We start from the raw sequence: 56,781 nt of genomic DNA, 5'->3' as shown, positions 1-56,781 counted from the left end.
CCGCATTTCGGGCAGGTGAAGCCTTTGCTGGTGCACTCGAACTCGCCGGTAAAGCCGCACTCGTAACACTCATCGATTGGCGTATTGGTTCCGTAATACGGCACATGCTGATAGCTGTAATCCCAGACGTCTTCCAGGGCTCTCAGGTTGTGCTGAATATTCGGGTACTCGCCGTAGCAAATAAAGCCCCCATTGGCCAGCGGCGGGTAAGGCGCTTCAAAATCGATTTTGTCGTACGGGTTCACCTTCTTCTCCACGTCGAGGTGGAAGCTGTTGGTGTAATACCCTTTATCGGTCACGCCTTCGATCACGCCAAACTCAGCGGTATCCAGGCGACAGAAGCGGTCGCAGAGGTTTTCGCTCGGCGTGCTGTACAGGCTAAAGCCGTAGCCGGTTTCGTCTTTCCACTGATCCACCGCTTCGCGCAGGCGCTGAACGATGGCGACGCCTTTCTCACGCAGCGCTTCGCTGTCGTACATATGTTTGCTGCCGAACAGCGCGTTGATGGTTTCATGGATGCCGATATAGCCCAGAGAAATCGACGCGCGACCGTTTTTGAAAATCTCAGAGACATCGTCGTCCGCTTTCAGACGCACGCCGCAGGCCCCTTCCATGTACAGAATCGGCGCAACGCGAGCCTTAACCCCTTCCAGGCGGGCGATACGGGTCATCAGCGCTTTACGGGCCAGCTGCAGACGTTCGTCCAGCAGTTTCCAGAACGCAGTTTCGTCGCCTTTTGCTTCCAGCGCGATGCGCGGCAGGTTGAGGCTGATAACGCCGAGGTTGTTACGGCCATCGTGAACCTGCTCGCCGTCTTCGTTTTCCCACACGCCGAGGAAGCTGCGGCAGCCCATCGGGGTTTTGAACGAGCCGGTTACCTTCACGACCTGATCGTAGTTGAGGATATCCGGGTACATGCGCTTGCTCGCGCACTCCAGCGCCAGCTGTTTGATATCGTAGTTAGCGTCGCCAAACTTGTGGTTCAGGCCGTCGCGAATCGCGAATACCAGCTTCGGGAACACCGCCGTTTTGCGGTTTTTACCGAGGCCCGCGATGCGGTTACGCAGAATGGACTGCTGAATCAGGCGCGATTCCCAACTGGTGCCGAGGCCGAAACCGAAGGTCACGAACGGCGTCTGCCCGTTGGCGGTATGCAGAGTGTTGACTTCATACTCCAGCGACTGGAAGGCGTCGTAGCACTCTTTCTCGGTACGAGAACGGGCATAGCCTTCGGCATCCGGGATCTGCCACTCTTCGGCAATTTTACGATGTTTATTGAAGCTTTCGGTCACGAACGGTGCCAGCACTTCATCAATACGGTTGATGGTCGTACCGCCGTAAATATGGCTGGCGACCTGAGCGATAATCTGCGCCGTCACCGCGGTCGCGGTAGAGATAGACTTCGGCGGCTCAATCTCGGCGTTGCCCATTTTAAAGCCCTGGGTCAACATGCCTTTCAGATCGATCAGCATACAGTTGAACATCGGGAAGAACGGTGAATAGTCGAGGTCGTGATAGTGGATCACACCGCGTTCATGCGCCATCACCACGTCATGCGGCAGCAGGTGCTGACGCGCGTAGTGTTTGGCGACGATCCCCGCCAGCAGGTCACGCTGGGTCGGGATGACTTTACTGTCTTTGTTGGCGTTCTCGTTGAGTAACGCCGAGTTGGTCTGCTCAACCAGGCCGCGAATTTCCTGGTTCAGACGACCACGCTTTTCGCGTTGGCTATCGCGGTCATGGCGATATTCAATGTAGGCGCGCGCAAGCTGTTTGTACGGACCGGACATCAGCTGGTTCTCAACGGCGGTCTGGATTTCGTTGATATCAACCTGGGCGCGGCCCTGCATTTGCTGGCTAACGACTTCTGCGACGGTGGCGCAATAGTCTGCGTCATCGACTCCCGCTGCTTTAGCTGCACGTAGAATTGCTTCATTAATGCGCTCTGACTTGAACGGCACTTTACAGCCATCGCGTTTCATCACATGCGGTGTCATGATCACTCCATACTTTTATAGAACAGGTTATCCACAGAGGCGGAAGGTCAACCGAAGTCACGAGGCGCTATAGCTGCCGCCGTTTCCCTCCGATCCCGGCCCTTTTTATCCACATCCCATCACCGCCAGAGTACGATAGGTTGTGGTGACATAATAGACTATTAATACAATATGTGGGGCCGGGACGCATTTTAAGTTCTATATGTAGTGCTTTGCATCAAAGATGTTTGCAATTTTATTGATGCAGAACAAAGTAAAAAGAGGAGAGTAGCAATGATGGGCGCTAGCGCTTAATGTAAATTTATCTGCTTATTTAATAAGCAAAAATTAGGCCTGAAAAGAAGTATCAGGCCCGGAAGAAAGAATCTCAGGCTGACCGCATTCCACGCTTCTGCGGTCTTGTTTCCGCAGACGGCGCTGGACTCGTAGCCCGGGAAGCCGCAGCGCAAGCCGGGGAGGGGCTTTACTCCTGCAGCCACCATACCGCTTCAAACGGACGCAGGGTCATATCGGATGGGCGACTCGCCGCTTCCGCATAGTTGCTTATCAGCACCCGCCAGTCACCGATTATTGCTTCCGGCTGCCAGTGCTGGAATTCTCGGCTCAGGTTAGCGACGACAACCAGCGTTTGCCCCTGCCACTGACGGCGATAGCACCACAGCGATGGGTGTTCCGGCAACAGATCCTGATAGTTACCCCAGGTCAGCACGGACGTACTCTTGCGCAGTGCAATCAGCTGCTGATAGGCATAAAACACCGATTCCGGGTCCGCCAGTGCCGCTTCGGCGTTGATCTCACGATAGTTGTCGCACAGTCCAATCCATGGTTCGCCAGCGCTGAAACCACCGTTTTCACCGCTGTTCCACTGCATTGGCGTACGGCTGTTATCGCGTGATTTACTCGCCAGAATCGCCAGCAGTTCATCTGCGCCCTGGCCCTGTGCCGCGCGTTCGATAAACATGTTGTGGCTCTCCACATCACGATAATCGGTAATATTCTTGAAGTGCGGGTTGGTCATGCCTATCTCTTCACCCTGATAGATATAGGGCGTGCCCTGCATACCATGTAGCACCATTGCCAGCATTTTCGCCGCCGGGACGCGGTATTCCCCTTCGTCGCCGAAGCGGGAAACGATGCGCGGCTGATCGTGATTACACCAGAACAGCGCGTTCCACGCGCGATTGTGCATCCCCTGCTGCCAGTGGTTGAACAGCGCTTTCAGTGCTACATAATCCGGGTGCGCCAGGGTCCACTTCTCGCCGTTGGGATAGTCCACCTTCAGGTGGTGGAAGTTAAAAGTCATCGACAGTTCGCCGCCGCCGAGCGCGGCATATTGCTGGCAATGCTCAAGCGAGGTGGAGGACATCTCGCCCACCGTCATAAGGCCGCGGGGGGTGAATATATCGCGGCTCATCTCCTGCAAAAACTCGTGAGCTCGCGGGCCGTCGGTATAGAAGCGGCGACCGTCGCCATCCGTATCGGACGGAAAAGACTGGTCTTTGGAGATCAAATTGACCACGTCGAGGCGCAGGCCGTCGACGCCGCGATCGGCCCAGAACTCGCAAACTTTTTTCAGCTCCGCTCGCACCGCCGGGTTTTCCCAGTTCAGATCCGCCTGCTCAACGGCGAACAGATGCAGATAGTACTGCTCGCTTTCGGCGTGCCACTGCCAGGCGTTGCCGCCAAACTTAGAACGCCAGTTATTCGGCGGCGTGGTTGGTTCGCCGTCGCGCCAGATATAGAACTGGCGGTATGGGCTCTCTTTGTTGAGTGATTCCTGGAACCAGGCGTGCGCGGTGGAGGTGTGGTTCAGCACCATATCCAGCACGATACGCATACCTCGCGCCTTCGCCTGAGCCACCAGTTCGTCGAAATCGTCCAGCGTGCCGTAGGCGGGGTCAATAGCGGTATAGTTGGCCACGTCGTAGCCGTTATCCACCTGCGGCGAGACGTAGAACGGCGTCAGCCAGATGGCGTCAACACCAAGCTTTTGCAAGTAGTCGAGGCGTGAGGTGACGCCACGCAGATCGCCGGTACCGCTACCTGTCGTGTCCTGGAAACTCTTCGGATAGATTTGATAAATAACGCCGTTTTGCCACCAAAGCGGAAGGGTATTCATATTGCGTTCCTGCTACAAAAAGGGGGCGACAGCGCGCCCCTAAAATAAGAAATCAGACAATCTGTAAGGTGCCCTGGCGGAATTTGCGCTGGTAGACCACCGTCGTCAGGACAATCGGCACCACCACGGCGATGGCCATCGCCAGGGCGTAAACCTGCCAGTAGGTTGGCTGAATGGAGAGGATACCCGGCAGGCCGCCGACGCCAATGCCGTTGGCCATCACGCCGTTCAGCCCGCACAGCAGCCCGGCAAGGCCGGAACCGATCATTGCGCACAGCATTGGGAAGCGGTATTTCAGGTTGATACCGTACATTGCCGGTTCCGTGACGCCGAGGTAGGCGGAAATGGCTGCCGGAACGGAGATTTCGCGTTCATTCTGTTTGCGGCTGGCGATGATAATCCCCACAACCGCTGATGCCTGGGCAATATTGGACAGCGCGATGAGTGGCCATACTGGCGTGCCGCCCATGCTTTGAATCATCTGCATGTCGATGGCCAGAGTGGTCTGATGGACCCCGGTAATCACCAGCGGCGCATACAGGAAGCCGAACAGCGCGGCGCCAACCGGGGCAAAGCTACCGGTTAACAGATGACGTACCGCCCAGGCCACGCCATCGCCAATCATGCGGCCAAACGGGCCGATAAAGGCGTGGGCGAGGAATACCGCCAGGATCAGCGAACAGACCGGAACCACTACCAGGTAGAGGTAGTCAGGCACGATGCGCTTCAGGCGCGTCTCGATAAAGCCGAGCGCCAGCCCCGCCAGCAGAGCCGGGATAACCTGAGCCTGATAGCCGACTTTCTCAATAGTGAACAGCCCGAAGTTCCACACTTCAGGTACCTGTTGGCCTAGCAAATAAGCATTCATTAGCTGTGGAGAAACCAAGGTGACGCCTAGCACGATGCCGAGGATCGGCGTGCCGCCCACTTTCTTCACCGCAGACCAGCAGATCCCCACCGGCAGGTAGAAGAAGATCGCTTCGCCAATCAACCACAGGAAGTCATAAATGCTTTGCAGCGACGGGTGCATCTGCGCCAGCGTCTGGCCGTTGCTCATCGGCAGGTCGCCGATCACGTTGCGGAAGCCTAAGATCAGGCCGCCGCTGATCAGCGCAGGCAGCAGCGGGAAGAAGATCTCCGCAAAGTGTGAAATGAGTTGTTCATGCCACTTCATATTCTGCCGCGCGGCTTTTTTAGCCTGCTCTTTATCCGCACTGGCCTGTCCGGTGGTGGCCAGCAGAGCTTTGTAGTAGTCGCCGACTTCGGTGCCGATGACCACCTGGAACTGTCCGGCGTTGGTAAAGCAGCCCTTCACCATGCGTAGCTGTTCAATTTCTTTAGGTTTGGCAATGGCTGGATTATTCAGCACAAAGCGCAGACGGGTAATACAGTGGCTGACGGTAGCGATATTGTCGCGTCCGCCCACCAGTTCGATAAGTTTATCGATGTCCTGCTGATTCACTTTACTCATGATGAAGCCTCATGACCGAGGGAGAGGTTGCGTTTTAACTTGAGGCGAATCCTACTCGCTCCGTTTGAATTGCAAAATGGGAACGTTCCCGAAACGCAGCGAAGATCACATTAATCGTTAAGACAGGCTTAATTCAGTACGGAGGGGATCACGATTTGGCGGGGCTCACGGTTGCCAGCAATCTGTTCGATCAACTGTTGTGCCGCCTGGCGTCCTGATTCGGCGTAACCGGGATCGACGGTAAGGATCTCCGGATGGAGAAACTTCATCAACGGCGTGCTGCCGACGCTGGCAAGCTGGATGTTGTCGATTCCCTGCTGCTGGAGATATTTACTGGCTCCAAGGGCGAGGGTATCGGTAGCGCAGACCAGCGCGCTGGTGTCAGCCGCCAGCACGCTGGCGACGTTTTCGTAACCCTGCTTCATACCCAGCCCAGGCAGCGCTGCGAGGGGAGTGAGGCGTTTTTTCTGGCAAAAATTGAGGTAGGCCTGATGGCGTCGTTGCCCGGTCGTTACGTCGCTGTGCGGCACGCCGAGGAAGCTTATCTGACGATGACCGCGATCGTATAGACGCTGCATTAGCAAGGTGATTGCACCATCGTCGTCATAGCACACGGAGGCGATCTCCGGCGCGTCACGAGCCAGTAGCACCAGCGTCTCCCGCCACGGAGTGAGCATCTCTTCATGAATGCCGGTAAAACCAAACAGTACCACGCCGTCGATATTGCGTCGGGCGAGCATACCGAGGTGCTCTTCAACCAACGCCGTGGAAAACTGGCTCTCCATCATAATCGGATCGTAACCCTGCTCGTAAAAGACGGGGAGCATGGTTTGCACAGCGAGATTTTCCGAGAGGGAATCCAGGCGGGTGACAATGATCGCCACGACTTTATCGCTCTGCCCGCGCATTGCTCTGGCGGAGCGCGAAGGAGAAAATCCGTGCTGCTGCATTACGGCTTCCACCCGTTCGCGGGTACGCTCGCTAACGCCGCTTTCGTTATTCAGCACGCGCGATACCGTCGATTTCCCGACGCCGCTTAAGCGGGCGATATCTTTGATGGTCAGCCGGTTTTGCATGCAGGATTCTCGTTGTGGTCTGATTAAAGTGAGCCTAATGCTACGCAACGAAACCACAATGAGCAAAGTCTGGTTTATGTCTGGTTTAGTTGCCGGGGGGTATCATCGCCATAATAGTCACAAATATATTATTGATGGCGTTATAATTCGCGCCGTTTGTATTCACTTACCGGAGATTTTATGGACCCCGATCCCACTCCTCATCCTCGATGGAGCAACTTTTTTTTCCGGTAAGCCTGCTTAGCACTGCTTTACCGGAAGCGTAAAGCAGTGATGTCTTTGATGTCCCTGCCATAAAAATAACATGCCTGACAGGTAAGGTTTACTCGCGCCTGTCGGTAGTGCTGCGTTCGCTCGCGCGAGCGCGGAGGGACTGTTTATGTTGAAAAATTTTACCCGCCAGCTGTTTGCTCAGCTTGGCCGCCATTTACCGCGTCGTCTGGTACAGCGCGATCCCCTGCCCGATGCCCGCAATCTGGCGAGCGCACCGATTCCGGACTCCCTCGGCAAGCAGTGCCTGAACGTGGCGGCAATGGATGAAAATGAAATCTGGCGCGCCTTTGCCAGCCATCCTGAAGGGCTAAACGAAGGCGAAGTGACGCAGAAAATTGCGCAGTACGGCGAAAACCAAATCCCGGCGCAGAAACCGTCGCCGTGGTGGGTGCATCTGTGGAGCTGCTATCGCAACCCCTTCAACCTGCTGCTGACCGTTCTGGGGATTGTCTCCTACTCGACGGAAGATCTGTTCGCCGCTGCGGTTATCGCCCTGATGGTGGGGATCTCCACGCTGCTCAACTTTATCCAGGAAGCCCGTTCGACCAAAGCGGCGGATGCCCTGAAGGCGATGGTCAGCAACACCGCGACGGTACTGCGGGTGGTCAATGAGCAGGGCGAAAGCCGCTGGCGCAAGCTGCCCATCGACCAACTGGTGCCGGGGGATATTGTTAAGCTGTCGGCAGGCGATATGATCCCTGCTGACCTGCGTATCATCCAGGCGCGCGATCTGTTTGTCGCCCAGGCCTCACTGACCGGGGAATCGTTACCGGTCGAAAAAGTGGCCCGTACCCGTGACCCGCTACAGGCGAACCCGCTGGAGTGCGACACTCTGTGCTTTATGGGCACCAACGTAGTGAGCGGCTCGGCGCAGGCGATGGTTTTCGCCACCGGTGGCGGCACCTGGTTTGGTCAACTGGCCGGTCGTGTTAGCGAGCAGGAAAGCGAACCGAACGCCTTCCAGAAAGGCATCAGCCGGGTCAGCATGCTGCTGATTCGCTTTATGCTGGTGATGACGCCGATAGTGCTGCTGATTAACGGCTATACCAAGGGCGACTGGTGGGAAGCGGCACTGTTCGCGCTCTCTGTCGCCGTCGGCCTGACTCCGGAAATGTTGCCGATGATCGTCACTTCGACGCTGGCGCGCGGGGCGGTGAAGCTATCGAAACAGAAAGTCATCGTCAAACACCTTGACGCTATCCAGAACTTTGGCGCGATGGACATTCTGTGTACCGATAAAACCGGTACCCTGACGCAGGATAAAATCGTGCTGGAGAATCATACCGACGTCTCCGGTAAGGTGAGCGAGCGCGTGTTGCATGCGGCCTGGCTCAACAGTCACTACCAGACCGGACTGAAGAATCTGCTCGATACCGCGGTGCTGGAAGGTGTAGAGCTGGAGTCGGCGCGCGGGCTGGCGGAACGCTGGCAGAAGGTAGATGAAATCCCGTTCGATTTTGAGCGTCGCCGCATGTCGGTGGTGGTGCAGGAGCAGGACAACGTCCATCAGCTGATCTGCAAAGGCGCGCTACAGGAGATCCTCAACGTCTCGGCTCAGGTGCGCTATAACGGCGAAATTGTGCCGCTGGACGACACCATGCTGCGGCGTATTCGTCGCGTTACCGATACCCTAAACCGTCAGGGATTACGCGTGGTGGCGGTGGCGACGAAATACCTGCCCGCACGCGAAGGCGACTACCAGCGCGCAGATGAGTCAGACCTGATTCTCGAAGGTTACATTGCCTTCCTCGATCCGCCGAAAGAGACCACCGCCCCGGCGCTGAAGGCGCTGAAGGCCAGCGGCATTACGGTTAAAATCCTTACTGGCGATAGCGAGCTGGTGGCGGCAAAAGTCTGCCACGAAGTAGGGCTGGATGCGGGCGACGTGGTCATCGGCAGCCAGGTTGAAGCGCTGAACGATGATGAACTGGCTGAACTGGCAAAACGCACTACCCTGTTTGCGCGCCTGGCGCCGCTGCATAAAGAGCGCATCGTGACCGTGCTGAAACGCGAAGGGCACGTGGTGGGCTTTATGGGCGACGGTATTAACGACGCCCCGGCGCTGCGCGCGGCGGATATTGGCATTTCTGTCGATGGCGCGGTGGATATCGCCCGCGAGGCGGCGGATATCATTCTGCTGGAGAAGAGCCTGATGGTGCTGGAGGAGGGGGTTATCGAAGGCCGCCGCACCTTCGCCAACATGCTCAAATACATCAAAATGACCGCCAGCTCTAACTTCGGTAACGTCTTCAGCGTGCTGGTCGCCAGCGCCTTCCTGCCGTTCCTGCCGATGTTGCCGCTGCACTTGCTGATTCAGAACCTGCTGTACGATGTATCCCAGGTCGCGATCCCGTTTGATAATGTGGACGATGAGCAGATTCGTAAACCGCAGCGCTGGAATCCGGCGGATCTCGGGCGCTTTATGGTGTTCTTTGGGCCGATTAGCTCGATATTCGATATTCTGACCTTCTGCCTGATGTGGTGGGTTTTCCATGCCAATACGCCGGAGCATCAGACGCTGTTCCAGTCCGGCTGGTTTGTGGTAGGGCTGCTATCTCAAACGCTGATTGTGCATATGATCCGCACGCGGCGGATCCCGTTTATCCAGAGCCGCGCTGCATGGCCGCTAATTGTGATGACGCTGCTGGTGATGGTGGTGGGGATTGCGCTGCCGTTCTCGCCGTTGGCGGGCTATTTGCAGCTTCAGGCGCTGCCGCTGAGCTACTTCCCGTGGCTGATTGCCATTCTGGCGGGCTATATGACGCTGACCCAGATGGTGAAGGGCTTCTACAGCCGTCGCTACGGCTGGCAGTGAGTGGCCAGACACGGAAAAACAAAAAAGGCAGCTCTCGGCTGCCTTTCTTCATTCTGCCCCGAATTAACGACGAATAGCGATCGCTTCAATCTCAATTTTCACATCTTTCGGCAGGCGCGCAACTTCAACGCAGGAGCGCGCCGGGAAGGTGGCGTTATGCTCGGTGAAGAAGGCTTCATAAGCGGCATTAACGGTGGCAAAATCGTTGAGATCTTTCACGAAAACGGTAGTTTTAACAATATCACCCACTTTCAGGCCTGCGGCTTCAACGATAGCTTTTACGTTGTCCAGAGACTGACGCGCCTGAGCGGCAACGTCTTCCGCCACGCTGCCGGTTTTCGGGTCGACCGGGATTTGGCCGGAAGTGATGATCATGCTACCCAGATCAACACCCTGAACGTACGGGCCGATGGCTGCTGGTGCATTTTCCGTCGCGATAGTTTTAGACATGATTTCTCCTGAATAACAGCATAATGAAGTAGTTACGCCCATCTTTTACATCGCTAACTTCACGATAGCCTGAAAGATGAGGGGTAAGAGACCCGGCCATTATAGGGAGCCGGGTACACAATACCAACCTCAATTAGTTCGCCAGAACCACATTGTGCGAGAACTCTTTTTCACAATATTTGCACTTCAGCGCGATGTCATTTTCACGTTTTTTTACCGCAAAGCTGGAAGAGACCGGCTCAGCGTGGCTGATACAGTTGCTGTTCGGGCACACCAGCACGTTGTTGATGCGATCCGGCAGATTCGGGCGAGATTTACCGACGACTTCATAATCATCAATACGGTTCACCGTGGCCTGAGGTGCGTACAGGGAGAGCTGGTTAACCTGCTCGTCGGTGAGGAAGGTGTTCTCAATTTTGATTAAATCTTTACGGCCCATTTCACCTGATGGCAGGTTCAGGCCGATGGTGATGCGCTGATCCGTTTCGGTCAGTTTGAATAGCGTCAGCAGCTTAAAGCCGACCTGCGCCGGGATGTGGTCGATAACGGTGCCGCGTTTGATGGCTTCTACCTGCAATTTGTTGTCGTGTGTCATCTCTTTTTCCCCTTACAGTGCCAGATCGCTATTCAGTACCAGTGCCAGTAACGCCTGGCGGGCGAAGATGCCGTTACCGGCCTGTTGGAAGTACCAGGCGTGCGGCGTTTTATCGACATCGGTGGTGATCTCATCAATGCGCGGCAACGGGTGCAGCACTTTCATGTTTGCTCGTGCGCCTTCCAGGTCGGTAGCGCGCAGAACAAACTGTGCCTTCACGTTGGCATATTCCGATGGATCGAGGCGCTCTTTCTGCACGCGGGTCATGTACAGAATGTCCACTTCTTCCATCACCTCTTCGATAGCGCTGTGCAGGCTCCAGGCAATGCCTTTTTCGTCGAGCATATCGAGAATGTACTGCGGCATGGCCAGCGCGTCCGGCGCGATAAAGTAGAAGCGGTTACCGTTAAATTTCGCCAGCGCCTGGGTTAAAGAGTGGACGGTACGACCATATTTCAGGTCGCCGACCATGGCGATGCTCAAGTTTTCGAGGCGACCCTGGGTCTCCTGAATGGTGAACAGATCCAGCAGCGTTTGCGTCGGATGCTGGTTCGCGCCATCACCGGCGTTGAGAACCGGAATGCCACCGGAGAATTCGGTCGCCAGGCGCGCCGCCCCTTCCTGCGGATGGCGCATGACGATGGCGTCGACGTAGGTGCTAATCACTGAAATGGTGTCGGCCAGAGTTTCGCCTTTTTTGCCCAGCGAAGTGTTGCTGCTGTCTGAGAAGCCGACCACGCTGGCACCCAGGCGGTGCATGGCGGTTTCAAAAGAGAGACGGGTACGGGTGGAGGCTTCGAAGAAGCAGCTGGCAATCACTTTATGTTTGAGCAACTCCGGCTGCGGATTGGCTTTCAGTTTTGCAGCGGTCGCCAGTACCAGTTCAAGGTCTTCGCGGCTGAGATCGTTTATGGAAATGATATGTTTTTGAAATAGCGGGTTAGCCATGTTTATCTCCTGACGCCTGGGCAAAAAAAAAGCCCCTTAAATAAGGGGCTTTACGAATACGGATGCAACGGAAAGGAAAAACGGCAGGCCAGCGTCTGTTTTCAGACGCGGTAAGACGCGATGTCGTACACACTGAACCATAATTCCTCCCGGCAAAACGGGTGGCATTATACGCAGCTCATATTTCGGATCAAGCGATTAATCCACAAACAGGTAAACGTTTGCCTGGATAACGTTGCGTCAGCGCAAAAAACCACAAAAAAGGAGTGGTATGGCAATGGGAAGGGGGGTATAAAAACGGAAAATGAAAAGCTGTTTTATATTCGAGGGTTATTATGATTGTTGGAAACATTCACCATCTACAAAGCTGGCTGCCGGAGTCTCTGCGCGAGGCTATCGACCACGTTAAAGCTCATGTCACTGATGCGACACCGCTCGGCAAGCATGATATTGACGGTAACAACCTGTTTTATCTGATTTCCGAGGATACCACCGAGCCGATGGCCGACCGTCGCGCTGAGTATCATGCCCGCTACCTGGATATCCAGATTGTCTTGAAAGGGCAGGAGGGCATGACCTTTAGCGTTCTGCCTGCCGGTGCGCCGGATACCGACTGGCTGGCGGATAAAGATATCGCTTTCCTGGCTGAGGGCGCGCAGGAGAAAACCGTGATCCTCAATGAAGGAGATTTTGTGGTCTTCTATCCTGATGAAGTACATAAACCGCTGTGCGCCGTCGGCGCGCCGGCAAAAGTGCGCAAAGCGGTTGTGAAGATGCTGATGGCGTAAAAAATCCCCGGTAGGCGCTGCTGCGCCTACCGGGGATACGGTTTGGTGCGGTCAGGTAGCCCGGATCAGCGTAGCGCAATCCGGGAAAATATCGCTAAAGAAGGGTTACTTTCCCAGCGTCGCGACCATCACCGCTTTGATGGTATGCATACGGTTTTCCGCCTGGTCAAAAACAATGCTCGCCGGGGATTCAAACACCTCATCGGTCACTTCCATTCCGCCATGCAGGCCGTAATCCGCAGCCATCTGTTTGCCGAGCGTGGTCTGGTCATCGTGGAACGCGGGCAGGCAGTGGAGGAATTTCACCTGCGGATTGCCGGTCAGCGTCATCATCTCGCTATTCACCTGATAAGCACGCAGCAACGCGATGCGCTCCGCCCACTTCTCTTTAGCTTCGCCCATCGATACCCACACATCGGTATAGATAAAGTCAGCGCCTTTCACGCCCGCGGCGATATCCTCGGTCAGGGTAATATTACCGCCGTTTTTCTGCGCCAGCGCCTGGCACTGTGCGACCAGCTTCTCCTCTGGCCAGCAGGCCATCGGCGCCACCAGACGCAGATCCAGCCCGGTTAATGCCGCTGCTTCCAGCATGGAATTTCCCATATTGTTGCGTGCGTCACCGGCGTAGACCAGGGTCATCTCGTTAAAGGCTTTACCCGGCAGATGTTCCTGCATGGTCAGCAGGTCTGCCAGCAACTGGGTCGGATGGAACTCGTTGGTCAGCCCGTTCCACACCGGTACACCGGCAAATTCCGCCAGCGTTTCGACCACTTCCTGGCCATGCCCGCGATACTGAATACCGTCATACATCCGGCCCAGCACACGAGCCGTATCTTTAATTGATTCTTTATGTCCAATCTGGCTGCCGCTTGGGCCGAGATAAGTAACGCGTGCGCCCTGGTCAAATGCGGCAACTTCGAAAGAGCATCGGGTGCGGGTAGAGTCTTTTTCGAAGATGAGCGCGATGTTTTTGCCGGTGAGATGCTGGATTTCGATATTGTTTTTCTTATCAGCTTTGAGCCTGGCTGCCAGCTCAAGCAGGGCGGTGATTTCGGCAGGGGTAAAATCAAGCAACTTTAAAAAATGCTTCTGGTAAAACGCAGACATGGTTCCCTCACATGGCTCAGGCCATTTGTTGAATTAAAATTCACTTTATATGTATGAATATTCATTTGCAACCCCGTGTCATAAATCTTTCTCTCAGATGGTGGAGGCAATCACGGCGGTATGTGACAATAGAAGTATCTGCGACACATTATGAGGAACGAGCCATGGCAAACCCGGAACTACTGGAAGAACAGCGTGAAGAAACGCGTCTGATTATCGAAGAGCTGCTTGAAGATGGCAGCGATCCGGACGCGCTGTACACCATTGAGCATCATCTCTCTGCCGAAGACTTCGAAACGCTGGAGAAAGTGGCGGTAGAAGCCTTCAAACTGGGTTATGAAGTGACCGAGCCAGAAGAGCTGGAAGTCGAAGAAGGTGATACCGTTATCTGTTGCGATATCCTCAGTGAGTCTGCGCTGAATGCTGAGCTGATCGATACTCAGGTTGAGCAACTGATGACGCTGGCAGAAAAATATGAAGTTGAATACGACGGCTGGGGCACCTACTACGAAGATCCTAACGGTGAAGACGAAGAAGGTGACGACGACGAAGATCTCGTTGATGAAGACGACGACGGCGTTCGCCACTAAGCCGCAGAGATATACGGCGGCATACCGCGCCGCCGTATATACCCGTCATACTTCGAGTTGCATGTGCGTTGGTTGCGTTCGTTCGCCCCAGTCACTTACTCAAGTAAGCTCCTGGGGACTCGCTCATTTACCGCCTTCCTGAAACTCGAATTATTTAGGGTATAGCAAGGAACTTCAATGGATTACCCGCACATACTCTCCCCGATTTTAGATTTTCTGCACTGCCCAACTCCTCAGGCGTGGATTGATGAAGCCCGGAAGCCGGAAAATCTGCCGTTGTTGCTCACCGATCATATGGTGTGCGAGCTGAAAGCTGCGCAGAACGCCATGCTGCTGGTGCGTCGGTACGTAGCGGATAAAGAAGGTGCGGATGAACTGCTGGCCTGTCTGAAGCCCTATGAGGATTTCACCTACCGCTGGGGGCCGGAGCCGGATTTTGTCGCGCTGCATAAGCAGATAAATAAAAGCGCCATGCCGCAGACCGACGATCCCTGGGGACGTCAACTGCTCGACAGTATGATTTTGCTGATCAAAGAAGAGCTGCATCACTTCTGGCAAGTTCGTGAAATCATGCTTGCCCGCGACATACCTTACGTCAAAATAACCGCCAGCAACTACGCCCGCGGGCTACGCCGGGAAGTGCGTTCTCACGAACCGGTGATGCTGATCGATAAGTTAATCTGCGGCGCTTATATTGAAGCCCGTTCCTGCGAGCGTTTTGCCGCGCTGGCGCCATGGCTGGATGATGATCTGCAGAAGTTTTATCTGTCGCTACTGCGTTCCGAAGCGCGCCACTATCAAGACTATCTGGATTTAGCGCAGAGGATTGCCGGGGACGATATTAGCGAACGTGTGCGCCAGCTTGGCGAGGCGGAAGCGGCGCTTATTAACGCAACCGAAGCGGAATTTCGTTTTCACAGCGGCGTGCCTGCTTAAAAAGTTCAGGCCGCCGTTTAGCTATTGCGGCCTGACAATCACTATAGATTAGCGTTCTTATCTTTTTCCGTAGCAGCGGCGGCTTTCGGTGCGCCGAGAGTCGCTTTAAACCAGTTCACCACTCGCTCAATAACTGGCTTCTGATACCAGCTGTCATCGCCGTGCTCCGCGCCTTCCAGCAACACGTAGTCCGCCTGGTTACCCTCTTTTTTCAGCGCGTTATAGAGCTGTTTGCTTTGTAGCGGCGAAACCAACGTGTCGGCGCTGCCGTGCATAATTAAGAACGGTGGTTTTTTACCGCTGATATGGCCCATGGGGCTGGCCGCCAGCGCTTTTTGCTTATCGCTGCCGATAGTCGCGCCCGGCCAGTCGCGAAAGGCGCTGCCGTGAACCAGCAGCGCTTCAGTGACCGCCGGTGACTGATGCACTTTTTGTATCGGCTCCGGGAAACCTTCGCCGATATTCAATAAATTTGAGATCCCGTACAGCGTTGCGGCGGCCTGAACATTGGAGGATTGGGTGAGATTGTCGCCGCGATCGAATGATTTATCGTCGTTGGTCAGCGCCAGCATCTGGGCCATATAGCCGCCAGCGGAGTCGCCAAGAACGCCAATACGGGATGGATCGATACCGTATTCCGTCGCATGCTCGCGCAGGTAGCGAATAGCTGCCTTACCGTCCACAACCGGAGCCGGGAACGTGTCCGGGACCGTGCGATATTCCGCCGCGGCGACAACGAATCCGGCATCAGCCAGCGCCATACGCATTTCGATAAACTTATTCCATGCCGCGCTGGTGAAACCGCCGCCGGGGAAATAGACGATTGCCGGTTTCAGGTTGCCGTTGCGCGGTACCAGCAGCGACATATGCAGCTGACGAACGGCAACGGTGCTTTTCACCTGGCTATAAACAATATCGTTCAGCGCATCGATGCGGCCCTGCGTTTTTTCCACGCGGATAACCTGTGCGCCTTCGGTATTCCCGGGAAGTTCGTTGGCGTAAACGCTGGAGGCCATGCCACCAATAATCAGGCTACCGATCAGCCGGAAGGGGACTTTTGTCATGATGTTCTATCCTGAGCAACGCCCGCCGTGGCGACAGGCTAAAGGGGAAAAAGATCTAATGCTCAGGCAGTGTATTACCGAAAATTTGCCATGAATAATGCTCTTTTTGCATTAAATTCATTTAGTTTTTCGATAGATATATGCGTTTGTCTTAACGGGGACTACAGGGTCTTTAGCATTGTGACTTCGCAGTCGACATGTCCGGTACAGCCCAGCGGCCCGTCGATATGCTCAAAGCCGAGATGCTCATATAAACCAACCGCTTCTTTCAGGAAGGCGGTGGTTTCCAGATAGCAGCGTTTGAACCCCTGCTCGCGGGCGTGATCCAGTGCTATCAGCGCCAACTTTTTCGCCAGCCCTTGGCCACGGGCTGAGGTCATAAAATACATTTTCTGCAGCTCACAAATATCGGGCTCGCTGCAGGTCAGAGGCGCAACGCCGCCGCCGCCAACAATCTGTCCGTTTTGCTCGACCACCCAATAGGCGGAACCCGGCTGGCTATATAGCTGGAAAAGCTCATCCAGATTTGGGTCGGCAACCGTATAGCCTTTATCAGCGGTCAGGCCATATTCTGCGGAGACCTGGCGGATAACGGCGGCTATCGCGGCGTTATCATGGGCAGATAGGCGGCGTAAAGTGAAGGTCTGTGTCGCGGCAAGATTCATAGAATCACTCAATCTTAACTTAAATAACTATACATTGTTTTAATACCATTATTTTTTTAGCGGTGCAAGGAGCGCGTTAAATGCATTGCCGAAAAATGAAAAGATAATATATTCTGTTCGCTCAATGTAGAATACCTTGATTTATTATTTTTATATATGGTTTAAATTACAAGGACGATGTATTTATGAGTATGATCTCAGGGCAGCAACAAAGTCATAGCCATCATTTTGTTTTTCATGGTCAGACATGGCCCTACTTTGTTATTTGTTTGGTTAATGTCATATTGTCTATCATTACTTGCGGGATATTTATTCCATGGGCCTGGGTACGCAGTCGCCGTTACCTTTGTGAGAATATAGCGGTTAATGGCACCGGTTTTGGCTACCATGGCCGCGGGATTACGATTTTACTCAGTTGGGTGCTGATATTTGTTGTACTGATGTTACTTGGTTTAGCGTTAGCCATATTTTACCCCGGAAGCGAGGGACTGGAGGTGTTACTCCTCCTCGTTCTGTTACCCGTAATGATAATAAAAGGGTTAGGCTACCACGCGATGATGACCTCTTTTGGTCAAGTTCGCTTCGGGCTTCAGTGCCATCCGCTTCGCGCATGGTGGGTGATGCTCGGTATGCCTGTACTGATTTATGCGCTAATGGCCGTATTATTTTCAATGCTCGGAAGTAACCTTGGTTTCTACTATGGCGTCAATAGTATGATCCTCAGCATCATTTTCCTGACTCTGCTGGCGCTGTTTATTATTAGTATCACTAATGGAGTGGTTTATAGCCATTGGCTTGAGTTAATTGGTAAAAGTGCTAGCTTGGGAAAAAATAAATTTAATATCTGTATCAGTACAAAACGTTGCATGGTTATATTTTTATGGGCAACGGTAGTCTCATTACCATTTGTTTTGATTTTTATTGTTTTTTTATTTTCTGTATTCTCGCAGATGATTACTGGCTGTATGTTCGGCTTGTGTAGTGAAAACACGGCGCTGCTTATGGTATTGCAGGATCTTGGCGCAGTAGTGGGTGGATACTTCTTTTTCACTATTGGTATCGTGCTATCTACGGCCTATGCCTGGGCGGCTCTACGTAATCATGCGTTGAATAATCTGGTGCTGGGAGATGGCGTTCATTTCCGTTCGACCCTGACGTTTCTCGGTCTTGCTCCGCGTTTATTGGGCCTGACGTTTCTCCCTCTGTTCACGCTGGGGCTGGCTTATCCATGGTTAAAGATTCATCTGATGCGCTATATTGCTGCGAATACTGCAGTGATTGGCGAGCTTGATTCTCTCGATATGGAGCCGGACGTGGCATCTCAGCCTGCGGTATCTGACAAACTGTGCGGCGGAATTTTCCCCATGCTGCCGTTCCTGTAATCCTGTAATGCAAAAGGCCAGAGCATGCTCTGGCCTTATTTTCTTTCGCGAGGAATTACAGCGCGGCGATGACGGCCTGCTGTTCAATCAGCTTCGCTTTCGCTTGTGCATAACCTTCCAGCTTCTCACGCTCTTTGGCGATAACCGCTTCCGGTGCGCGCGCCACAAAGCCTTCGTTGGAGAGCTTGCTTTCGATGCGTCCAATTTCACCTTCGATTTTGGTCACTTCTTTTGCCAGACGCGCCAGCTCATCTTCTTTGTTGATGAGGCCTGCCATCGGGATCAGCAGCTCAGCGCCGTCGATGATTTTGGTCACGGAAACCGGGCCTTTGTCATCGGCTGGCAGCACGGTGATGCTTTCCAGACGCGCCAGGTTCAGCAGGAAGCTGCGGTTGTCGTTCACGCGACGCATTGCAGCTTCGCTGCAACCGCGCAGCAGCAGCTCCAGCGGTTTGCCCGGCGCAATGTTCATTTCCGCGCGGATATTACGTACGGCAACGATCGCCTGCTTCAGCCATTCGGTGTCGGCCAGCGCGGCTTCATCAACCTGGGCCGCATCGTATTCCGGGAATGGCTGTAGCATGATGGTGTCAGCGGTAATGCCGGAGATAACCTTCACGCGCTGCCAGATGGTTTCGGTAATGAACGGGATTATCGGGTGCGCCAGGCGCAGCAGACCTTCCAGCACGGTCACCAGCGTATTGCGGGTGCCACGCAGCTCAGACTCGGAACCACCGGTCATGACCGGCTTAGTCAGCTCCAGATACCAGTCGCAGAACTGGTTCCAGGTGAACTCGTACAGAATGCCTGCGGCGATGTCGAAGCGGAAGTTATCCAGCGCTTCGCGATACGCTTTGATGGTCTGGTTGAATTCAGCCAGGATCCAGCGGTCCGCCAGAGACAGAGTCATTTCGCCGCCGTTAAAGCCGCAATCCTGATCTTCGGTGTTCATCAGCACGAAGCGGCTGGCGTTCCACAGCTTGTTACAGAAGTTACGGTAACCTTCCAGGCGCTTCATATCCCAGTTGATGTCGCGGCCGGTAGAGGCCAGCGCCGCCAGGGTGAAACGCAAGGCGTCGGTACCGTGCGGCTCGATGCCGTCCGGGAACTGCTTCTCGGTACGTTTGGCAATTTTCTCAGCCAGCTGCGGCTGCATCATGTTGCCGGTACGTTTCTCCAGCAGGTCCGGCAGGGAGATCCCGTCAACCATATCCAGCGGGTCAATCACGTTACCCTTGGATTTGGACATCTTCTGGCCTTCGTCATCACGAATTAGACCGGTCATGTAGATGGTCTTAAACGGAATCTGCGGCTTGCCGTTTTCATCTTTGATGAAGTGCATGGTCATCATGATCATGCGGGCAATCCAGAAGAAGATGATGTCGAAGCCAGAAACCATCACGCTGGTCGGGTGGAACTGACGCAGCGCGTCGGTGTTCTCCGGCCAGCCGAGGGTAGAGAAGGTCCACAGCGCGGAGGAGAACCAGGTATCGAGAACGTCTTCGTCCTGACGCAGCGCGACTTCAGCACCGAGGTTATTTTCCTGGCGCACTTCGTCTTCGGTACGGCCCACGTAGACGTTGCCGTCGTTGTCGTACCAGGCCGGGATACGGTGACCCCACCACAGCTGACGGGAGATACACCAGTCCTGAATATCGCGCATCCAGGAGAAATACATGTTTTCGTACTGCTTAGGCACGAACTGAATGTCGCCATTCTCAACCGCTTCAACCGCCGGTTTTGCCAGCACGTCGGCACGGACGTACCACTGGTCGGTCAGCATTGGTTCGATAACCACGCCGCCACGGTCGCCGTAAGGTACGGTCAGGTCGTGTGGTTTAACTTCTTCCAGTAAACCCAAAGCGTCGACAGCGGCAACGACGGCTTTACGCGCAGCAAAACGCTCCAGCTTCTGGAACTCTGCCGGGATGTCGCTTGGGTAAACGTCAGATTCTTCGCCTTTGGTGTCGTAGACTTCCGCGCTTTCGCGGATATCGCCGTCAAAGGTCAGGATGTTGATCATCGGCAGGGCGTGACGACGACCGACTTCATAGTCGTTAAAGTCGTGCGCCGGGGTGATTTTCACGCAGCCGGTGCCTTTTTCCATATCGGCGTGTTCATCGCCAACAATCGGAATGCGGCGATCAACCAGCGGCAGAATCACGAATTTGCCGATCAGATCTTTATAACGCGGATCTTCCGGGTTCACGGCCACGCCGGTGTCGCCGAGAACGGTTTCCGGACGCGTGGTGGCGACCACCAGGTAATCTTTACCGTCTGCGGTTTTCGCGCCGTCGGCCAGCGGATAGCGGATGTGCCACATCGAGCCTTTAGACTCGCGGTTTTCCACTTCCAGGTCAGAGATGGCGGTGCGCAGTTTCGGGTCCCAGTTGACCAGGCGCTTGCCGCGGTAAATCAGGTCTTCTTTGTACAGGCGGACAAAGACTTCTTTTACGGCGTTGGACAGGCCTTCATCCATGGTGAAGCGCTCGCGCTCCCAATCCACAGAGTTGCCAAGGCGGCGCATCTGGCGGGTAATGGTGCCGCCGGATTCCGCTTTCCACTGCCAGATTTTGTCGATAAAGGCATCACGACCGTAGTCGTGGCGGGTTTTACCTTCTTCGGCGGCAATCTTACGCTCAACCACCATTTGGGTAGCAATCCCCGCATGGTCGGTACCGGCCTGCCACAGGGTATTTTTACCCTGCATGCGCTGGTAGCGAATCATGGTATCCATGATGGTTTGCTGGAAGGCATGACCCATATGCAAACTGCCGGTGACGTTCGGCGGCGGGATCATGATGCAGAAGGACTCTTTGCTTTCATCGCCGTTAGGCTTGAAATAGCCCTGCTTTTCCCAGTGCTCGTAAAGCGGCTGTTCGATATCTTGGGGGTTGTATGTCTTTTCCATTATTTCCAGGTTGCCGTGTTCAGGTTGAAACCAGCCATGCGGTACGCTTTATAGCGTTCGCGCGCCAGTTGTTTCAAAGAATCTTCATAAGGGACGAAGTCTATCACTTCTGTGAAAGCGGTGGCAAAATCTGCAAAGTTTAGCCGCAGGCTAATCAAAATATCCCGCGGGCTGCTGTTGCGCTTTTGTGGCCAGGCAATTTCTACCGGCGCGCCGCCGCGCGGACCTTCCCCTGCCAGATTATGCGGAACGAAACTTTCCGCGGGCCTTGCCCATAGCGCTTCATCCAGACGAATCGCCTGCTGCTCGTCTTCGCAAGCGATAAGCACCCGCTTGCCGCTGCGCCAACGTTCTGCGGCAATGTCACACACCAGTTGCTCGACGGCGCTTAAGCCATCCTGTTGTGTATCGTTGTCCAGAAGATAGAACGTTGCGTTTTTCATGATATGGGGCTTCTTGTGGTGATTTTAAATGCGAAACCGGGTGGCAGATGCCACCCGGCTTTCGGGTTTACTCTTCGCCGTTAAAACCGGCGCGGTTTAGCAGGAACTGTGACAGCAGGGCAACTGGTCGACCCGTGGCGCCTTTGGCTTTACCGGAGCGCCATGCGGTACCGGCGATATCCAGGTGCGCCCAGTTGTACTTACGCGCAAAGCGCGACAGGAAACAACCTGCGGTAATCGCGCCGCCAGGACGGCCGCCGATGTTCGCCATATCCGCGAAGTTAGACTCCAGCTGTTCCTGGAACTCGTCGCCAAGCGGCAGACGCCATGCGCGATCGCCCGCCAGTTCGGACGCGCCAATCAACTCATGGGCCAGTGGATTGTGGTTCGACATCAGGCCGGTGATGTGGTGGCCCAGCGCAATCACGCAGGCACCGGTCAGGGTCGCTACGTCGATAACCGTTTCTGGCTCGAAGCGCTCAACGTAGGTCAGCACATCGCACAGCACCAGACGCCCTTCGGCATCAGTGTTCAACACTTCAACCGTTTGGCCGGACATGGTGGTCAACACGTCGCCCGGACGATAGGCGCGACCGCCCGGCATGTTTTCACACCCGGCCAGCACGCCGACAACGTTTAGCGGCAACTGAAGCTCTGCAACCATGCGCATCACGCCATACACCGCCGCCGCGCCGCACATGTCGTATTTCATCTCGTCCATGCCTTCGGCAGGCTTGATGGATATACCGCCGGAGTCAAAGGTCAGGCCTTTACCGACCAACACGATAGGACGCGCGTCTTCTGCCGGGTTACCTTTGTACTCGATAACCGACATCAGTGATTCGTTCTGCGAACCGTTGCCGACCGCCAGATAAGAGTTCATTCCCAGCTCTTTCATCTGCTGTTCGCCGATAACGCGGGTAATGACGTTCTTGCTGTAGGTATCGGCCAGCTGGCGTGCTTGGGAAGCCAGGTAGGCGGCATTGCAGATGTTCGGCGGCATATTGCCGAGATCTTTCGCTGCCTTGATACCGGCGGCAATCGCCAGACCGTGCTGGATCGCGCGTTCGCCGCTGGTCAGCTCGCGACGGGTTGGGACGTTGAAGACCATTTTACGCAGCGGACGACGCGGCTCGCTTTTGTTAGTTTTCAACTGGTCAAAGCTGTACAGCGTCTCTTTTGCGGTCTCAACCGCCTGACGCACTTTCCAGTAGTTATTGCGGCCTTTGACGTGCAGTTCGGTCAGGAAACAGACGGCTTCCATTGAGCCTGTATCATTCAGAGTATTGATGGTTTTCTGAATGACCTGCTTGTACTGACGCTCGTCCAGCTCGCGTTCTTTACCGCAGCCGATAAGCAGAATGCGCTCTGAGAGAATGTTCGGCACATGGTGCAGCAATAACGTCTGGCCAGGTTTACCTTCCAGTTCGCCGCGACGCAGCAGGGCGCTGATATAACCGTCGCTGATTTTATCGAGCTGTTCGGCGATGGGGGAGAGCCGACGTGGTTCAAAGACGCCGACCACGATACAGGCGCTCCGCTGCTTTTCCGGGCTACCGCTTTTTACACTGAACTCCATGCACTATGCTCCTGAATCTTAAAGACAACAATGGTGGCTACAGCTATACTCGTCGTCTTTCAAGTTGCAGATGCGTTGGCTGCGCCTGCTCACCCCTGTCACTTACCTGATGTAAGCTCCAGGGCTTCACAGTCTTGTCGCCTGCCTGCAACTCGAAATCCATAGAGTATAGAAATTGAAAGCTTTCGTAACTCATGTCCGCTGTTGTGGTGACTTCGTGTTAATCTTAACGTTATTACGGCCTTGGTTCGTCAGAAAAGATCCTGATACGCAGAACCAGCAAGTCATTTAATCTTAGCGATGTTTTCGACGACCAAAGAGAATAAATGACGTTTAAGCCATGAAACAAGCTATTTTCCTGCAATAAAACGGGTTTTTACGGGCGTATTTATAGTGATAATCATAAGATATCTGGTTCGTGAGACGCTGAAAAGCCAGTTGGCGATCCTATTCATCCTGCTACTCATTTTCTTCTGTCAGAAACTGGTCAGGATCCTCGGAGCCGCTGTTGATGGCGATATTCCGACAAATCTGGTGCTCTCGCTGTTAGGGCTGGGCGTACCTGAAATGGCGCAGCTCATTCTGCCCCTGAGTTTATTCCTCGGGCTGCTGATGACGCTGGGCAAACTGTATACCGAAAGTGAAATCACGGTGATGCACGCCTGCGGCCTGAGTAAGGCTGTTCTGGTGAAAGCCGCCATGATCCTTGCACTCTTTACTGGCATCGTCGCGGCAGTCAACGTCATGTGGGCCGGCCCCTGGTCATCTCGTCACCAGGATGAAGTTCTGGCGGAGGCGAAAGCCAACCCCGGCATGGCGGCCCTGGCTCAGGGCCAGTTCCAGCAGGCCAGCGACGGTAGCGCGGTGCTGTTTATCGAAAACGTCAACGGCAACCGCTTCAACGATGTCTTCCTTGCGCAACTCAGGCCGAAAGGCAATGCCCGTCCATCGGTGGTGGTGGCGGATACCGGAGAGCTCTCATTGCGTAAAGACGGCTCGCAGGTGGTGACCATGAATCAGGGTACCCGCTTTGAAGGTACCGCGATGCTGCGCGACTTCCGCATTACCGATTTTAAAAATTATCAGGCAGTTGTCGGCCATCAGGCCGTCGCATCTGACCCTAATGATACCGAGCAGATGGACATGCGCACCCTGTGGCGTACCGATACCGATCGTGCCCGCGCGGAACTGCACTGGCGCTTCACCCTGGTGGCGACGGTATTCATTATGGCGCTGATGGTTGTACCGCTCAGCGTGGTCAACCCGCGTCAAGGGCGCGTGCTGTCGATGCTGCCGGCGATGCTGCTGTATCTGGTGTTCTTCCTGTTGCAAACGTCGATTAAATCAAGCGGCGGTAAAGGCAAAATGGACCCGATGCTCTGGATGTGGACGGTCAATCTGCTCTATTTCGCACTGGCCGTGCTGTTGAACCTGTGGGATACGGTGCCGATGCGCCGCTTCCGTGCCCGTTTTAACAAAGGAGCGGCGTGATGCAGGCGTTTGGCGTACTTGACCGTTATATCGGTAAGACGATTTTCAACACCATCATGATGACGCTGTTCATGCTGGTCTCCCTCTCGGGCATTATCAAGTTTGTTGACCAGCTGAAAAAGGCCGGGCAGGGCAATTATGATGCGTTGGGGGCCGGGATCTACACGATTCTTAGCGTACCAAAAGATATTCAAATCTTCTTCCCGATGGCGGCATTGCTTGGCGCACTATTGGGGCTGGGGATGCTGGCACAACGCAGCGAGCTGGTGGTGATGCAGGCTTCTGGCTTTACTCGCTTGCAGGTGGCGCTGTCGGTGATGAAAACCGCTATCCCGCTGGTACTGCTGACTATGGCAATGGGCGAGTGGGTTGCGCCACAGGGCGAGCAGATGGCGCGTAACTATCGTGCTCAGCAGATGTATGGTGGTTCGCTGCTTTCAACTCAGCAGGGTCTGTGGGCGAAAGATGGTCATAACTTTGTCTATATCGAACGGGTAAAAGGCAGCGATGAGCTGGGCGGCGTGAGCATTTACGCCTTTAACGACCAGCGTCGCTTGCAGTCTGTGCGCTATGCCGCATCGGCGAAGTTTGATACCGAGAATAAGCTCTGGCGTCTGTCGCAGGTGGATGAGTCTAATCTCACCGACCCGAAACAGGTCACTGGTACGCAGATGGTCAGCGGGACCTGGAAAACCAATCTGACGCCGGACAAACTCGGCGTGGTGGCGCTGGACCCGGATGCGCTGTCGATCAGCGGCCTGCATAACTACGTCACCTATCTGAAGTCCAGCGGTCAGGACCCTGGTCGTTATCAGCTCAATATGTGGAGCAAGATCTTCCAGCCGCTGTCGGTGGCGGTGATGATGCTGATGGCGCTGTCGTTTATCTTTGGCCCGCTGCGTAGCGTGGCGATGGGCGTGAGGGTGGTAACCGGGATTAGCTTCGGTTTTATCTTCTATGTGCTGGACCAGATTTTCGGCCCGTTAACTCTGGTCTACGGCATTCCGCCGATAATCGGTGCGCTATTGCCGAGTGCCAGCTTCTTCCTGCTAAGCCTCTGGCTGATGATGCGCAAATCCTGATGTAACGCGCCCCCTTCCTGATGTAGAAAGGGGGCGTTTTTTATCGTTTTCGCCCGCCTAGTAAGCTTCCCAGCATTCCCCTGACTATCTGATTCGTCACCTGACGCACCGCGCTTTTGGCTGCAGTTTGCACGATGCCATCGCGCTTACCGCCGCGTGGCCCGGTGGTGCCGAACAGAATGTCTTTTAACCCGCCGAGAAGGCCGTCGTCGCTGTTTTGCTGACCTTTGGCTGGTGGTGACTCCTGCTTGTCAGTCGTAGCCTGAACGCCTTTTTGCAGCATTTCGAACGCCGATTCGCGATCGATCTCTTCTTCATATTTGCCATACAGCACCGAGTGATTAATCAGCCCGTTGCGTTCATCGTCGGAGACCGGCCCCATACGCGAACAGGGGGCGATAACCATTGCGCGTTCCACTACCGATGGGCTGCCTTTTTCATCGAGGAAGGAGATAAGCGCCTCTCCGGTACCCAGCTCCTGGATCGCCTGTTCGGTACTGAATGCCGGGTTGGCGCGCATGGTTTGCGCGGCGGTTTTTACCGCTTTCTGATCTTTTGGCGTGAAAGCGCGTAGGGCGTGCTGCACGCGGTTACCCAACTGGCCAAGCACCGCGTCGGGGATATCCGCTGGGTTTTGAGAAACAAAATAAACGCCGACGGCTTTGGAGCGAATCAGGCGGATCACCTGCTCGATTTTGTCCAGCAGCACCTGCGGCGCATCGTTAAAAAGCAGATGCGCTTCATCAAAGAAAAAGACCAGTTTTGGCTTTTCCCGATCGCCCGCTTCCGGCAGGCGTTCATAAAGCTCGGAGAGCATCCACAGCAGACTGGCAGCGTACAACTTCGGCATCTGGTAGAGCTTCTCGGCGCTGAGGATATTAATCACCCCTTTACCGTTGGCATCGACGCGCATCCAGTCCTGAATATCGAGCATCGGTTCGCCAAAAAAGTGCTCCGCGCCCTGCTGCTCCAGAGTGAGCAGACCGCGCTGAATCGCCCCGACTGAAGCGCTGCTGATATTGCCGTACTGGTTCTGAAACGCTTTGGCATTGTCGCCAATATATTGGGTAATGGCGCGCAGGTCTTTGAAGTCGAGCAGTAGCAGACCACGATCGTCGGCGATGCGAAAGATAATATTCAGCACCCCGGACTGAACCTCGTTGAGGTTGAGCAGGCGGGCCAGCAGCAGCGGTCCGAGGTCAGAAACCGTAGCGCGAACCGGATGGCCTTTTTCGCCAAAGATGTCCCAGACCACTACCGGGTTAGCGTGTGGCTGCCAGTCCGTCACGCCTATTTTCTCCAGCCGCGCCTGCAGTTTTTCCGAACTTTGGCCTGATTCAGCGATACCGGTGAGATCGCCCTTCACATCAGCCATAAATACCGGAACGCCGATTTCCGAAAAAGACTCCGCCAGCTTTTGTAGAGTGACGGTTTTACCGGTCCCGGTGGCGCCGGTAATCAGACCGTGGCGATTGGCCATGGCGGGTAATAAATGCAGCTGTTTCTCCAGCGTGCGTGCAATCAGCAGAGGTGAACTCATCATCGATTTCTCCATTTATCCTGCTGCGAGTATAGGCAACCTGACCACAAATGGAGGGAGAAATCACGCACGCTGGCATTGACTCACTTCAGGCGCAGTGGCGCTGAATTAAGTCGATGCTCTGTTCTATTTCGCGGCGGATGTCGTCTTCGCTCCAGTTTGCCAGCTCAGGCGAGAAAGGTTCGAAGGCATACACGCCCTGGTAGCCGCGCGCTTCCAGATTCTTCACCTGCTCGCAGCTTTGCAGCTGATCCTTCGGTGTCAGCATGATGCGTTCGTTATCCGTGAGCGTCTCGCGGGGGCGGGTATCCTCAACGCCGGAAAGATGTACCAGGCCAATCTCTGCCATATCTACCTGAGCGAACTCTTCATCAGCCTGAGGATAAAGATGGTGGTGGAAGGTATCGATCAGCAGCTTAAACGGCACCCGTGCGTCGTGGATCAGCGTTTGCGCCTGCGCCGATGAACGCAGCGAACTTTGCGGGAAGCCGAGCGGTTCAACCAGCCCGTGAATACCGTAGAAGGCAAATAACGGCGCCAGATCGCGCAGGGCGTTGAGCGTCTCGCTCGCCGGAACCTCGGTGCCATCATTCAGCGGGCACAGCACCAGCGATTTCGCGCCAACGGCTTTCGCCTCTTTCAACAGCGACTCTGTCAGGCTGCGAACCTCTTCGGTGCGACAGTTGAAAGGGTAGACCGCATTGATGGTGAGGATCTCAATATGGTAGCGGTCAGCCAGTTCACGAACCTGCTGAGGGGGGAGATCGTCGGTCACTTTTCCGCCAGGAAGATCGTTACGTAGCTCGACCTTATTCAACCCCAGGCTGTTCACCAGGCGGAAGAAGGCTTCAATACTGAGTGAGGGAGCGATCTTGCGATTGATACAGAAACGCTGCTGTGCGATAGCCATTTGACTCTCCTGACACAAGATGGATCGGGTTCGTTCGATTGCTTCTTAGTCAAAACGTTTATTCCAAAATTAGCAATGAGTGAAATGGTGGTTTTTTGAGCCGACTCGCAAAATAGTTTCCTGGTGTGTTTTTATGACTTCTGTTTCCATGAGGCTCTACGTCTAATCTCTTTCAGTTGTGATTTAGCCTGTAAGGCGACATTTTCTTACAAGAAAGTGCGACCATCATCACCAAAATAGAATTTCATTATACGCAAATATTGAAATATTAATTTCATTTTACTACGGTTATAGCACAGCAGATCCAGCAATGGGCCGTACTGCGTTGGCCCCCGATACCCCATACATATGAGGCGAGAGCATGACTATCACAGGAAACTTTATTGGCGGGAAAACCGTTACCAGCGCCAGCAACAATACGATGCCGGTTTTCGACCCCGCGACGGGCAAAGTGGTCCGCGAAGTCACGCTATCGACCGCGCAGGAAGTGTCTGACGCGATTCAGGTTGCACGCGATGCTTTTGAAGGCTGGTCACGTACCACGCCTCTGCGCCGCGCCCGCGTGATGTTCAATTTTAAAATGTTACTTGAACAGCATGCTGAAGAGCTGGCGGGGATTATCGTCAGTGAACACGGTAAAGTCTTTTCTGACGCGCTGGGTGAGCTGACCCGCGGCATGGAAGTCGTTGAGTTTGCCTGCGGCATTCCGCATCTGATCAAAGGGGAATTCTCATCGGATGTCGGTACCGGCGTTGACAGCTATTCGCTGATGCAGCCGCTAGGCGTGGTGGCGGGAATTACGCCGTTTAACTTCCCGGCGATGGTGCCGATGTGGATGTTCCCGCTGGCGTTGGCCTGCGGGAACAGCTTTGTCCTCAAGCCACCCGCGTTGGCGCCTACTGCCGCAGTGCGTATGGCTGAACTGCTGAAAGAAGCGGGCCTGCCGGATGGCGTTTTTAACGTGGTACATTGCAGTAATGAAGATGCTGAACAGCTCTACAGAGACCCACGTATCGCGGCGGTAAGCTTTGTAGGCTCCTCCGGCGTCGCAGAGCATATTTATAAAACCGCCAGCGCTTATGGTAAGCGAGTTCAGGCATTCGGCGCCGCGAAAAACCACGCGATTGTTATGCCAGACGCCGATCTTGATGCCACCGTCAATGCCATTATGGGCGGCGCGTTCGGTTCTGCGGGTGAGCGCTGCATGGCGTTGCCGGTGGTGGTGGCCGTGGGGGATGAAACGGCAGATAAGCTGATTGCGCGCCTGAAACCGCTGGTGGAGTCGCTGAAGGTCGGTCCAGGCTGTATGCGTGGCAAAGAAGAGAACGAAATGGGACCGGTCGTTTCTGATACTCACCAGAAAAAAGTGCTGGGCTATATCGATAAGGGCGCCAGCGAAGGGGCTACGTTGGTGGTCGACGGACGTAAGCTGAAGGTCTCCGGGTTTGAAGAGGGGTACTACGTCGGCGGAACGCTGTTCGACCACGTGACGCCGGAGATGACTATCTGGCGCGAAGAGATTTTTGGCCCGGTGCTGGGGATTGTCCGCGTGGCGGATTACCACAGCGCGCTGGAGCTGGTGAACAGCCATGAGTTCGGCAACGGTAGCGCCGTCTTTACCAGTAATGGCCACACTGCTCGAGAATTTGTACATGATGTCCAGGCCGGAATGGTTGGGGTCAACGTACCGGTACCTGTTCCGATGGCCTTCCACAGTTTTGGCGGCTGGAAACGCTCCGTATTTGGTGCACTGAACGTGCATGGGCCAGATGGTGTGCGTTTCTATACTCGAATGAAAACCGCCACCGTCCGCTGGCCGCAAGGTCAGCAAACCGTATCTGAGTTCAGTATGCCGACGTTAGGTTAATCGGCGGAGGAGAACGCCATGTCTTTACTGGCTAAAGCAAAACAAGAAGGGCAGATCCAGCACATCACCCCGCAGAGCGCGGGGTGGAAATATATTGGCTTTGATGTCTGGATGTTAAAGAAAGGACAAACCGTTACCCTGGAAAGCGGCGATCGTGAACTGTGCCTGGTGCTGGTTGCCGGACTGGCTTCGGTAAAAACCACGAAAGCCGATTTTCCGAACCTTGGTCAGCGTATGTCACCGTTTGAGCGAACGCCGCCCTGGTCGGTCTACGTGCCGCCGCAGGATAAAGTTGAAGTGACGGCCGATTCAGACCTTGAGCTGGCGGTATGCAGCGCGCCGGGGAAAGGAACGCTTACGGCTCGAGTGATTTCCCCGCAGGATGTGGGCGTTGAACATCGCGGCAAAGGGCGCAACCAGCGTCTGGTGCACAACATTCTGCCGGATAACGTGCAGGCGGACTGCCTGCTGGTGGTAGAGGTTTACACCGATGAGGGCGCGACCAGCTCATGGCCTTCGCATAAGCACGATACGGCACTGCCGGGACAGGAAACCCAGCTGGAAGAAACCTACTACCATCGTTTCGATCCGCCGCAGGGCTTCGCGTTCCAGCGTGTCTATACCGATGACCGTAGCCTGGATGCCTGCATGGCGCCTTATAACCACGATGTAGTGATGGTCCCACGTGGCTATCATCCGGTAGCGGCGATTGCCGGTTATGATAGCTATTATCTGAACGTCATGGCCGGTCCGGACCGCAAGTGGTTGTTTACCTGGGAGGAGGATCATGCATGGATCAACAGCCCTGAGTATCCTCGCCATGATTGATATCCGTAGAGGATAGTCGATGATAAAAAGGCCGGTTAGCGATGCTAACCGGCCTTAAATTTAGCCATTGTTATCGGCCCGTGAAAATGAGGTTTGGTAGCCCGGGCAGGCGCAGCGCGCCGCCCCCGGGAAAAGGCAAAAAGCCTAGGCCAGCTGTTTCGTTTCTGAATCTTTGCTGCTGTTTAGCGCCAGAGAAACCGCCAGCGTCTGGGCCAGGCACAGTGATGCCACCTGCGAACGGAATCCGTCAACCTGCGCCTCGCGTACGACGAAACACACGTCGCTAAAGGCTGCCAGCGGGCTGACCTGACTGTCGGTAATCGCTATCTGCCGGGCTTTACGCTGAGCGCCCAGCTCAACCAGCTCAACCACTTCACGGGCGTAAGGCGAGAAGCTCACCGCGACAACCACATCTTTCGGCCCTACCAGGCTTAGCTGCTCGGTGAACATGCCGCCCAGGCCATCGATCAGAAACGCTTTACGATCCAGATGGCGTAGCGCGTAGGTCAGATAGGAGGCGACGCTAAAGGAACGGCGCAGGCCGATAACGTAGATATTTTCCGCTTCCGCCAGCAATGCCACCGCGCGCTGCAAATCGTCACCGGAGGTCTGCATCGCCAGCTGCTGTAGCGCCTGCGTATTAACCATCGTGAACATATTGAGGATTTCGGTCGGCGTTTCCGGCGGGGAAGAATCATCCGTCGTGGTCTGGCGGAACAGACGGGCACGCTCAGTATAGTTGGCTGTTTCTTCCATCAGATGCTGCTTGAACATCTGCTTCATTTCGTTAAAGCCGCTGAAACCAAAGGCGTTAGCGAAGCGAATCAGCGTTGAAGGAGGAACGTCAGCTTGTTGCGCGATAGAGGCCACGGTGTCAAAAGCCACGCTATTGCTGTTATCCAGAATATAACGGGCTACCTGTTTCAGGCGTTTGCTTAACGTGTCGTAGCGACGCCTGATTTCATCCTGCAAGATGGTAAGTTGGGTCGGATTATTGGCCATAGATTGCGCTCTGAGAAAATAAAAGGAATATAATTTCCAGTGTATCAAATGAAGCGAATTTTTCATTCACTACGGTGAAATACGCGATTCATTTCACGAAGATCCAGAAAAAAGCCCGCATCTTCAGGAGAGGATGCGGGCCAGGTTAGAATCAGCCGCGGGCTTCACGCCAGTAGCCGATGAGCGTGAGATAGTTGCGTTTCACTTCGTCAATCAGCGCCTCGTCACTCAGTTCTCCCTGCATCCAGCGGCGCGATGGCTGGCCAAAGATGGTACGACCGACGGCAAAGCCTTTGATCATCGGATGCTTCGCCGCTTCGGCAAAACCGGCGCGCAGGCGATCTGATGGCGCATCCAGACCGAGGATCAGGATCCCACGGCACCAGCGGTCTTCACGTTCGATAAGCTTGCTGATTTTCTCCCACTGAACGCTCGACAGCGGCGGCAGCTTCCACCAGTCCGGCTGAATGCCGAGCTGATAGAAGTGCTCCAGCATATCGTGGTAATGGCGTTCATCTTTATCCGGACCGTTCTCCGGCAGTATGATTTCCAGCAGCAGCTCATGCCCGGACTTGTTGCATGCCTGCCAGACTTCCAGCAGCAGCGCATCCTGCTCGGCGCGCAGCTCAGCCGGATCGGCCGGGTGATAGAAGACCAGGCATTTCACCACGTGCTCCAGCGGCCAGTCGATCAGCTGGGAACCGATGTTGCCGTGCTCCAGACGCAGCGGGCGCGAGCTCGGCATTTCGATCGGCCGACCGATCCACCATCCCTTGCCGGTGATGGCATTCAGCGAGCTTTGACCGTAGGTGCCATCGGCGAGAATACCGCTGCGTCCATCAAGACCTGCTTCTTTGGCTGCGCTTTCCGCAGCCGCCAGGAGCAATAGCTTCAGCTGTGGAATGCAGGATTCATTACGCCCGGTTTCCTGAGCGAGATCCGACAACTGCTTACGGTGGTCAAAGGCGAAGATGCACAGCTCCGGCCACGCCTGACGGCGGCTGGTGACGCGATGGAGATGGTTAAGGCGGTCGTCGATATCCGGACGCGGGACCGATTCTGCCCGCGACAGGTAGTCATCAAGCTCGACTTTGGTCGGCATCGCTGGCGCACAGCCGTGGCGTGATACGACCAGTGCGCCGCAGGCGTTAGCGTAGCGACAGGCCTGCTCCCAGCCTTCATCATTAAGCCAGCCACGCAGCAGACCGGACATAAAGGCATCGCCAGCACCCAGTACGTTAAGCACTTCTACACGCACGCCTTGCTGTAGCGGTACGCTATCCCAGCTGTCAGGAATGGCGCCTTCCAGAACCACGCAGCCCATCGGACCGCGTTTGCAAACCAGCGTTGCTTTCGTGGCGTTACGCACGTTTTTCAACGCGGTCAGCGTATCGGTACTGCCTCCAGCAATATGGAATTCTTCTTCTGTACCGACGACTAAATCGAACAGATGCAGTACTTCCTGAAGCTGGCTGGTCACCTGGCCCGACTCAACGAAACGCGTTTCACCATCGCCTAAAGAAGTTAGCCCCCAGAGCACCGGGCGATAGTCGATATCCAGTGCGGTACGCAGGCCGTGACGGCGGGCATATTCCAGCGCTTTCAGTACCGCTTCACGCGTGTTGGCGTGTGAAAGGTGAGTGCCGGTTACCGCCAGAGCCCGGGAAGATGCGATGTACTCTTCTTTAATGTCTTCTGGCGATAGAGCCATATCGGCGCAGTTATCGCGGTAAAAAATCAGCGGGAATGTCTCCTGATCTTTAATCCCCAGCATCACTAACGCCGTCAGGCGCTGCTTATCCGTGATTAAGTATTCCGTATCGACGCCAGCGCGGCTAAGCGTTTCACGTAAAAAACGGCCATTGTGTTCATCGCCCACGCGGGCAAGCATCGCCGATTTTAATCCCTGAATGGCGGTGCCGAAGGCGACGTTGCCGGAAGAGCCACCCAGGTATTTAGAAAAACTGGCAACATCTTCCAGCCTCGCGCCAATCTGCTGGGCATAGAGATCGACTGCCACCCGGCCAATACAGATGACATCGAGTCGCTTTACTGCTGCATTCATAGCTAGGGTTTCCTTTTGCATTTCTGCTGTACGGAAGAGTCGGAATGCCGACAGCGTCTCCGAAAACAGCCTGAGGGTTATTGGTTCCCCTTAGTTTGAGAAATAAATATTTCATTTGCAAACTAGATCGAAATTAAAAAACCAAAAATGTGAGGGATATACCACTATGCCGCGCTGAGCCTCATTCTGTCTAAGATCCTGCACGGTGACTGAAAATAGAACAGAGGTGAGTGCAGTATCTTTCTTTACCTATGATTTTTAAGGGGATATCAAAGGAAAAACCTCGTAAATTGAGCGTCATCCCGTATGCAAGATGCCAATGAAACGGGTGAAATGCATAGAGAGTTTGATCCTTCTCGCAAAATGAAATATTTTTTCTGTATTTCTATTTAATGAAAAAAATGTTTGCCTATAATCCAAAAGTATTCCAGTGACGTTAACGATTTCCCTGACTCATCGCTTGTATCGCTGTGCAGGGCAAACGCGAACCCACACGCAAATACTGAACAATAAGGATTGGGCAACATGGGCAAACTGAGACTGACAATGGCGCAGGCGCTGGTGAAGTTCCTGGATAACCAGTACCTGGAAGTGGATGGCGAAGAGCATAAATTCGTAAAAGGCATCTTTGCTATCTTTGGCCACGGCAACGTTCTGGGGCTGGGTCAAGCTCTGGAACAAGACAGCGGTGAAATGCAGGTCTATCAAGGGCGTAACGAGCAAGGAATGGCACATGCCGCGACCGGTTTTGCCAGACAGTCTCTGCGCCGTCAGATTATTGCCTGCACCTCTTCCATCGGCCCTGGCGCAGCGAACATGATTACCGCCGCTGCAACCGCCACCGCCAACCGTATCCCTCTGCTGCTGCTGCCTGGCGATGTGTTTGCTACTCGTCAACCGGATCCCGTTTTACAGCAGATCGAGCAGAGTCATGACCTGAGCATTACCACCAATGATGCGTTTCGTGCGGTGAGCAAGTACTGGGATCGTATTACTCGTCCGGAACAGCTGATGAGTGCCTGCGTGAGCGCGATGCGCGTGCTGACCGACCCGGCGGAAACGGGGGCTGTTACCCTGTGTCTGCCGCAGGATGTCCAGGGCGAAGCCTGGGATTATCCAGAGTCCTTCTTTACCCGTCGCGTACATCGTCTTGACCGTCGCCCGGCCAGCGCCGCGCAGTTGGCGGATGCGGTTGCGGCGATTAAAGCCAGCCGTAAACCGCTGATCGTCTGCGGCGGCGGGGTGAAATACTCCGGTGCAGGCGAGGCGTTGACCCGTTTTGCCGAGCGTTATGGCGTTCCATTTGCTGAAACTCAGGCCGGGAAGGGCAGCGTGGTCTCTTCGCATCCATTTAACGTTGGCGGCGTCGGTGAAACCGGCTGCCTGGCGGCGAACCTGCTGGCGAAAGAGGCGGATTTAGTGATTGGCCTCGGCACGCGTTTCAGCGATTTCACCACCTCGTCGAAATGGATTTTCCAGCATCCGGGCGTGCGCTTCCTCAATATTAACGTCAGCAACTTCGATGCCTGGAAGCTCGATGGTATTCCGATGCTGGCGGATGCTCGTGAAGCCCTTGAAGCCCTGGATGACGCTCTGTCCAGCGACACCTGGCAGGCCGCATGGGGCGAGCAGATCGAAAGCGTACAGAGCCGCCAGCTGAAAGAGACTCAGCGCGTTTACCAGGCGGTGTGGCAGGAAAAATCTTTTGTACCGGAAATTGACGACCATCTGGATCGTGAATCGGTGTATCGCGAATTCCGCCAGATAACCGACTCAACTCTGACGCAAAGCAGCGTTCTCGGCGTGTTAAATGAAACGCTACCGGCGGATGCAGTGATTGTGGCGGCAGCGGGAAGCCTGCCGGGAGACCTGCAGCGCGTCTGGCGTAACCGGGCGACCAACACTTATCACGTGGAATACGGCTACTCCTGCATGGGCTATGAAGTCAGCGCCGCGCTAGGCGTGAAGTTAGCCCAGCCGCAAAGTGAGGTCTATTCACTGGTCGGCGACGGCTCGTTCATGATGCTGCACTCCGAGCTGGTGACCTCCCTGCAGGAGCGCGCGAAGATCAACATCGTGCTGCTCGATAACATGGCTAACGGCTGCATTAACAATCTGCAAATGGAGCACGGAATGGATAGCTTCGGCACCGAGTTCCGCTTCCGCTGCGCCGAGTCTGGCCAGCTGCAGGGCGGCCTGGTACCGGTAGATTTCGCCACCGTCGCTTCCGGCTACGGCTGCAAAACCTGGCGCGTCACGACGCTCGATGAGCTACGCCATGCGCTGGATGCCGCGCGCCGCGAAACCGTCAGCACCCTGATCGACATTAAAGTGCTACCGAAAACCATGGTGCACAAATACGGCAGCTGGTGGAACGTCGGCGTCGCGCAGTCGGCACTGTCCGAGCGGATCCGCAAAGTAGCTGAAATGATTAATGAAAAACGCGCTCAGGCGCGGGATTACTAAAACAGAACACAAACCCTGAACCCTACAAATCTCGGGAGAAAACCAACTATGTCACTCAAATTAGGTGTCATCGGTGCCGGCGCTATCGGTAAAGAACATATCCGCCGCTGCACTCAGGTATTACAGGGCGCTACGGTGGTAGCGGTTTCGGATATCAACGAAGAGAACGCGCGGGCCGCGGTTGCGCTGCCGGGCGTACATGCAGAAGTGTATGCCGACGGTCATGACGTGATTAAGGCCAGCAACGTGGATGCCATCCTGGTCACTTCCTGGGACCCAACCCACGAAGAATACACCCTGGCCGCTATCGCCGCCGGTAAGCCAGTATTCTGCGAGAAGCCGCTGGCGATGAGCGCGGAAGGCTGCCGTCGTATTGTTGATGCGGAAATGAAAGCCGGTCGTCGTCTGGTGCAGGTTGGGTTTATGCGCCCGTATGACGAAGGCTATCTGGCGCTGAAAAAAGTGATCGATGACGGTGATATCGGCGCGCCGCTGATGCTGCGCTGTGCGCACCGCAACCAGTCAGTGGGCGAGAACTACACCACCGATATGGCGATCACCAACACCCTTATTCACGAGCTGGACGTTCTGCGCTGGCTGCTGGACGATGATTATCTTTCGGTGCAGGTGCGCTTCCCGCGCTCGACCTCACACACTCATGCGCGCCTGAAAGATCCGCAGATTGTGTCGTTCGAAACCAAGAAAGGCACTCTGATCGATGTTGAAGTGTTTGTGAACTGCCAGTACGGCTACGACATCCAGTGTGAAGTGGTGGGGGAAACCGGTATTGCTCGCCTGCCTGAGCCGTCAGCGGTGCAGATGCGTAAATCCGCTAACCTGTCGACCGCCATTCTGGTCGACTGGAAAGACCGCTTTATTAAAGCGTATGACGTTGAATTGCAAGCTTTCATCAACGATGTTCAGGCAGGTCAGCTGCACGGCCCATCGGCCTGGGATGGCTATGCTGCATCCGTTGCCGCCGACGCCTGCATCAAGGCACAGGGTACCAGTGAACCGATAAAAGTGACGCTACCGGAGTGCCCGGCGTTCTACAAAAACTAAGCACGCTTTGCTGACGGAATTTCTTTGCACAGGTAACGACGATGAAAATTGCCTTTGATGTTGATGTAATTAAAGACCTCGGGGTCACCCGTATGGTCCACCAGGTGGCGGAGTGGGGCTACAAGTACATTGAGCAATCGCCGCATCCGCAAATCAACCCGTTTTACAAGCACCCGCGTGCCAGCCGGGAGATTATGGCTGAGTACAAGCAGGCGCTGCGTGAAACCAGCGTGGAACTCTCTTCATTTATCTGCGTTTATCGCTGGTCCGGTCCGGATGAGCTGCGCCGTCAGGCGGCAGTGAAAAACTGGAAACGACTGATCGAAATTGCGGTTGAAATGGGTGTACAGGTGATCAACACCGAGTTCTCCGGCGATCCTAATCAGCCAGAGATTTGCGATGAGATGTTCTATCGCTCCATGGAAGAGCTGCTGCCGATTTTTGAACGCGAAGGTATCCGCGTTGAAATCCAGGCGCATCCGTGGGACTTCTGCGAAGAGAACAACGAAACCGTCGATATTGTGAAGTCATTCCGTAGCGATAACGTTAAGTACGTCTACAGCGTTCCGCATACCTTCTTCTATGACAAAGGTGTGGGTGACGTTGAGAAGATGCTGCGCTACGCGGGAAGCGATCTTTCTCATGTGCTGATTGCTGATACCCGCAACCATACAAAACATTGCCGCTATATCGTTAATCCGCCGGGAGTGGATGCCGTCGTTCACCAGCATGTGGGCGTCGGGGAAGGGGATGTCGATTTCGACGCGCTGTTCCGTACCTTGCGCGACATGAAATTTGCCGAGCAGACCTTCAAGGTTGGCGGTGAGCCGATTGTGGCTACCTCGCTGTTCGGCTACCCGGAAAAAATGAAATACCAGGCAGTGGAAACCCGTGAACTCATCGAACGTGAATTGCTGCGCCGATAAGGCGTAGCGGCAGGAGCCCCCTACTATGAACAAAGATAATGTGAAACTGGCTATCGCCCCGATTGGTTGGACTAACGACGACATGCCGGAGCTGGGCAGCGAAAATACTTTCCAGCAAATCGTCAGCGAAATGGCGCTGGCAGGCTTTACCGGTAGTGAAGTTGGCAGCAAATATCCACGCGATCCGGCGGTTCTGAAGCCGATGCTGGATATCCGCGGCATTCAGATTTGCAACGCCTGGTTTAGTACCTTTTTTGCCAATGGGCAGCGGGAAAAAACCATTGATGAATTCGTCAATCACATGAATTTCCTTCATGCGATGGGCGCAAAAGTGATTGGCTGTTCTGAGCAGAGCGGCAGCATCCAGGGTCTGGAAAAACCGATTCTTGGCAATGCGAAACCGTGCTTTAGCGAACAAGAGTGGCAACAGGTTGCGGAAGGCTACAACACGCTTGGTCGCCTGGCGGCAGAAAAAGGCATGCAGGTCTGCCTGCACCACCATATGGGCACCGGCATCCAGACGACAGAAGAGATCGACAAGTTTATGTCGCTGGTGGATGACAAAGTCTTCCTGCTGTACGACACCGGCCACGCCTGGTATTCCGAAGGCGGCGAGGAGCCGATGCTGGCGATCCTGAAAAAATATCTGCCGCGCATTAACCACGTGCACTTGAAAGATGTGCGTCCGCCGGTGATTGAGCAGGTGCGCCGCGAAGGGCTCTCTTTCCTTGATGGCGTGAAGAAAGGCACCTTCACCGTTCCGGGCGATGGCGTCATTGATTTCCGTCCGGTGTTCAAACTGCTGGATGAGCATGGCTACAAAGGCTGGATGGTGGTTGAGGCCGAGCAGGACCCGGCGCTGGCTAACCCATTCGAATACGCAGTAAAAGCACGTAAATATATTCGCGAAACGGCAGGAATCTAATCGTTGTTTCACTTACAGGCCATACCTCGTATGGCCTGCTTTTTTTCCTGTCTCACATCCTGAATCCTTTCGTAAATTGCCCAATCGCGCTGAGACGAATAAGCTGCGCTGAACGGTCCCCTCTCCCCCATCGGGGAGAGGGTGAGGGGAAAGACTTACTTCACTTCCGCTAGCGCGGTCTTATCCACATATGGCTTCATCAGCGCATCAGCCTCTTTCTGCGCCGCCTGGACTGCAGCTTCCGGGGTGACTTTTGCATCGTTTACCGCCGCGGCCAGCTGGTTTTCCATCGCTTTACGTACGGCGACGGTCTCCCAGGTGGAGTACCACGGATGGGCATATTTCAGCTGCTCGAGGGCGATAGCCGCGCGCGGATCCTGCTGCAAATAAGCCTTCATTTCCGGCGTATCGTAGGCGGCCTTGCGCGGTGAGAAGTAGCCAGTAAAGCGGCTCCAGGCACCGTTGACCTGCGGACTAACCAGATATGTCAGGAACTGATACGCTGCTTTCTTCTGCGCGTCGTTGATGCCCTTGAAGCTCACCAGGCTGGCACCGCCGATTGGCACCGCCCGCTGCTCTTTGGCCGGTAGCATCGCCACACCCAGCTCAAAATCTTTGCTGTTCTCGCGCATAAAGCCCAGCGCGCCGGTGCTCAGCATCGCCATCCCGACTTTGCCGGAGAAGAAACTGGCACTGATCTGTTTCGAATTCAGCACGCCGGAAGGCATCACTTTGTCTTTATAAACCAGATTCTGCCAGAAGCGCAGGGCGCCGATAGTGGTCGGCGTGTTGTAGTACACTTCGCCCGGATAGTCCTCGTTAAAGTATTTCCCGCCGTTGGCGCGCACCAGCGCCGAGAAGATCCAGCCGCCGTAATCATCGTTAGTCGACGGCAGCATGATCCCCCACTGGCCTTTACTCTCGTCGGTCAGCTTTTTGGCGTCAGCCAGCAGCTCGGCCCAGGTTTGTGGCGGCTGTTTGATCCCGGCCTGATCGAACATCGTTTTGTTGTAATAGAGGATCGGCGTCGAGTTATGGAAAGGGATCGCATAGGTGGTGCCCATGACCTGGGCATTTTTATGCATCGCAGGCCAGAACTCCTTCACCAGAAAATCTCCCGCTTTTTGATCGCCATACTGGAACAGTTCGTCCATCGGCAGGATCTCATCCTTCAGCGCCAGATCGGTGGTGAAGTTGGCGGACATAATCACCAGCGCAGGCGGTTGCCCGGCCTTCTGCGCGGATTCGGCTTTGATCTTGGTGGTGTCATAGTTGCCGGTAAAGATCCCGCGCACTTCGACATCCTGCTGCGACTCGTTGAATTCTTTAATAACGCGGGTCATCTCCATGGTCAGCTTGCCGTCTACCGGCGCTGGAAACATGAAATCGATCTTCTCTTTCGCCAGCGCCGCGCCGCTCAGGGCGAGACTAAGGCTGACGGTGATGGTCGCCAAGGGCCTAAACATGGTCAATCTCCTGGAGTAAATTATGCTGTTTCTCAGCATGAAAAAGATGAATATCGCCGGGTGAAAAGTCGAGGAGCAGCGAATCGCCTTTCTCCGGCACCGCGCCGCGATGGCGGCGGCTAAAGCGTAAAGTGCCGATGGGGGTGCTGACATGGAGCAGATAATCCGCTCCCATCAGTTCTCGTTGCAGCACGGTGGCAGGCAGGCGCAAATGGCTCTCCTCCACACGATCGCTGATATGTTCCGGACGAATGCCTAACCATACCTGGGACTCTTTGCGGTAGCGCGGCGGCAGCGGATGACGCTGTTCGCCGAGCAGTACCTCGCCGTCAGCGCAGGGCAGTGAGAGCAGATTCATCGCCGGGGAGCCGATAAATCCGGCAACAAACAGGTTGGCTGGGTTAGCGTAGAGATACTCTGGTCGCCCGACCTGCTGCACGTGGCCGCCGTTCATCACCACAATGCGGTCGGCCATCGACATCGCTTCCGTCTGGTCGTGAGTCACATAGACGGTGCTGGTTTTGAGCTGTTGGTGGAGGTCCATAATGCTGTCGCGTACTTCGCTGCGCAGGCGGGCATCGAGGTTGGAGAGCGGCTCATCCATCAGGAACAGGCGCGGATTGCGCACTATCGCGCGCGCCATCGCCACCCGCTGCCGCTGGCCGCCGGAAAGTTTCGCCGGTTTGCGCTCCAGCAAGCTATCCAGTTGCAGCATCTGTGCGACTTTATCCACTCGCGGCTGCCAGCTGGTTTTCTCCTCTTTGCGCACCTTCATGCCGAAGGTGATGTTGTCGCGTACCGACAGATGCGGAAACAGGGCATAGTTCTGGAAGATCATCGCGAAATTGCGCTCTCTGGGCGACATTTCGGTGATGTTCTCATCATGCAGCCAGATCTCCCCCTCACTGACCGGTTCCAGTCCGGCAAGCAGACGCAACAGCGTGCTTTTACCGCAGCCAGACGGGCCTACCAGCACCACGAATTCCCCGTCGTGAATATCCAGTGACAGGGCGCTGAGGGCCGGTTTACCGTCAAACTGTTTACTGATGTTTTGCAGACTAAGCATGGCGATTAGCGATCTTCCGTTGGGCAGCTGATATTTTCGTCGTACATCCACGGTCCGGCGTAGTGGGTCAGCGGATGCTGATAGCTCACCCACTGCTCGCCCACCTGGCGATGCATCAGGCACGACGCCGGGGAGAGGTCGTAATACGGACGGGTGTCTTCATGAAAATAGGGCACCTGGTGGACGGTTCCCGGAATGGTGGAGATGATGGCCTGGCGATACTGCGTCATGGTCAGGCTATGGTTATGGCCGCAGAAAATGCGCGTCAACGACGGGAAGCGTTCAACCAGCCCCAACAGACGGTGGCCGTTTTCGCAGGCGATAGGGTCCATCTGCGCGTTGCCCAGCGGCAGCGGTGGATGATGCATAAATACCGTCGCCGGTTTATCGCCGCCATCGAACAGCTGGGCTTCCAGCCACTTGATGGTTTCGTCGGTCAGCCAGCCTTTCGACGTTCCCGCCCGGCTGGAGTCAATAAACAGCAGGCGAGTGGTAAAATCGTCTACCACGTAATGCATGTTTTGCGCGTCGGTGCCGAGCTGTGGGCACAGCGGCTGCAGGTATTCCAGAAACAGCGCTTTATCGTCGTGATTTCCGGGAATGAGATACAGCGGATAGTTCAGGCTGCCGAGGATCTGGCGAGCGGCCTGGTACTCTTCCGGGCGGCCGCAGTTGACGATATCACCGCTCACCACCACCGCATCCGGGCGCTCCTGCAGGGCATTAAGCTGGGAAACCACGTCGGCGTTGGCGGCGTTAACGTCAATAAAGCCGTATAACTTCTGGCCGTGACTGCGGAAATGGGTATCGGAAATTTGCGCTAACAGCATGAATAACTCCTTATTTGATCCCGGAGAAGCCGAAGCTTCGCAGGAACTGTTTCTGGAAAAGGATGAACGCCAGCATCAGTGGCAGACAGACCATCAGCGTTCCGGCACCGATGATGCCCCACTGACCGCCGGATTCTGCGCCCATGGCGAAAGAGACCAGCCCCACGGTCAGCACCTGTTTATCCGGGTCGTTCAGCATCATTAGCGGCCACAGATATTCGTTCCAGTGGTAGGTAATGCTGACGGTGGCGAAGGCCAGCACCGACGGCCAGGACATCGGCAGCAGCACGCGAAACAGCACCTGCCACCAGCGACAGCCCTCCATCAGCGCCGCCTCCTCCAGCTCTTTAGGAATGGCGAGAAACGCCTGACGCATCAGGAACACGCCGAACGCCGAGGTGAAGTAGGGCATCATCACCCCGGTAAGGGTATTGAGCAGGCCGAAGGTTTTCAGGGTCAGCATGTTCGGCACCATCATCACCACCGGCATGATCATCAACTGAACGAGGAACATCAGGAACAGCGTCTTCTTGCCGCGAAATTCGTGGCAGGCGAAGACGTAGCCGGCGGTGGTAATGGTCAACAGCTGCACAAAGAAGGTGCCGAAGGTGAAGATAATGGTGTTGGCGTAGAGGCTTAGCCAGTCGGCGCTGGCCCAGGCATCGCGAAAGTTATCCAGCGTCAGCGGTAACCGGGGCAGCAGGGAGGCCATATCCTCGCCGAAGGTAGTGGCGCTGAACGAGGTCGCCAGCATCCATAAAAACGGGCTCACCCACAGCAGCGCCAGGCAGCACATTAATACCGTAAGCGTAAAGGGCTGCGAGCGGCGCAGGCGCAGCCATAGCGGGCGTGATGCGCTTTGTGAACGCAACACCAGCGGCGAGATTTCAGCGCTCATAGTGCGCTCCTTTCTCCAGCAGTTTGAGGTTAATCAGCGAGAAGGCGAACAGCCCGGCCAGCGTCAGGAAGGTAGCGGCGGAGGCTTTACCTAAATCATGGGTATCCCAGGCGAGATTCTGGATGTAGTAGAGCAGTACGGTGGTAGCGTTATCCGGCCCGCCGCGGGTCATCACCGCCACGTGGTCGATCTGGGTGATGGAATAAATCAGCGCCGTGGTAATGACGAAGCTCAGGGTCGGGCGCAGCAGCGGCAGAGTTACTTTAAAGAACACCTGCGTGCGGGTGGCGCCTTCCATTATCGCCGCTTCGCGCGTCGATGCCGGGATGCTTTGCAGTCCGGCAAGGAAAAACAGCATGTAGTAACCGGCGAACTTCCACACACCAATCAGCGACAGGGCCAGCAGCGCGCTATTGCTGCGCCCCAGCCAGTTGTTGTTCATCGGGCCGAACAGCTTCGCCAGATAGTGATCGAGCAGGCCGAGGCCGGGCATAAAGATAAACAGCCATAGCGCGGCGGCGCTGACCATCGGAATAATCATCGGGAAGAAGAAGGCGGTGCGCAGCCAGCGGTTGACGCGGTGGTTTTCGGTCAGGGCGACTGCCAGCAGCAGGGCGAGCGTTACGCCCGGCACTACCGTCAGCAGGATATAAAGCAGGTTATTCACCAGCGATTGCCAGAAGACGCTATCGGCGAACAGGCGGCTGAAGTTCTCCAGCCCGACATACTGGCCGCCATCGCTGACCATGCGGGTATCGAACAGGCTGTCATAGACCGAACGCCCCAGCGGGAACCAGGTAAAGAGCAATAAAAACAACAGGGAAGGCGACAGTATCAGCCAGGGGAGCCAGGTTTTTCTCATGGTGGCAGACGTCTCGTTCAGGCGTTTGTAGAAGCCCGGATTTTGAGAAGGATTGACTGCAAAAGGATGGCGGGGAGATGACGGTTTAATGACCAGAGGGCGAAATACCGGGCAGACGGGCCGCCCGGCGGTGAAGTCCTGAGTCAGGAGCGTTCAGGTTACGCCCCTGTGACGGATATCATTAGAAGTCGGCTTTCAGCACCACGCGGTAGCGAGCTTTGCCCTCGCGAACGTGCTTCAGCGCTTCGTTGATTTGCGACATCGGGAACAGCTCGGTGGTCGGCGAGACTTTGCTACGTCCGGCAAATTTCATCAACTTGCGCAGCTCGGACGGGTTGCCGGTAGCCGAGCCAGAGATGCTGCGGTCGCCGCCAATCAGGGTGAAAGCGGGGACCGGGAACGGCTTCATTACCGCGCCGACAGTGTGGAAGTTGCCGCCGTACGCCAGCGCTTCAAAGTACGGCTGCCAGTCGAGGTCGACGGCAACGGTGTTGATGATCAGGTCGAACTGCCCGGCCAGCGCTTTTAAGGCTTCAGGGTCGCGGCTGTTTACGACGCGATCGGCACCCATTGCCAGCACTTCCTGCTCTTTCGCCGAGTTTGAGCTAAAGGCGGTGACTTCCGCGCCCATCGCGTGCAACAGCTTGATGGCGATATGGCCGAGGCCGCCAATGCCGATCACCCCGACGCGGCTGTTTGCCGTGACGTGGTGCATTAGCAGTGGTTTGAAGACGGTAATGCCGCCGCAGAGCATTGGCCCGGCGGATTCGATATCGACGTTTTCCGGCAGCGGGATCACCCATTGCCAGTCGGCGCGCAGCTTATCGGCGAAGCCGCCGCGGTTAATAATGGTCGGGACCGATCCTTCCAGACAGTTGATCTGGTTGCCGCTGATGCAGGCATCGCAGTGGCCGCAGCTGCGCGCCGTCCAGCCGATACCTACTTTCTGGCCGATTTTAAGGCCCTTCTCCTGCGCGGCGCTGCCCAGCGCCGCCACGCGACCAATCACCTCGTGACCGGCTACCAGCGGATAGCTCGACATGCCCCATTCGTTGTCGATCATCGACAGGTCAGAGTGGCAGATCCCGCAGTACTCCACCTGCACTTCGACATCTTCCGGCTTGAGGTCGCCAGCATCGTACTCCCACAGCGACAGATCGGCGCCCGCTTCTTTGGCGGCGTAACTTTTAATAGTGCTCATGACAGGTTCCTTGGGTTTGGCGTAGTTTTGGCATCATTAAGAAGGAAGTGTAGAGCATGAGGCGGGGGGACGCTTGGCAGAAGGAGGGGGGAAGAGGGGTTGAGTAGGGGAGAGGAAATGTGAGCTCAAGAGGCTAACACACTGAGCAGATGAAAAATTCATCACTTGATGAGGATAGGATGCAACGCTGCTTGCATGGCAGCGTGTGACAGGTATAATCCACAACGTTTTCCGTATCCTTTCCGTGCCGGAGTGGCGAAATCGGTAGACGCAGTTGATTCAAAATCAACCGTAGAAATACGTGCCGGTTCGAGTCCGGCCTTCGGCACCATCGGAACATCAATAGACGTCAACGGACGTCTTTTTTTGTGCCTGAAATCCAGTATCCGCAAGGCTTTCCTCGCTTTTTCACTCAACAGAAGTCAATCTGAGTCAACCCACATCAAGATGCTTGTGAGTATAGAACCGAGTATATATGTTGGTTCGATAATGGTTGTATACTCACTTCGGCACATGGAAGGAGAACTTTTATGGCTCTGACAGATATCAAAGTGCGTTCTGCAAAACCACAGGAAAAGGAGTATACCCTTGTCGATGGGGATGGCATGTTTTTGCTCATTCACCCTAACGGCTCAAAATACTGGCGGTTCCGCTTTCGCTTTGGTGGTAAGCAGCACCTGATGGCATTTGGGGTTTATCCTGAAACGTCACTGGCTGATGCTCGTCAAAAAAGGGAAGAGGCCAGAAAGCTTGTTGCTGCAGGCATCGATCCCCGTGAACACAAACGTGCAGTGAAAGAAGAGCAGACGAAAGAGGCTATTACCTTTGAGTCAGTTGCCAGAGAGTGGCACGCAGCAAATAAAAAATGGACAGAAGAACATAGCCGACGGGTGCTGAAGAGCCTGGAAGATAATATGTTCCCAGCAATTGGGAAGCGGAGTATTGATAGTTTTAGTACGCGCGATCTCCTTGTCCCTATCAAAGTAGTTGAGGCTACAGGGCGTCTTGAAGTGGCTTCGCGTCTTCAGCAGCGTACCAATGCGATTATGCGTTATGCAGTGCAAAGCGGTTTGATCGATTACAATCCTGCTCAGGAGATGGCTGGGGCAGTTGCTTCAAGTAATCGTGTCCATCGACCAGCACTTGAACTGAAACGCTTACCTGAACTACTCCAGCGAATTGATAGCTACTCCGGACGACCTTTAACCCGTCTGGCTGTTGAGCTCACGTTATTAATCTTTATTCGTTCCAGTGAGTTGCGCTTTGCCCGTTGGCCCGAGATCGATTTTGAAAGGGCAATGTGGACAATCCCGGCAGAACGAGAAGCTATAGAAGGTGTTAAGCATTCGCAACGAGGTTCTAAAATGCGTACACCTCATTTAGTTCCTCTGTCTCGTCAGGCATTAGTAATCCTTCAACAGGTCCACAAGATCAGTGGTGATCGTGACTTTGTTTTCGTTGGCGATCATAACCCTCATAAGCCCATGAGTGAAAACACGGTGAACAAGGCACTGCGCGTCATGGGATATGACACGAAGGTTGATGTTTGTGGGCATGGTTTCAGAACAATGGCCTGTAGTTCGTTGATTGAATCAGGGTTGTGGTCGAGGGATGCAGTAGAGCGTCAGATGAGCCATATGGAGCGTAACTTAGTACGTGCGGCTTATATTCATAAGGCGGAACATTTGGATGAGAGACGATTGATGTTGCAATGGTGGGCGGATTATCTAGATGTGAATCGGGAGAAGGGGATTAGCCCGTTTGACTATGCGAAAGCGTAGTTAAATTGGAAGACTATTCGCAAAAAAGCACACTTTTGTTGGAATTTAAAATGCACTGTATATAATTACAGTTAGTTTGTTTCATAATCAATGCCTGGATACCAAGGAACTGGCCTTAGTTAGAAAAAAAAGGTGGCCATCGGGACTGGTTTCCGTTAGGATCTTCGGATCAAAAAGTGATGAAAAAGTCGATATGAAAAAGAAACCACTGAAGCAGTACAAGGTATCCTCGTTTTTCGCAGGGATTGGTGGATTCGATCTTGGTCTTGAGAAAGCAGGGATGGAAGTTGTTTTCCAATGCGAAATCAATAAGTTTTGCCAGAAAGTACTTAGAAAGAATTGGCCAAATGTACCATTACATACTGATATTACACAACTGAATGCTGATGAGATCCCAGAAAGCAGTGTTTGGTGTGGTGGTTTTCCTTGCCAGGATGTGTCGTCAGCTAACCAAGGAAAACGGAAAGGTCTAGAGGGAGCCCGAAGCGGCTTATTTTATACATATGCAAAACTCATCGAAGAAAGAAAACCTGAATGGCTTGTTATTGAAAATGTTCCCGGACTGCTCAACAGCCACAATGGACAAGACTTCAAAGTTGTCATCGATACGTTGGTCGAACTCGGGTATGGCGTTTCGTGGAGAGTATTGGATGCAAAATACTTTGGAACACCCCAGCGTAGAAGAAGAGTGTACATTGTCGCAAGTCTTGGAGACATGCGCTCCGCTCGAGTCCTTTTTGAACCCGGAGCAACTAGAATCGTTGATAAACAGGGCCAAGGAGAGAGGGCAAATGCTTCCGGAACCTCTGATACAGGCCTATCAAAAGCAGATATCTATTCTATCCAGCATGCAAGTATTGGACGAAAAGCAACCGCAGGACCTCAAGCAAAAGGATACAGGAACGACGGAGAAACCTACACCCTTGACTCAAGAGGAAGTTCAGATGCTGTATGTGCGCCGGATGCTGCCTTCCGAGTACGAGCGTCTGCAGGGATTTCCAGAGAACTGGACTCTAATCGATTCAGAGCAGTAGGGAACGCTGTCGCGGTCCCTATTGTTGAATGGATAGGAAAAAGAATTGTCCTTGTAGATCAGCAGATGCTCAACGAGGCATTATCGTAACAATACTATTATCTAAACGTAAAAATGATCCTTCGAATAGTTCAGGGCGTGGTGCGCCCTGATCTGTTAGAAATCTTACAAATGTTGAATAGTTGGTGAATAATGTTTTTGAGTCATCAATGATCAACGGAATCGGACCTGGATGTGGTTCATCCGATGTATCTTCCTTGAAAGCTAAAATACATAATGTCCAGTTATGGGCTTTCAGATCCCTGAGATTCGCATTCCTAAAACGTCTGTGTAAATAGTCATAGAGTAAGCTACCTACAGCAAAAACGATTTTCCCACCAGTTTGATCAACAACATTCCCTTTCACAAGAAATTGTTCTTGTTGTCGTCTCCATGCGTTGGTTTCGATAGTATTTGCTGCTACTGGTCTTCTTAGAATTTCATTTGTTGGAAATTCGAGATCAGCCCAAGCGGCAATATGGCGAGTAATGGCACCTGTGCTGCTCGTTTCCCCGCCACCCTGCATTTCGAGAAGGACTTCGTCAACTCTTCCTCTACCGGAAAAGTTTCTCATCACGTAGTCTGCATGGTAGCTATTATCTGAATCTGGTAAGGGAATATTGACTTCTCTTTTTACACCAATCTCTGAATCTTGCAGTTCAGGATCCTGATAAATCAGTTTTGCTACTTTCCGCAAAATGTCTCTCTGATGTTCAACTAAGACATTGTCAACTTGTTGTGTACGCTCACCTAGGATGATTGTCTTTTTTTGGCGGGTAGAACAAAGTCTATGCTCACAAACGATCCAAATTGTGCCGTCTGGTTTACGGACAGAGCAAACAGGATGATTATTTTTACTTACTTTGTCACAGGTACGATCCATAAAAGGGCATCGCGCCAGTGTGCCTTTTGATACGGGGACAATCTGGTGCTCCACGTCTGTTCTTTGGCCTAAATATTCCGCGATACTCACTGCCATTGCTCATTCCTCATTCAGGAGCTGTGTGTGATATGATCTCAGTGAGTAGCAATTTATGTCAATGAATTCATGGTGTTTTTGTATCCTAGATGTCAGTTTTCATTGGAATTCAATGAGGTTTTTGTTCGACGCCGCTCATCTCATGACTGTACTCAACATTTTCGATGTTGTAGTGAAGCACATATGTTACGTAAGGCGTGTTAGGGGGGATGGATTCCGTCACACGATGAGTATCATTTTGAATGAGCAGGGATTTAAATCGGTTTGGATCGAGCTACAACTGGCTCACATCGATAAGAACTCAATTCGTGGAACGTATGACAATGCTCAATATATGGAGGGGAGGAGGGAGATGATGCAGTGGTATGTGGGATTTATAGAAAACTAACTTAAAATGTGTCCCATAATTATTTCTTGTCTAGTACAGCACCATTACAATGGTTAAGGAACATTCATAAAAGGATGTTTTTAATTACAAATGATTTATCATTACTTTCGATCTGATTTTTTTGAATGGATTAAGGGCGCTGAAATAATTCAGGGCCGTATTCGGCCCTATTAGAGCAATGTATTTTGTGTTTTTGACTAAATACATTGAGTTAGTCTTAATCTATAAAAATCATACATTAATTACATCCCACAATGTTGTATCTATTTGCAATTGATTATACCTAGACTCATCTATAGCAAAACATAATAGGTGCTGAGGTCTTGAAAATCCCACATACATCATTTTTGCGTAACGTTCAACTAACGCCATTCTTACTTGCAAGGTTTTTATTTTTGCTTTTCTTGTTTTTTCTCCATATCCGTTTTTTAATTTTGTGATTTCAATCTCTATGTTATTAATATCATCTCTAATACTGTTAATGATATCAATGCAACTCTTTCCTTCAAAAAATTCTTTTAAAACAGAGGATTCATAATTTTTTTTGAAATAAGTTTCTAAGTACAATGTGGCGGAGTGTGTCTGTCCCTTAACAGAGTGAATTGTGCCTGTATAGTGCTCTGAACTTTTATTTGTATGCGCATCTTTAATGTTTGGAGTCGCGGTTATTATTTTTTTTGTTTCTTGCAGAAAGAAATTAGCGTCATTAATATCGATCTTAGAAAACTTTTTGAATATCCAAATGATTATTCTTTTAGACATTTCAAAATATACAGCGTCACCCACAATGAACTTGCTTGCAACTCTATATAGAAGTTTTTTTAAATTATCATAATTTTTCGCGTCTAATTTCTTAATGTATTCAGTTAATGTTTTTTTTGTGTAAAAAGATCCATCGGCATCTTTGATACTATATGATTTCAACAAAAATAGGGTTGCGTTTATTAATAAGCTGCATATGTCGTTTATTGTCACATTGCTCTTGTTTAATAATTTAAGAAAATGGTCATGCAATGTATTTAAGTCATTTGACTTTAGTTCTGGTAAATTATCTATATTTATAAAGTTTACAAGAGATAGTTTGTCATCTTCCCTTGGTTTTGCAACCCAAGCAATGCTTGCTCTTAGCGAGTTATCCAGTTTAGGAATTTGACCTGAATTTAAATAACCATCATAAAGCTCATTGAATTTTGGGATGACTTTTTTTATATCTTGACTTCGATAACATAAAATAATTGGTTTTATTTTTGATTGATTATTATTTCCTATAACTATGGCATGTGTGAGGGACAATTTACTTACAACATTTGCAATGGGCGAGCTAAGCCTATGACTGCCTTGAATATTTAATGTTGAGGGGCGTCCAACCCAGTTTATACTTTCTTCATTGTCTGTGTTGTAAATTGCTTGGTTATTATCACCTATGCGTTGATAAACTGTTCTTCCATTATTAAGACAATTCTCTAAAAGCGAATATTGTAATGCATCCATATCTTGCATTTCATCTACAAATGCATATTGAAATCTGTTACCAATGGTATCAATTATTTTTGGATATGCATTGATAAATTCATTGGCGAAGATATAAGCATATCTGTAAGATAGAATTCCATTTTTAAATGCATCAGTGAATAACATCTCCAATCCTTTGAATTTTAAGTTCTTTTCGTCACTTAATAGAACGGTTGATTCACCTGAAACTTGAAATTTTCTATCTATTAAATCAAAATATAAGTTTTTAATATTTTCTTCAATTAAAAATTCACATATGTTATTTATAGTCTTACTGTCTTCTTTACCAATGCTTTTCCCGAGTCGTTTAGCTTCATTGATATTTCTACCGTAAAAAAAACTTGCTAGTTTTCCATAATTGTCATTCCATTTTATTCTCGTGTAAGATTTAATTAATGATTCAATGAATTGTTGATCATCAACTATTCTTAATTGAGCATTAAACCTAAGTTTCAGGTAATGACCTGCTAGATAAGTATTTGTGAAGCTTTGTATAGTTCCAATGAAATTAGGATAGGTGAACAGTTTTGGACAATGCTTTCCAATTCTACTTTTAAGTTCATCAATTGCTGCGTTTGTATGGGAGATCACCAGAATACCCCGACCATCTGAAAATGGCATATATCTTTCTAATATAAGGAGTTTTGCTAGTAACGCTGTGGATTTCCCACTGCCCGGTACTGCTTGTAAATCTATAGTTTGTAAATTTCTTATGAAATCAATACGTTCTTGATCAAAACGATCTCCATTTTTTAATAGAATGGATTCAGCATATAAAATATCATTATCACTTATTTTAATTACAGACATATTTGACCCCTTCAATCAACGAAGAGATATATCTGTCATCTTCTTGTAAGTTTATTCTATTGTCGTGTTTTTCAGAGGATGGATCAATTATTTGAGCTAGTTGATATGCAAAGTCTGTTTTACATAGACTTTTATTGAATAATTTTATTGCTAACTCTTTTTCAATGTCATCCTTGTTGATGTTTTTGTGCATATCGCAAAGGACTTGTTTTGAATATTCACCTAAAATAGGAGACTTTAGAAGGCTATATTCTAAAGTCCAGTACTTTGTTACAAACACTCTGACATTTTGACTGTTGAACTCCTTCTCTTTTTCAATTACTTTCCTTGTTGATTCTTCTTCAATTATATCTTCATCTATTTTTATATAATCATACTCATTTTTTTTTGTTTTATCTTCTTTATCATCATTAATTATTTTTCTTTCGAAGGCTCGAACATCAACATCTGTGATTATTGCAATGGGTATTGGAATCAGCGGTTCATTATTCCGAAGGAATATTTTACTAAAACGTATGAATTCTGCGCTGGCAACATTGACAACAGCTATGCCCGCATCAGTAAAGTCTTTCTTAATTACCCCTTGTTTTTTTAGAAGTTTTGCTATGGCTGGCAAGAGGATTTCTTCAGACCAACCTTCCACCATTAATACTCCTTTGGCAAAGAATAAATTTGATTTTGTGACATCAAGAAAACGCTCTAAATACAGATAATCTCCATTTTTTACGTCTAGCTTTGTATATTCTTCCCCTAGAGGGAAAACATTTCCAGAATGGCAAAGGATTAAGTTTTCTAAGCGAACTTTAGATGTGAGATTTGGGCTGTGTGATGTGATTAATATTTGTATATCATTATGTTTTTGTAATGATTCAATAACTTTCATTTGAGCTTGCGGATGTAAGTGTGCTTCTAGTTCTTCAATTAAACATAGTTTTAATCCAGACCAATCACTCTCCTCTAAATGAAGTAACTCTGCAGCCATAAACAATTTATTTAATGTTCCTAGGCCAGGATTAATTCCATCTTGTATCTTCAGGGCTAACTTTTCTAAGATAGATTTGATGTTGGCTGGGGTTACTTCAAAATTTGTCGATATTGATTCATCAATAAAATCTCTGGCGAATCCTTCAATTTTATCTTTTAATTCTTTACCTTTGCTGTCATCTGGAATTATATTCCCTTGTGAATCTTTTCCTTCAAAGTAAAGCGATACGTTAGTGTTGAACTCTATAAAAAGATCAAGGAGTCTATGATTTTTATCCTTATCATTAAAGGCTGCATGAGTTTTAAGTATTTGTGATAGCCTGGAGTTTTGTTTAGGAGTTAAATCAAAATTAGCATCGCGAAGTGGTTTTAAATATGTTGTTTTTAAATACTCTTTTGCTTCAGATTTAAGTGTTTTCCCATGGTTGTAACTTCCTGCATTTATATCTGATTGTATTATCCTTCCATTTTTTTTATATGCCTCGTAAGATAATGTCAAAGAAGGATGAATCCTATCGCCGTCACGATGGTATTCTATCCATTCATTAAAGTGATGGGCTTCTTTTTCCATATCGTCAAAAAACAATTCAATTCTAAGTCGGTCTGTATTTTTATAAAAATCATTTTCGTCAACTTTGATCCATTCAAAACTATGTGTTTTTAAAACTAGTTTAATAGCATCTATTATCGCTGTCTTCCCTGAGTCATTTTCACCTATTAAAACATTAAGACCTTTTTTAAGGTGCAGACATAAATTTGGTTTGTTTAGATCTATCTCTTCCGGAGAGCCATACTTTCGGAAGTTCCATACTTTCAAAGTTTTCAGGTACATAACACCACCAAGATTGTTCAATAACCTATTGATAGTAGTGGTTTTATGAATTTTTAAAAGTACTTTCAAATCAGAATGAGATAGAGGCGTCAATTTCTCCATCATGCAGACACAACCTTCTAAAGGAATATTGTGTTTTTGCAATGCGTGCGACGCCAATACAAATGTGTTTGTGGTCGTGCTCAAGAAAAGACCCTCACATAGGGACGGTGCTGCCTTATGAAGGATTTCCGCACTACCTTCGGAGCCGATGCAACATACCCCATCAGGATACAGTAGAACCATAAGCAATTTATAAAAAGCAGTACTTTATGAACTGTAATGGTATCTTCGTGAACTATAATTAAGTGTTATCATATTGATTTATATGCAAATTATTATTTATCTTATTCTAGAAAGATGTTACTTAAAAGACTATTAGTCTTTTAAGTAACGGTGCATACTTCGAAAAAACGCGATAATATTTCGATACGAGGTGTGTATATGTCATTGGAAAGTATGGTAAAACTACTTGAAAGGTTAGCATTGATTTCTGACGATCTCACTAAGTTGGCTCTCTCAATAGCCATCCTTCTTTTTGTCTACTCAATAGCTGTAGGTAAGTGATATGAATTTTCTATGGAAACCAATGCCTTACTACATTATGAGAGATTGCGGTCTCTTAAAACAACTTAAAAAAAACCAAGTATCTCAAGGTATATCAGCGTTGAAAATTTTCATGTTGGTTTGCTTAAAATCTGAGATTGATGAAAATGGTATTTACAGTGCTAGCCTCACCTATGATCAGATTTCGCAACTCTGTTCATTGAGCAGGAAGTTGGTTAGCGATGGATTGCGTTTCTTAGAACGCTCTGAAGCTATTGAGGTTTCTGGCGACCGGAAGAAGAAGTATATTTTGCTTAATTGCGAGCGGAAAGATGGGGTCCGAAGGGTTGCCAGGTTTAGCTCTGCCAATGGGCATTGGTGTAAGCTACCGTTTAAAGGGGTCGTTGATGAAAAAAACAGAATCACGGCCTTTGAGTCTATGACTAACCGGAGCCTTCACGAGCTTAATGCGATGAGATTATTTTTGTACCTACTCATGGTGCGCTCCCGCGGATGTCCGCATTCCTCTGTAACATTGAAAACAATAAAAACAAGACTATCAATAAATTACCAGGAGATAATGATAGCAATTGGTTATCTTCAGTCTCTTGGTTTGGTGGTTAAGGTTGACGTTGGAACTAACACAATCGGAAGTTATGATGAGCGATTTGCACTTTCTTTTTTAGTTTGTGGTTGGGAAGGTCTGGAATGGAAGCCACGATATCTCTCTGAGGAACAGTGGAAAAACCAGATAACTGATGTTTTCTAAACTTTTTTGAAGCTGAATGAAATTGGTGTTTTTGTTTTGGGGGTAGATATTTACATACATCAATGATGGTCATATCGTTGTTTGATTAATGAAGTACACAGTTTTGATTGTTCAGTTGAAAATATATATTCGTTTTTCGGATGTGTCATTGATTTTTCTGGATGAAGGGAACCCTATTTTTTACATTAAAGAAGTCATAATGTTGCTCTCATCTTTACAGCTTTTCAAAAATCATCTCCGATGAAATCCGTTTGGGCATCATGTTGCTGCTCAGAGAGATGGGAGAGCTGTGCGTATGCGACCTTTGCACTGCGCTAGAACAGTCACAGCCCAAGAGCTCCCGCCACCTTGCAATGCTTCGGGAAAGTGGCCTATTGCTGGATCGCAAGCAGGGGAAATGGTTCATTACCGCTTATCTCCGCATATTCCTTCCTGGGCTGCCCAGGTGATTGAGCAGGCCTGGATAAGCCAACAGGACGACGTACAGGCCATCGCCCGTTAGCTGGCATCAGCCAGCTGCTCTGGCAGCGGTAAGGCTATTTGTATCTAAAAAATTTGCCTGCACATATATGTTTTTACGAATATGAAATGTTAAAGATGACAACATTAACGGTGTTTGATCCGGCAATGTGCTGCAGTACCGGCGTTTGTGGTTCAGATGTTGATCAGATTTTGGTCGATTTTTCTGCTGATGTGCAATGGCTGAAGGGCGTGGAGTCCAGATCGAACGCTTTAACCTAGTGCAGCAGCCTATGAGCTTCGTTCAGAATGAGAAAGCGAAAGCTTTCCTTGAAGTTTCTGGAGCTGAAGGGCTTCCGCTACTGTTACTGGATGGCGAAACGGTGATGGTCGGGCGATACCCAAAACGCGCTGAACTGGCTCGCTGGTTTGGTATAACGCTGGAAAAGGTGGGTTTAGCTTCCACCAGTTGCTGTGGTGGTAAAACTTTCTGTGGTTGAGTATGTCAGGAGGACATATGAAATTCTTACAGAATATCCCGGCTTACCTGTTTTTTACTGGTAAGGGAGGAGTAGGTAAAACCTCAATTTCCTGCGCAACGGCTATACGTCTGGCTGAACTAGGGAAGCGTGTTAAGTAATCTGTCCACTTCAAAATATCGGACTCCTGTTAACGCTATGCGGGCGTCTACCTTTCGCTCATAGCAGACGTCGCAACGTTTCAGGCGGTCCGCCAAGTGCCAGGAGCGGACATTTGTGACCAGTTAATCATGCCAACAAGATCTTAACGAAGGCATCCCAGCGGCCTTCGATGTTGTCTTTGTTGATAGGGAGCAGTGTTTTGCGCATCGTTATCCTGTAAGTATCCCAGCTTTAGTTCCACGCACTTTTTGAGAGTTCCGATTTTTCAGC

The 56,781-nt window shown here is 52.1% G+C and carries 45 protein-coding genes, 1 tRNA gene and 4 pseudogenes; 22 read left to right on the top strand and 28 right to left on the bottom strand.

Annotated elements, in window-relative coordinates; all coding sequences use genetic code 11:
* From nrdD to treR, 4 genes are all read right to left on the bottom strand, one after another.
* A partial coding sequence (gene nrdD, locus QVF11_RS17710) for an anaerobic ribonucleoside-triphosphate reductase (protein ID WP_287858489.1) occupies positions 1-1,997 on the bottom strand: 1,997 nt, incomplete at its 3' end.
* Between the two features lie 463 nt (positions 1,998-2,460).
* Positions 2,461-4,116 (bottom strand): alpha,alpha-phosphotrehalase, encoded by a 1,656-nt coding sequence (gene treC, locus QVF11_RS17705; protein ID WP_287858487.1) that lies wholly within the window; start codon positions 4,114-4,116, stop codon positions 2,461-2,463.
* 52 nt (positions 4,117-4,168) lie between these two features.
* Positions 4,169-5,587 (bottom strand): PTS trehalose transporter subunit IIBC, encoded by a 1,419-nt coding sequence (gene treB, locus QVF11_RS17700; RefSeq protein ID WP_112216258.1) that lies wholly within the window; start codon positions 5,585-5,587, stop codon positions 4,169-4,171.
* Between the two features lie 128 nt (positions 5,588-5,715).
* Positions 5,716-6,663 (bottom strand): trehalose operon repressor TreR, encoded by a 948-nt coding sequence (gene treR, locus QVF11_RS17695; RefSeq protein ID WP_112216259.1) that lies wholly within the window; start codon positions 6,661-6,663, stop codon positions 5,716-5,718.
* Positions 6,664-6,843: 180 nt separating this feature from the next.
* On the opposite strand from treR, the gene mgtL reads away from it, so the two are divergent.
* Entirely contained in the window at positions 6,844-6,897 is a 54-nt protein-coding gene (gene mgtL / locus QVF11_RS28645) for a mgtA regulatory leader peptide MgtL (RefSeq protein WP_142512859.1), read from the top strand.
* A 145-nt stretch (positions 6,898-7,042) separates the two neighbouring features.
* Positions 7,043-9,751, top strand: coding sequence for a magnesium-translocating P-type ATPase (mgtA, locus tag QVF11_RS17690; RefSeq protein WP_287858484.1), 2,709 nt, complete (start codon positions 7,043-7,045; stop codon positions 9,749-9,751).
* A gap of 63 nt (positions 9,752-9,814) precedes the next feature.
* On the opposite strand, the gene ridA is transcribed toward mgtA, so the two are convergent.
* The 4 genes from ridA to QVF11_RS17670 form a co-directional block, all read right to left on the bottom strand.
* Positions 9,815-10,201 carry a 2-iminobutanoate/2-iminopropanoate deaminase gene (ridA, locus tag QVF11_RS17685; protein ID WP_112216261.1) on the bottom strand — a complete coding sequence of 129 codons (387 nt, stop codon included), beginning with the start codon at positions 10,199-10,201 and terminating at the stop codon, positions 9,815-9,817.
* 133 nt (positions 10,202-10,334) lie between these two features.
* Entirely contained in the window at positions 10,335-10,796 is a 462-nt protein-coding gene (gene pyrI / locus QVF11_RS17680; protein WP_112216262.1) for an aspartate carbamoyltransferase regulatory subunit, read from the bottom strand.
* Positions 10,797-10,808: 12 nt separating this feature from the next.
* Complete coding sequence (gene pyrB, locus QVF11_RS17675; RefSeq protein WP_287858483.1) at positions 10,809-11,744, bottom strand: aspartate carbamoyltransferase; 936 nt, start codon at positions 11,742-11,744, stop codon at positions 10,809-10,811.
* A gap of 36 nt (positions 11,745-11,780) precedes the next feature.
* A complete protein-coding gene (locus QVF11_RS17670; RefSeq protein ID WP_072351778.1) occupies positions 11,781-11,885 on the bottom strand; it encodes a pyrBI operon leader peptide in 105 nt (34 codons plus the stop codon).
* 194 nt (positions 11,886-12,079) lie between these two features.
* On the opposite strand from QVF11_RS17670, the gene QVF11_RS17665 reads away from it, so the two are divergent.
* Positions 12,080-12,532: a YhcH/YjgK/YiaL family protein gene (locus QVF11_RS17665; RefSeq protein ID WP_112216266.1), complete on the top strand. Its 453-nt coding sequence runs from the start codon at positions 12,080-12,082 to the stop codon at positions 12,530-12,532.
* A 105-nt stretch (positions 12,533-12,637) separates the two neighbouring features.
* Here the strand turns inward: QVF11_RS17665 and argF are convergent, their stop codons facing one another.
* Together argF and argL are read right to left on the bottom strand one after the other, a co-directional pair.
* Positions 12,638-13,642, bottom strand: coding sequence for an ornithine carbamoyltransferase (gene argF / locus QVF11_RS17660; protein ID WP_112216267.1), 1,005 nt, complete (start codon positions 13,640-13,642; stop codon positions 12,638-12,640).
* Positions 13,612-13,707, bottom strand: coding sequence for a putative translational regulatory protein ArgL (gene argL, locus QVF11_RS28710; protein WP_376767899.1), 96 nt, complete (start codon positions 13,705-13,707; stop codon positions 13,612-13,614). Before argL ends, argF begins: the two co-directional genes overlap by 31 nt.
* 99 nt (positions 13,708-13,806) lie before the next feature.
* Between argL and rraB the strand changes: the two genes are divergently transcribed.
* A complete protein-coding gene (gene rraB / locus QVF11_RS17655; RefSeq protein WP_287858480.1) occupies positions 13,807-14,232 on the top strand; it encodes a ribonuclease E inhibitor RraB in 426 nt (141 codons plus the stop codon).
* 177 nt (positions 14,233-14,409) lie between these two features.
* On the top strand, positions 14,410-15,168 hold the full coding sequence (gene miaE, locus QVF11_RS17650) for a tRNA isopentenyl-2-thiomethyl-A-37 hydroxylase MiaE (RefSeq protein WP_287858479.1): 759 nt from the start codon (positions 14,410-14,412) through the stop codon (positions 15,166-15,168).
* Positions 15,169-15,209: 41 nt separating this feature from the next.
* Here the strand turns inward: miaE and QVF11_RS17645 are convergent, their stop codons facing one another.
* Both QVF11_RS17645 and QVF11_RS17640 read right to left on the bottom strand, forming a co-directional pair.
* Positions 15,210-16,232 carry an alpha/beta hydrolase gene (locus QVF11_RS17645; protein WP_287858477.1) on the bottom strand — a complete coding sequence of 341 codons (1,023 nt, stop codon included), beginning with the start codon at positions 16,230-16,232 and terminating at the stop codon, positions 15,210-15,212.
* A gap of 161 nt (positions 16,233-16,393) precedes the next feature.
* Entirely contained in the window at positions 16,394-16,897 is a 504-nt protein-coding gene (locus QVF11_RS17640; RefSeq protein ID WP_287858476.1) for a GNAT family N-acetyltransferase, read from the bottom strand.
* Positions 16,898-17,082: 185 nt separating this feature from the next.
* On the opposite strand from QVF11_RS17640, the gene QVF11_RS17635 reads away from it, so the two are divergent.
* Positions 17,083-18,279: a YjgN family protein gene (locus QVF11_RS17635; protein ID WP_287858475.1), complete on the top strand. Its 1,197-nt coding sequence runs from the start codon at positions 17,083-17,085 to the stop codon at positions 18,277-18,279.
* 55 nt (positions 18,280-18,334) lie between these two features.
* Here QVF11_RS17635 and QVF11_RS17630 read toward each other — a convergent pair whose 3' ends face one another.
* The 3 genes from QVF11_RS17630 to pepA form a co-directional block, all read right to left on the bottom strand.
* Complete coding sequence (locus tag QVF11_RS17630) at positions 18,335-21,190, bottom strand: valine--tRNA ligase (protein ID WP_287858474.1); 2,856 nt, start codon at positions 21,188-21,190, stop codon at positions 18,335-18,337.
* On the bottom strand, positions 21,190-21,633 hold the full coding sequence (gene holC / locus QVF11_RS17625) for a DNA polymerase III subunit chi (protein ID WP_004098129.1): 444 nt from the start codon (positions 21,631-21,633) through the stop codon (positions 21,190-21,192). The genes QVF11_RS17630 and holC overlap by 1 nt, the downstream gene beginning before the upstream one ends.
* Before the next feature lie 67 nt (positions 21,634-21,700).
* A complete protein-coding gene (gene pepA / locus QVF11_RS17620; protein WP_112216273.1) occupies positions 21,701-23,212 on the bottom strand; it encodes a leucyl aminopeptidase in 1,512 nt (503 codons plus the stop codon).
* 393 nt (positions 23,213-23,605) lie between these two features.
* On the opposite strand from pepA, the gene lptF reads away from it, so the two are divergent.
* Complete coding sequence (gene lptF / locus QVF11_RS17615; RefSeq protein WP_110276612.1) at positions 23,606-24,703, top strand: LPS export ABC transporter permease LptF; 1,098 nt, start codon at positions 23,606-23,608, stop codon at positions 24,701-24,703.
* Complete coding sequence (gene lptG, locus QVF11_RS17610) at positions 24,703-25,785, top strand: LPS export ABC transporter permease LptG (RefSeq protein WP_112216274.1); 1,083 nt, start codon at positions 24,703-24,705, stop codon at positions 25,783-25,785. The genes lptF and lptG overlap by 1 nt, the downstream gene beginning before the upstream one ends.
* A 40-nt stretch (positions 25,786-25,825) precedes the next feature.
* Here lptG and QVF11_RS17605 read toward each other — a convergent pair whose 3' ends face one another.
* Positions 25,826-27,325, bottom strand: coding sequence for a helicase HerA-like C-terminal domain-containing protein (locus QVF11_RS17605; protein WP_287858491.1), 1,500 nt, complete (start codon positions 27,323-27,325; stop codon positions 25,826-25,828).
* An 88-nt stretch (positions 27,326-27,413) separates the two neighbouring features.
* On the bottom strand, positions 27,414-28,235 hold the full coding sequence (locus QVF11_RS17600) for a TIM barrel protein (RefSeq protein WP_287858471.1): 822 nt from the start codon (positions 28,233-28,235) through the stop codon (positions 27,414-27,416).
* Between the two features lie 361 nt (positions 28,236-28,596).
* Between QVF11_RS17600 and QVF11_RS17595 the strand changes: the two genes are divergently transcribed.
* Positions 28,597-30,102: a CoA-acylating methylmalonate-semialdehyde dehydrogenase gene (locus QVF11_RS17595; protein WP_112216276.1), complete on the top strand. Its 1,506-nt coding sequence runs from the start codon at positions 28,597-28,599 to the stop codon at positions 30,100-30,102.
* An 18-nt stretch (positions 30,103-30,120) separates the two neighbouring features.
* Complete coding sequence (gene iolB / locus QVF11_RS17590) at positions 30,121-30,930, top strand: 5-deoxy-glucuronate isomerase (protein ID WP_112216277.1); 810 nt, start codon at positions 30,121-30,123, stop codon at positions 30,928-30,930.
* Between the two features lie 144 nt (positions 30,931-31,074).
* On the opposite strand, the gene QVF11_RS17585 is transcribed toward iolB, so the two are convergent.
* Both QVF11_RS17585 and QVF11_RS17580 read right to left on the bottom strand, forming a co-directional pair.
* Positions 31,075-31,932: a MurR/RpiR family transcriptional regulator gene (locus QVF11_RS17585; protein WP_110276618.1), complete on the bottom strand. Its 858-nt coding sequence runs from the start codon at positions 31,930-31,932 to the stop codon at positions 31,075-31,077.
* Positions 31,933-32,083: 151 nt separating this feature from the next.
* Entirely contained in the window at positions 32,084-33,997 is a 1,914-nt protein-coding gene (locus QVF11_RS17580; RefSeq protein WP_112216278.1) for a bifunctional 5-dehydro-2-deoxygluconokinase/5-dehydro-2-deoxyphosphogluconate aldolase, read from the bottom strand.
* Between the two features lie 525 nt (positions 33,998-34,522).
* Between QVF11_RS17580 and iolD the strand changes: the two genes are divergently transcribed.
* Genes iolD through iolE form a run of 4 tightly spaced genes read left to right on the top strand, consistent with a single transcriptional unit; the run spans position 34,523 to position 39,376 of the window.
* Positions 34,523-36,463 carry a 3D-(3,5/4)-trihydroxycyclohexane-1,2-dione acylhydrolase (decyclizing) gene (gene iolD / locus QVF11_RS17575; RefSeq protein WP_287858468.1) on the top strand — a complete coding sequence of 647 codons (1,941 nt, stop codon included), beginning with the start codon at positions 34,523-34,525 and terminating at the stop codon, positions 36,461-36,463.
* Between the two features lie 48 nt (positions 36,464-36,511).
* Positions 36,512-37,525 (top strand): bifunctional inositol 2-dehydrogenase/D-chiro-inositol 1-dehydrogenase, encoded by a 1,014-nt coding sequence (gene iolG, locus QVF11_RS17570; RefSeq protein WP_112216280.1) that lies wholly within the window; start codon positions 36,512-36,514, stop codon positions 37,523-37,525.
* A 41-nt stretch (positions 37,526-37,566) separates the two neighbouring features.
* The gene (locus QVF11_RS17565; protein WP_287858467.1) at positions 37,567-38,451 is read left to right on the top strand and encodes a sugar phosphate isomerase/epimerase family protein; all 885 of its coding nucleotides are present in this window, start codon (positions 37,567-37,569) and stop codon (positions 38,449-38,451) included.
* Between the two features lie 25 nt (positions 38,452-38,476).
* Complete coding sequence (gene iolE / locus QVF11_RS17560) at positions 38,477-39,376, top strand: myo-inosose-2 dehydratase (RefSeq protein ID WP_139541034.1); 900 nt, start codon at positions 38,477-38,479, stop codon at positions 39,374-39,376.
* 155 nt (positions 39,377-39,531) lie between these two features.
* Here the strand turns inward: iolE and QVF11_RS17555 are convergent, their stop codons facing one another.
* The 6 genes from QVF11_RS17555 to ahr all read right to left on the bottom strand — a co-directional run bounded on the left by QVF11_RS17555 (position 39,532) and on the right by ahr (position 45,699).
* Positions 39,532-40,842 carry an ABC transporter substrate-binding protein gene (locus tag QVF11_RS17555; RefSeq protein ID WP_142512853.1) on the bottom strand — a complete coding sequence of 437 codons (1,311 nt, stop codon included), beginning with the start codon at positions 40,840-40,842 and terminating at the stop codon, positions 39,532-39,534.
* On the bottom strand, positions 40,835-41,908 hold the full coding sequence (locus tag QVF11_RS17550) for an ABC transporter ATP-binding protein (protein WP_287858464.1): 1,074 nt from the start codon (positions 41,906-41,908) through the stop codon (positions 40,835-40,837). Before QVF11_RS17550 ends, QVF11_RS17555 begins: the two co-directional genes overlap by 8 nt.
* Positions 41,909-41,913: 5 nt before the next feature.
* Positions 41,914-42,738: a phosphodiesterase gene (locus QVF11_RS17545; RefSeq protein ID WP_112216285.1), complete on the bottom strand. Its 825-nt coding sequence runs from the start codon at positions 42,736-42,738 to the stop codon at positions 41,914-41,916.
* A 10-nt stretch (positions 42,739-42,748) separates the two neighbouring features.
* Complete coding sequence (locus tag QVF11_RS17540; protein ID WP_139541038.1) at positions 42,749-43,636, bottom strand: carbohydrate ABC transporter permease; 888 nt, start codon at positions 43,634-43,636, stop codon at positions 42,749-42,751.
* Positions 43,626-44,498 (bottom strand): carbohydrate ABC transporter permease, encoded by an 873-nt coding sequence (locus QVF11_RS17535; protein ID WP_112216287.1) that lies wholly within the window; start codon positions 44,496-44,498, stop codon positions 43,626-43,628. Before QVF11_RS17535 ends, QVF11_RS17540 begins: the two co-directional genes overlap by 11 nt.
* A gap of 181 nt (positions 44,499-44,679) precedes the next feature.
* On the bottom strand, positions 44,680-45,699 hold the full coding sequence (gene ahr, locus QVF11_RS17530; RefSeq protein WP_287858461.1) for an NADPH-dependent aldehyde reductase Ahr: 1,020 nt from the start codon (positions 45,697-45,699) through the stop codon (positions 44,680-44,682).
* A gap of 246 nt (positions 45,700-45,945) precedes the next feature.
* On the opposite strand from ahr, the gene QVF11_RS17525 reads away from it, so the two are divergent.
* The 3 genes from QVF11_RS17525 to QVF11_RS17515 all read left to right on the top strand — a co-directional run bounded on the left by QVF11_RS17525 (position 45,946) and on the right by QVF11_RS17515 (position 48,603).
* Positions 45,946-46,030, top strand: a tRNA-Leu gene (locus tag QVF11_RS17525).
* A 199-nt stretch (positions 46,031-46,229) separates the two neighbouring features.
* The gene (locus tag QVF11_RS17520) at positions 46,230-47,480 is read left to right on the top strand and encodes a tyrosine-type recombinase/integrase (protein ID WP_089642848.1); all 1,251 of its coding nucleotides are present in this window, start codon (positions 46,230-46,232) and stop codon (positions 47,478-47,480) included.
* A gap of 193 nt (positions 47,481-47,673) precedes the next feature.
* The gene (locus QVF11_RS17515; RefSeq protein ID WP_089642849.1) at positions 47,674-48,603 is read left to right on the top strand and encodes a DNA cytosine methyltransferase; all 930 of its coding nucleotides are present in this window, start codon (positions 47,674-47,676) and stop codon (positions 48,601-48,603) included.
* Here QVF11_RS17515 and QVF11_RS17510 read toward each other — a convergent pair.
* On the bottom strand, positions 48,584-49,531 hold the full coding sequence (locus QVF11_RS17510; protein ID WP_287858460.1) for a hypothetical protein: 948 nt from the start codon (positions 49,529-49,531) through the stop codon (positions 48,584-48,586). The two genes, QVF11_RS17515 and QVF11_RS17510, sit on opposite strands and share 20 nt — an antisense overlap.
* Positions 49,532-49,697: 166 nt before the next feature.
* Here QVF11_RS17510 and QVF11_RS17505 point away from each other — a divergent pair.
* Positions 49,698-49,919 (top strand): annotated as a pseudogene (locus QVF11_RS17505) (hypothetical protein); the annotation flags it as partial.
* A 231-nt stretch (positions 49,920-50,150) separates the two neighbouring features.
* On the opposite strand, the gene QVF11_RS17500 reads toward QVF11_RS17505, so the two are convergent.
* Both QVF11_RS17500 and QVF11_RS17495 read right to left on the bottom strand, forming a co-directional pair.
* Positions 50,151-52,241 carry a UvrD-helicase domain-containing protein gene (locus QVF11_RS17500; RefSeq protein WP_130975525.1) on the bottom strand — a complete coding sequence of 697 codons (2,091 nt, stop codon included), beginning with the start codon at positions 52,239-52,241 and terminating at the stop codon, positions 50,151-50,153.
* Positions 52,228-54,162, bottom strand: a complete 1,935-nt coding sequence (locus tag QVF11_RS17495; protein ID WP_287858456.1) for an ATP-dependent nuclease — start codon at positions 54,160-54,162, stop codon at positions 52,228-52,230. Before QVF11_RS17495 ends, QVF11_RS17500 begins: the two co-directional genes overlap by 14 nt.
* Positions 54,163-54,685: 523 nt before the next feature.
* Here QVF11_RS17495 and QVF11_RS17490 point away from each other — a divergent pair.
* From QVF11_RS17490 to QVF11_RS17475, 4 genes and pseudogenes are all read left to right on the top strand, one after another.
* A complete protein-coding gene (locus QVF11_RS17490) occupies positions 54,686-55,411 on the top strand; it encodes a hypothetical protein (RefSeq protein ID WP_089642852.1) in 726 nt (241 codons plus the stop codon).
* Between the two features lie 199 nt (positions 55,412-55,610).
* Positions 55,611-55,913: pseudogene (locus tag QVF11_RS17485) on the top strand (metalloregulator ArsR/SmtB family transcription factor).
* A 95-nt stretch (positions 55,914-56,008) separates the two neighbouring features.
* Positions 56,009-56,370 (top strand): annotated as a pseudogene (gene arsD, locus QVF11_RS17480) (arsenite efflux transporter metallochaperone ArsD).
* 17 nt (positions 56,371-56,387) lie between these two features.
* Positions 56,388-56,504, top strand: a pseudogene (locus QVF11_RS17475) (ArsA-related P-loop ATPase); the annotation flags it as partial.
* Positions 56,505-56,781 lie beyond the last annotated feature (277 nt).

This window comes from Klebsiella sp., from assembly GCF_027492335.1.
GTDB lineage: Bacteria > Pseudomonadota > Gammaproteobacteria > Enterobacterales > Enterobacteriaceae > Klebsiella > Klebsiella huaxiensis.
Note: the sequence above shows the minus strand (reverse complement) of the source record. Positions and strands in the feature narration are given on the sequence as shown.

Excerpts from the sequence above, each read along its gene's own strand:
- iolB (WP_112216277.1), top strand. The coding sequence starts at position 30,121 with ATGTCTTTACTGGCTAAAGCAAAACAAGAAGGGCAGATCCAGCACATC.
- QVF11_RS17605 (WP_287858491.1), bottom strand. The coding sequence starts at position 27,325 with ATGAGTTCACCTCTGCTGATTGCACGCACGCTGGAGAAACAGCTGCAT.
- QVF11_RS17645 (WP_287858477.1), bottom strand. The coding sequence starts at position 16,232 with ATGACAAAAGTCCCCTTCCGGCTGATCGGTAGCCTGATTATTGGTGGC.
- QVF11_RS17540 (WP_139541038.1), bottom strand. The coding sequence starts at position 43,636 with ATGAGCGCTGAAATCTCGCCGCTGGTGTTGCGTTCACAAAGCGCATCA.
- iolG (WP_112216280.1), top strand. The coding sequence starts at position 36,512 with ATGTCACTCAAATTAGGTGTCATCGGTGCCGGCGCTATCGGTAAAGAA.
- rraB (WP_287858480.1), top strand. The coding sequence starts at position 13,807 with ATGGCAAACCCGGAACTACTGGAAGAACAGCGTGAAGAAACGCGTCTG.
- QVF11_RS17550 (WP_287858464.1), bottom strand. The coding sequence starts at position 41,908 with ATGCTTAGTCTGCAAAACATCAGTAAACAGTTTGACGGTAAACCGGCC.
- QVF11_RS17490 (WP_089642852.1), top strand. The coding sequence starts at position 54,686 with ATGCCTTACTACATTATGAGAGATTGCGGTCTCTTAAAACAACTTAAA.
- iolD (WP_287858468.1), top strand. The coding sequence starts at position 34,523 with ATGGGCAAACTGAGACTGACAATGGCGCAGGCGCTGGTGAAGTTCCTG.
- argF (WP_112216267.1), bottom strand. The coding sequence starts at position 13,642 with ATGTCTGCGTTTTACCAGAAGCATTTTTTAAAGTTGCTTGATTTTACC.
- QVF11_RS17520 (WP_089642848.1), top strand. The coding sequence starts at position 46,230 with ATGGCTCTGACAGATATCAAAGTGCGTTCTGCAAAACCACAGGAAAAG.
- QVF11_RS17545 (WP_112216285.1), bottom strand. The coding sequence starts at position 42,738 with ATGCTGTTAGCGCAAATTTCCGATACCCATTTCCGCAGTCACGGCCAG.
- QVF11_RS17600 (WP_287858471.1), bottom strand. The coding sequence starts at position 28,235 with ATGGCTATCGCACAGCAGCGTTTCTGTATCAATCGCAAGATCGCTCCC.
- QVF11_RS17535 (WP_112216287.1), bottom strand. The coding sequence starts at position 44,498 with ATGAGAAAAACCTGGCTCCCCTGGCTGATACTGTCGCCTTCCCTGTTG.
- QVF11_RS17665 (WP_112216266.1), top strand. The coding sequence starts at position 12,080 with ATGATTGTTGGAAACATTCACCATCTACAAAGCTGGCTGCCGGAGTCT.
- QVF11_RS17580 (WP_112216278.1), bottom strand. The coding sequence starts at position 33,997 with ATGAATGCAGCAGTAAAGCGACTCGATGTCATCTGTATTGGCCGGGTG.
- lptG (WP_112216274.1), top strand. The coding sequence starts at position 24,703 with ATGCAGGCGTTTGGCGTACTTGACCGTTATATCGGTAAGACGATTTTC.
- pyrI (WP_112216262.1), bottom strand. The coding sequence starts at position 10,796 with ATGACACACGACAACAAATTGCAGGTAGAAGCCATCAAACGCGGCACC.
- QVF11_RS17640 (WP_287858476.1), bottom strand. The coding sequence starts at position 16,897 with ATGAATCTTGCCGCGACACAGACCTTCACTTTACGCCGCCTATCTGCC.
- treB (WP_112216258.1), bottom strand. The coding sequence starts at position 5,587 with ATGAGTAAAGTGAATCAGCAGGACATCGATAAACTTATCGAACTGGTG.
- QVF11_RS17555 (WP_142512853.1), bottom strand. The coding sequence starts at position 40,842 with ATGTTTAGGCCCTTGGCGACCATCACCGTCAGCCTTAGTCTCGCCCTG.
- QVF11_RS17595 (WP_112216276.1), top strand. The coding sequence starts at position 28,597 with ATGACTATCACAGGAAACTTTATTGGCGGGAAAACCGTTACCAGCGCC.
- miaE (WP_287858479.1), top strand. The coding sequence starts at position 14,410 with ATGGATTACCCGCACATACTCTCCCCGATTTTAGATTTTCTGCACTGC.
- argL (WP_376767899.1), bottom strand. The coding sequence starts at position 13,707 with ATGAATATTCATACATATAAAGTGAATTTTAATTCAACAAATGGCCTG.
- QVF11_RS17630 (WP_287858474.1), bottom strand. The coding sequence starts at position 21,190 with ATGGAAAAGACATACAACCCCCAAGATATCGAACAGCCGCTTTACGAG.
- QVF11_RS17635 (WP_287858475.1), top strand. The coding sequence starts at position 17,083 with ATGAGTATGATCTCAGGGCAGCAACAAAGTCATAGCCATCATTTTGTT.
- QVF11_RS17510 (WP_287858460.1), bottom strand. The coding sequence starts at position 49,531 with ATGGCAGTGAGTATCGCGGAATATTTAGGCCAAAGAACAGACGTGGAG.
- ridA (WP_112216261.1), bottom strand. The coding sequence starts at position 10,201 with ATGTCTAAAACTATCGCGACGGAAAATGCACCAGCAGCCATCGGCCCG.
- treR (WP_112216259.1), bottom strand. The coding sequence starts at position 6,663 with ATGCAAAACCGGCTGACCATCAAAGATATCGCCCGCTTAAGCGGCGTC.
- QVF11_RS17515 (WP_089642849.1), top strand. The coding sequence starts at position 47,674 with ATGAAAAAGAAACCACTGAAGCAGTACAAGGTATCCTCGTTTTTCGCA.
- pepA (WP_112216273.1), bottom strand. The coding sequence starts at position 23,212 with ATGGAGTTCAGTGTAAAAAGCGGTAGCCCGGAAAAGCAGCGGAGCGCC.
- QVF11_RS17565 (WP_287858467.1), top strand. The coding sequence starts at position 37,567 with ATGAAAATTGCCTTTGATGTTGATGTAATTAAAGACCTCGGGGTCACC.
- QVF11_RS17500 (WP_130975525.1), bottom strand. The coding sequence starts at position 52,241 with ATGTCTGTAATTAAAATAAGTGATAATGATATTTTATATGCTGAATCC.
- QVF11_RS17670 (WP_072351778.1), bottom strand. The coding sequence starts at position 11,885 with ATGGTTCAGTGTGTACGACATCGCGTCTTACCGCGTCTGAAAACAGAC.
- QVF11_RS17585 (WP_110276618.1), bottom strand. The coding sequence starts at position 31,932 with ATGGCCAATAATCCGACCCAACTTACCATCTTGCAGGATGAAATCAGG.
- ahr (WP_287858461.1), bottom strand. The coding sequence starts at position 45,699 with ATGAGCACTATTAAAAGTTACGCCGCCAAAGAAGCGGGCGCCGATCTG.
- treC (WP_287858487.1), bottom strand. The coding sequence starts at position 4,116 with ATGAATACCCTTCCGCTTTGGTGGCAAAACGGCGTTATTTATCAAATC.
- iolE (WP_139541034.1), top strand. The coding sequence starts at position 38,477 with ATGAACAAAGATAATGTGAAACTGGCTATCGCCCCGATTGGTTGGACT.
- mgtA (WP_287858484.1), top strand. The coding sequence starts at position 7,043 with ATGTTGAAAAATTTTACCCGCCAGCTGTTTGCTCAGCTTGGCCGCCAT.
- QVF11_RS17495 (WP_287858456.1), bottom strand. The coding sequence starts at position 54,162 with ATGATGGAGAAATTGACGCCTCTATCTCATTCTGATTTGAAAGTACTT.
- holC (WP_004098129.1), bottom strand. The coding sequence starts at position 21,633 with ATGAAAAACGCAACGTTCTATCTTCTGGACAACGATACACAACAGGAT.
- pyrB (WP_287858483.1), bottom strand. The coding sequence starts at position 11,744 with ATGGCTAACCCGCTATTTCAAAAACATATCATTTCCATAAACGATCTC.